The sequence below is a fragment of the Enterococcus sp. AN402 genome, assembly GCF_040719405.1.
Lineage (GTDB): Bacteria > Bacillota > Bacilli > Lactobacillales > Enterococcaceae > Enterococcus > Enterococcus faecalis.
This window is the reverse complement of sequence record NZ_JBFDTM010000004.1, coordinates 1971102-2028772: the sequence shown is the minus strand read 5'-3', so window position 1 is coordinate 2028772 and position 57671 is coordinate 1971102. Positions and strand designations below refer to the sequence as shown.

At 37.7% G+C, this 57671-nt stretch carries 57 protein-coding genes (2 of these 57 cut by a window edge); 49 read left to right on the top strand and 8 right to left on the bottom strand.

Annotated elements, in window-relative coordinates:
- The 15 genes from typA to holA all read left to right on the top strand — a co-directional run.
- A protein-coding gene (gene typA, locus AB1I62_RS11220) for a translational GTPase TypA (RefSeq protein WP_002356682.1) crosses the window boundary here: on the top strand, positions 1 to 1410 show its 3' portion. Its footprint begins 426 nt before the window's first position; only the last 1410 of its 1836 coding nucleotides appear in the window; its start codon lies off the left edge, out of view; its stop codon occupies positions 1408 to 1410.
- Between the two features lie 317 nt (positions 1411 to 1727).
- Positions 1728 to 3497 (top strand): DNA helicase RecQ, encoded by a 1770-nt coding sequence (recQ, locus tag AB1I62_RS11215; protein ID WP_109538011.1) that lies wholly within the window; start codon positions 1728 to 1730, stop codon positions 3495 to 3497.
- A 226-nt stretch (positions 3498 to 3723) separates the two neighbouring features.
- Entirely contained in the window at positions 3724 to 4029 is a 306-nt protein-coding gene (locus tag AB1I62_RS11210; RefSeq protein WP_002356684.1) for a YlaN family protein, read from the top strand.
- Between the two features lie 3 nt (positions 4030 to 4032).
- Positions 4033 to 5241: an FtsW/RodA/SpoVE family cell cycle protein gene (locus tag AB1I62_RS11205; protein WP_002356686.1), complete on the top strand. Its 1209-nt coding sequence runs from the start codon at positions 4033 to 4035 to the stop codon at positions 5239 to 5241.
- A gap of 32 nt (positions 5242 to 5273) precedes the next feature.
- Entirely contained in the window at positions 5274 to 8702 is a 3429-nt protein-coding gene (locus AB1I62_RS11200) for a pyruvate carboxylase (protein ID WP_109538010.1), read from the top strand.
- Between the two features lie 16 nt (positions 8703 to 8718).
- A complete protein-coding gene (locus AB1I62_RS11195; protein ID WP_002379682.1) occupies positions 8719 to 9843 on the top strand; it encodes a CAP-associated domain-containing protein in 1125 nt (374 codons plus the stop codon).
- The gene (locus AB1I62_RS11190) at positions 9840 to 10274 is read left to right on the top strand and encodes a YlbF family regulator (protein ID WP_002356689.1); all 435 of its coding nucleotides are present in this window, start codon (positions 9840 to 9842) and stop codon (positions 10272 to 10274) included. Before AB1I62_RS11195 ends, AB1I62_RS11190 begins: the two co-directional genes overlap by 4 nt.
- Entirely contained in the window at positions 10264 to 10614 is a 351-nt protein-coding gene (locus AB1I62_RS11185) for a YlbG family protein (protein WP_002359714.1), read from the top strand. The genes AB1I62_RS11190 and AB1I62_RS11185 overlap by 11 nt, the downstream gene beginning before the upstream one ends.
- Before the next feature lie 74 nt (positions 10615 to 10688).
- On the top strand, positions 10689 to 11267 hold the full coding sequence (gene rsmD / locus AB1I62_RS11180) for a 16S rRNA (guanine(966)-N(2))-methyltransferase RsmD (protein WP_324185972.1): 579 nt from the start codon (positions 10689 to 10691) through the stop codon (positions 11265 to 11267).
- Position 11268: 1 nt separating this feature from the next.
- Complete coding sequence (coaD, locus tag AB1I62_RS11175; protein WP_002356693.1) at positions 11269 to 11760, top strand: pantetheine-phosphate adenylyltransferase; 492 nt, start codon at positions 11269 to 11271, stop codon at positions 11758 to 11760.
- A complete protein-coding gene (locus AB1I62_RS11170; protein WP_002382735.1) occupies positions 11747 to 12817 on the top strand; it encodes a SepM family pheromone-processing serine protease in 1071 nt (356 codons plus the stop codon). Before coaD ends, AB1I62_RS11170 begins: the two co-directional genes overlap by 14 nt.
- Before the next feature lie 62 nt (positions 12818 to 12879).
- The gene (locus AB1I62_RS11165; RefSeq protein WP_033594480.1) at positions 12880 to 13557 is read left to right on the top strand and encodes a helix-hairpin-helix domain-containing protein; all 678 of its coding nucleotides are present in this window, start codon (positions 12880 to 12882) and stop codon (positions 13555 to 13557) included.
- A 122-nt stretch (positions 13558 to 13679) separates the two neighbouring features.
- The gene (locus AB1I62_RS11160) at positions 13680 to 14183 is read left to right on the top strand and encodes a ComE operon protein 2 (RefSeq protein ID WP_002356697.1); all 504 of its coding nucleotides are present in this window, start codon (positions 13680 to 13682) and stop codon (positions 14181 to 14183) included.
- Between the two features lie 34 nt (positions 14184 to 14217).
- Positions 14218 to 16482 carry a DNA internalization-related competence protein ComEC/Rec2 gene (locus tag AB1I62_RS11155; RefSeq protein WP_161796751.1) on the top strand — a complete coding sequence of 755 codons (2265 nt, stop codon included), beginning with the start codon at positions 14218 to 14220 and terminating at the stop codon, positions 16480 to 16482.
- Between the two features lie 57 nt (positions 16483 to 16539).
- A complete protein-coding gene (gene holA, locus AB1I62_RS11150; RefSeq protein WP_048737975.1) occupies positions 16540 to 17568 on the top strand; it encodes a DNA polymerase III subunit delta in 1029 nt (342 codons plus the stop codon).
- A gap of 51 nt (positions 17569 to 17619) precedes the next feature.
- Here the strand turns inward: holA and AB1I62_RS11145 are convergent, their stop codons facing one another.
- Positions 17620 to 18561: a 2-dehydropantoate 2-reductase gene (locus tag AB1I62_RS11145; RefSeq protein ID WP_202250963.1), complete on the bottom strand. Its 942-nt coding sequence runs from the start codon at positions 18559 to 18561 to the stop codon at positions 17620 to 17622.
- Between the two features lie 168 nt (positions 18562 to 18729).
- On the opposite strand from AB1I62_RS11145, the gene AB1I62_RS11140 reads away from it, so the two are divergent.
- Entirely contained in the window at positions 18730 to 19287 is a 558-nt protein-coding gene (locus tag AB1I62_RS11140; protein WP_174078498.1) for an acyl-CoA thioesterase, read from the top strand.
- Between the two features lie 86 nt (positions 19288 to 19373).
- On the opposite strand, the gene rpsT is transcribed toward AB1I62_RS11140, so the two are convergent.
- On the bottom strand, positions 19374 to 19625 hold the full coding sequence (gene rpsT / locus AB1I62_RS11135) for a 30S ribosomal protein S20 (protein ID WP_002356703.1): 252 nt from the start codon (positions 19623 to 19625) through the stop codon (positions 19374 to 19376).
- Between the two features lie 210 nt (positions 19626 to 19835).
- On the opposite strand from rpsT, the gene AB1I62_RS11130 reads away from it, so the two are divergent.
- Genes AB1I62_RS11130 through AB1I62_RS11120 form a run of 3 tightly spaced genes read left to right on the top strand, consistent with a single transcriptional unit; the run spans position 19836 to position 22310 of the window.
- Entirely contained in the window at positions 19836 to 20870 is a 1035-nt protein-coding gene (locus tag AB1I62_RS11130; RefSeq protein ID WP_002356704.1) for an inorganic phosphate transporter, read from the top strand.
- A 12-nt stretch (positions 20871 to 20882) separates the two neighbouring features.
- On the top strand, positions 20883 to 21506 hold the full coding sequence (locus AB1I62_RS11125; protein ID WP_002356705.1) for a DUF47 family protein: 624 nt from the start codon (positions 20883 to 20885) through the stop codon (positions 21504 to 21506).
- Positions 21507 to 21524: 18 nt separating this feature from the next.
- Complete coding sequence (locus tag AB1I62_RS11120) at positions 21525 to 22310, top strand: ChbG/HpnK family deacetylase (protein WP_002356707.1); 786 nt, start codon at positions 21525 to 21527, stop codon at positions 22308 to 22310.
- Positions 22311 to 22348: 38 nt separating this feature from the next.
- Here AB1I62_RS11120 and AB1I62_RS11115 read toward each other — a convergent pair whose 3' ends face one another.
- Entirely contained in the window at positions 22349 to 23179 is an 831-nt protein-coding gene (locus tag AB1I62_RS11115; RefSeq protein WP_002356708.1) for an undecaprenyl-diphosphate phosphatase, read from the bottom strand.
- A gap of 115 nt (positions 23180 to 23294) precedes the next feature.
- Here AB1I62_RS11115 and AB1I62_RS11110 point away from each other — a divergent pair, with 115 nt between their 5' ends.
- From AB1I62_RS11110 to AB1I62_RS11090, 5 genes are all read left to right on the top strand, one after another.
- Positions 23295 to 23855, top strand: coding sequence for a PTS glucose transporter subunit IIA (locus tag AB1I62_RS11110; protein ID WP_002380597.1), 561 nt, complete (start codon positions 23295 to 23297; stop codon positions 23853 to 23855).
- A 150-nt stretch (positions 23856 to 24005) separates the two neighbouring features.
- Positions 24006 to 25115, top strand: a complete 1110-nt coding sequence (locus tag AB1I62_RS11105) for a MupG family TIM beta-alpha barrel fold protein (protein ID WP_002380596.1) — start codon at positions 24006 to 24008, stop codon at positions 25113 to 25115.
- On the top strand, positions 25090 to 25980 hold the full coding sequence (murQ, locus tag AB1I62_RS11100) for an N-acetylmuramic acid 6-phosphate etherase (protein WP_002362196.1): 891 nt from the start codon (positions 25090 to 25092) through the stop codon (positions 25978 to 25980). The genes AB1I62_RS11105 and murQ overlap by 26 nt, the downstream gene beginning before the upstream one ends.
- 22 nt (positions 25981 to 26002) lie before the next feature.
- Positions 26003 to 27457 carry a PTS transporter subunit EIIC gene (locus tag AB1I62_RS11095; protein WP_002356713.1) on the top strand — a complete coding sequence of 485 codons (1455 nt, stop codon included), beginning with the start codon at positions 26003 to 26005 and terminating at the stop codon, positions 27455 to 27457.
- Positions 27458 to 27544: 87 nt separating this feature from the next.
- Entirely contained in the window at positions 27545 to 28393 is an 849-nt protein-coding gene (locus tag AB1I62_RS11090) for a MurR/RpiR family transcriptional regulator (protein WP_002385762.1), read from the top strand.
- Positions 28394 to 28443: 50 nt separating this feature from the next.
- Here the strand turns inward: AB1I62_RS11090 and AB1I62_RS11085 are convergent, their stop codons facing one another.
- On the bottom strand, positions 28444 to 29154 hold the full coding sequence (locus AB1I62_RS11085; RefSeq protein ID WP_002388317.1) for a histidine phosphatase family protein: 711 nt from the start codon (positions 29152 to 29154) through the stop codon (positions 28444 to 28446).
- 40 nt (positions 29155 to 29194) lie between these two features.
- On the bottom strand, positions 29195 to 29821 hold the full coding sequence (locus AB1I62_RS11080; RefSeq protein WP_010776006.1) for an MBL fold metallo-hydrolase: 627 nt from the start codon (positions 29819 to 29821) through the stop codon (positions 29195 to 29197).
- Between the two features lie 219 nt (positions 29822 to 30040).
- Between AB1I62_RS11080 and guaD the strand changes: the two genes are divergently transcribed.
- The 12 genes from guaD to thrB all read left to right on the top strand — a co-directional run bounded on the left by guaD (position 30041) and on the right by thrB (position 43406).
- A complete protein-coding gene (gene guaD, locus AB1I62_RS11075) occupies positions 30041 to 31426 on the top strand; it encodes a guanine deaminase (protein WP_002376716.1) in 1386 nt (461 codons plus the stop codon).
- Between the two features lie 3 nt (positions 31427 to 31429).
- On the top strand, positions 31430 to 32761 hold the full coding sequence (locus AB1I62_RS11070; protein WP_002359736.1) for a nucleobase:cation symporter-2 family protein: 1332 nt from the start codon (positions 31430 to 31432) through the stop codon (positions 32759 to 32761).
- A 141-nt stretch (positions 32762 to 32902) separates the two neighbouring features.
- On the top strand, positions 32903 to 33880 hold the full coding sequence (gene guaC, locus AB1I62_RS11065; protein ID WP_002362677.1) for a GMP reductase: 978 nt from the start codon (positions 32903 to 32905) through the stop codon (positions 33878 to 33880).
- Positions 33881 to 34041: 161 nt separating this feature from the next.
- Complete coding sequence (locus AB1I62_RS11060; RefSeq protein WP_002356722.1) at positions 34042 to 34374, top strand: PadR family transcriptional regulator; 333 nt, start codon at positions 34042 to 34044, stop codon at positions 34372 to 34374.
- Complete coding sequence (locus AB1I62_RS11055) at positions 34371 to 35399, top strand: permease prefix domain 1-containing protein (RefSeq protein WP_002356724.1); 1029 nt, start codon at positions 34371 to 34373, stop codon at positions 35397 to 35399. Before AB1I62_RS11060 ends, AB1I62_RS11055 begins: the two co-directional genes overlap by 4 nt.
- Before the next feature lie 134 nt (positions 35400 to 35533).
- Complete coding sequence (locus AB1I62_RS11050) at positions 35534 to 36985, top strand: PLP-dependent aminotransferase family protein (RefSeq protein ID WP_048737986.1); 1452 nt, start codon at positions 35534 to 35536, stop codon at positions 36983 to 36985.
- Between the two features lie 120 nt (positions 36986 to 37105).
- Positions 37106 to 38830, top strand: coding sequence for a phospho-sugar mutase (locus AB1I62_RS11045; RefSeq protein WP_002356727.1), 1725 nt, complete (start codon positions 37106 to 37108; stop codon positions 38828 to 38830).
- A gap of 106 nt (positions 38831 to 38936) precedes the next feature.
- Positions 38937 to 39719: a pyrroline-5-carboxylate reductase gene (gene proC / locus AB1I62_RS11040; protein ID WP_048737988.1), complete on the top strand. Its 783-nt coding sequence runs from the start codon at positions 38937 to 38939 to the stop codon at positions 39717 to 39719.
- A gap of 116 nt (positions 39720 to 39835) precedes the next feature.
- The gene (locus AB1I62_RS11035) at positions 39836 to 40144 is read left to right on the top strand and encodes a metalloregulator ArsR/SmtB family transcription factor (protein WP_002356730.1); all 309 of its coding nucleotides are present in this window, start codon (positions 39836 to 39838) and stop codon (positions 40142 to 40144) included.
- A 51-nt stretch (positions 40145 to 40195) separates the two neighbouring features.
- On the top strand, positions 40196 to 41488 hold the full coding sequence (locus tag AB1I62_RS11030; RefSeq protein ID WP_048737990.1) for a homoserine dehydrogenase: 1293 nt from the start codon (positions 40196 to 40198) through the stop codon (positions 41486 to 41488).
- A 2-nt stretch (positions 41489 to 41490) separates the two neighbouring features.
- A complete protein-coding gene (thrC, locus tag AB1I62_RS11025) occupies positions 41491 to 42546 on the top strand; it encodes a threonine synthase (protein ID WP_002356733.1) in 1056 nt (351 codons plus the stop codon).
- The gene (thrB, locus tag AB1I62_RS11020) at positions 42543 to 43406 is read left to right on the top strand and encodes a homoserine kinase (RefSeq protein WP_002364438.1); all 864 of its coding nucleotides are present in this window, start codon (positions 42543 to 42545) and stop codon (positions 43404 to 43406) included. The genes thrC and thrB overlap by 4 nt, the downstream gene beginning before the upstream one ends.
- Positions 43407 to 43447: 41 nt before the next feature.
- On the opposite strand, the gene AB1I62_RS11015 is transcribed toward thrB, so the two are convergent.
- The gene (locus tag AB1I62_RS11015; protein ID WP_002382760.1) at positions 43448 to 44305 is read right to left on the bottom strand and encodes a pyruvate, water dikinase regulatory protein; all 858 of its coding nucleotides are present in this window, start codon (positions 44303 to 44305) and stop codon (positions 43448 to 43450) included.
- A gap of 98 nt (positions 44306 to 44403) precedes the next feature.
- Here AB1I62_RS11015 and AB1I62_RS11010 point away from each other — a divergent pair, with 98 nt between their 5' ends.
- From AB1I62_RS11010 to AB1I62_RS10955, 12 genes are all read left to right on the top strand, one after another.
- A complete protein-coding gene (locus AB1I62_RS11010; protein ID WP_002387080.1) occupies positions 44404 to 44844 on the top strand; it encodes a Fur family transcriptional regulator in 441 nt (146 codons plus the stop codon).
- A gap of 165 nt (positions 44845 to 45009) precedes the next feature.
- Entirely contained in the window at positions 45010 to 45186 is a 177-nt protein-coding gene (rpsU, locus tag AB1I62_RS11005; protein ID WP_002356740.1) for a 30S ribosomal protein S21, read from the top strand.
- A gap of 25 nt (positions 45187 to 45211) precedes the next feature.
- Positions 45212 to 45661 (top strand): GatB/YqeY domain-containing protein, encoded by a 450-nt coding sequence (locus AB1I62_RS11000; RefSeq protein ID WP_002356741.1) that lies wholly within the window; start codon positions 45212 to 45214, stop codon positions 45659 to 45661.
- Between the two features lie 134 nt (positions 45662 to 45795).
- Positions 45796 to 46818: a PhoH family protein gene (locus AB1I62_RS10995; RefSeq protein ID WP_002356743.1), complete on the top strand. Its 1023-nt coding sequence runs from the start codon at positions 45796 to 45798 to the stop codon at positions 46816 to 46818.
- Positions 46819 to 46846: 28 nt separating this feature from the next.
- Positions 46847 to 49045 carry an HDIG domain-containing metalloprotein gene (locus AB1I62_RS10990; protein WP_002356744.1) on the top strand — a complete coding sequence of 733 codons (2199 nt, stop codon included), beginning with the start codon at positions 46847 to 46849 and terminating at the stop codon, positions 49043 to 49045.
- Positions 49045 to 49524: an rRNA maturation RNase YbeY gene (ybeY, locus tag AB1I62_RS10985; protein ID WP_002356745.1), complete on the top strand. Its 480-nt coding sequence runs from the start codon at positions 49045 to 49047 to the stop codon at positions 49522 to 49524. The genes AB1I62_RS10990 and ybeY overlap by 1 nt, the downstream gene beginning before the upstream one ends.
- A complete protein-coding gene (locus tag AB1I62_RS10980) occupies positions 49508 to 49909 on the top strand; it encodes a diacylglycerol kinase family protein (RefSeq protein ID WP_002382764.1) in 402 nt (133 codons plus the stop codon). The genes ybeY and AB1I62_RS10980 overlap by 17 nt, the downstream gene beginning before the upstream one ends.
- Positions 49910 to 49922: 13 nt before the next feature.
- Positions 49923 to 50825, top strand: coding sequence for a GTPase Era (gene era, locus AB1I62_RS10975; protein WP_002359745.1), 903 nt, complete (start codon positions 49923 to 49925; stop codon positions 50823 to 50825).
- Positions 50826 to 50907: 82 nt separating this feature from the next.
- Positions 50908 to 51702 carry a DNA repair protein RecO gene (gene recO, locus AB1I62_RS10970; protein ID WP_002374343.1) on the top strand — a complete coding sequence of 265 codons (795 nt, stop codon included), beginning with the start codon at positions 50908 to 50910 and terminating at the stop codon, positions 51700 to 51702.
- A gap of 639 nt (positions 51703 to 52341) precedes the next feature.
- Entirely contained in the window at positions 52342 to 53250 is a 909-nt protein-coding gene (gene glyQ, locus AB1I62_RS10965) for a glycine--tRNA ligase subunit alpha (protein WP_033594489.1), read from the top strand.
- A gap of 1 nt (position 53251) precedes the next feature.
- On the top strand, positions 53252 to 55336 hold the full coding sequence (gene glyS / locus AB1I62_RS10960) for a glycine--tRNA ligase subunit beta (protein ID WP_048737992.1): 2085 nt from the start codon (positions 53252 to 53254) through the stop codon (positions 55334 to 55336).
- A 39-nt stretch (positions 55337 to 55375) separates the two neighbouring features.
- Entirely contained in the window at positions 55376 to 55567 is a 192-nt protein-coding gene (locus AB1I62_RS10955; protein ID WP_002384231.1) for a DNA-directed RNA polymerase subunit alpha C-terminal domain-containing protein, read from the top strand.
- Between the two features lie 33 nt (positions 55568 to 55600).
- Here AB1I62_RS10955 and yidC read toward each other — a convergent pair whose 3' ends face one another.
- Positions 55601 to 56533: a membrane protein insertase YidC gene (gene yidC, locus AB1I62_RS10950; protein ID WP_002384232.1), complete on the bottom strand. Its 933-nt coding sequence runs from the start codon at positions 56531 to 56533 to the stop codon at positions 55601 to 55603.
- A 166-nt stretch (positions 56534 to 56699) separates the two neighbouring features.
- The gene (locus AB1I62_RS10945; protein WP_002356756.1) at positions 56700 to 56975 is read right to left on the bottom strand and encodes an acylphosphatase; all 276 of its coding nucleotides are present in this window, start codon (positions 56973 to 56975) and stop codon (positions 56700 to 56702) included.
- Positions 56976 to 57081: 106 nt separating this feature from the next.
- Here AB1I62_RS10945 and AB1I62_RS10940 point away from each other — a divergent pair, with 106 nt between their 5' ends.
- Positions 57082 to 57671: the 5' portion of an RNA methyltransferase gene (locus AB1I62_RS10940; protein WP_002356757.1), read on the top strand. It continues 187 nt past the right edge of the window; 590 of the gene's 777 nt are visible here — the first part of the coding sequence; it begins with the start codon at positions 57082 to 57084; its stop codon lies beyond the right edge, outside the window.

Genomic DNA, 57671 nt, shown 5'->3' with positions numbered 1-57671 from the left:
GTAGATGAAGTTTTAGAGTTATTCATCGAATTAGGCGCAGACGACGATCAATTAGATTTCCCAGTTGTTTATGCTTCTGCTTTAAACGGAACTTCAAGTGAATCAGATGATCCAGCAGATCAAGAGCCAACAATGGCCCCAATTTTTGATAAAATTATTGAACATGTGCCAGCTCCAGTTGATAATTCAGACGAACCACTTCAATTCCAAGTCTCATTACTAGACTACAACGATTACGTTGGACGTATTGGGATTGGCCGTGTGTTCCGTGGCACAATGAAAGTCGGCGACCAAGTTGCGTTGATGAAATTAGATGGCAGCGTGAAAAATTTCCGTGTAACGAAAATTTTAGGTTTCTTTGGCCTACAACGTGTGGAAATTGATGAAGCAAAAGCGGGCGATTTAATTGCCGTTTCTGGAATGGAAGACATTTTCGTTGGGGAAACAGTTGTAGATGTTCACAATCAAGAAGCATTACCAATTCTACACATTGATGAGCCAACCTTACAAATGACTTTCTTAGTTAACAATTCTCCATTTGCGGGACGTGAAGGAAAATACATCACCGCTCGTAAAATCGAAGAACGTTTAATGGCTGAATTACAAACAGACGTATCTTTACGTGTTGATCCAATTGGCCCAGATTCTTGGACTGTATCAGGCCGTGGCGAATTGCATTTATCAATTTTAATTGAAAACATGCGTCGTGAAGGCTATGAATTACAAGTTTCTCGTCCAGAAGTTATTGAGCGTGAAATTGACGGGGTTAAATGTGAACCATTTGAACGTGTTCAAATTGACACACCTGAAGAATACATGGGTAGCGTGATTGAATCACTAAGTTTACGTAAAGGCGAAATGCAAGATATGATTAATGCCGGTAACGGACAAATGCGTTTAATCTTCTTAGCACCAGCTCGTGGCTTAATTGGTTATTCAACAGAATTCTTATCAATGACTCGTGGTTATGGTATTATGAACCACACCTTCGATCAATACTTACCAATGATTCAAGGAACGATTGGCGGCCGTCATCAAGGTGCGCTAGTTTCAATCGATACTGGTAAAGCAACGACTTACTCAATCATGAGTATTGAAGAACGTGGTACAGTTTTCGTTGAACCAACGACAGAAGTTTACGAAGGAATGATTGTTGGGGAAAACAACCGCGACAACGATTTAACTGTGAACATCACAAAAGCTAAACAAATGACTAACGTTCGTTCGGCAACGAAAGACCAAACATCAGTCATCAAAAAACCGAAAAAATTAACGTTAGAAGAATCATTAGAATTCTTGAATGAAGATGAATACTGTGAAGTAACACCAGAAAGCATCCGTTTAAGAAAACAAATTCTTAACAAAAATGAACGCGAAAAAGCAAGCAAGAAAAAGAAAAAAGCTGAATAATTTTTCGACAAATAAACATTTAAACCAACTATGCTCGTTTTACTACGAAAATAGTTGGTTTTTTTTATGAAAAAAACGGATTAATGCGTATTTTTAAGATAAGGATATTTTTTATGTGTGGATAACTACTCGTTATCCACAACAAGCAAATGTCGTTATTTTTGAAAGCTTTTGATAGCAAGCTTTCACAATTTTTCATTCTTTTTGATGTTTCACGTTAACTGGTGTTTCACGATTGTGTCTTGTTTTAACACACCTTGTTCCTGTTAGATTAGCGTGTTAAAATGACTTGTAGAACAAAGATTGGAGCGCAATAAATGAGTGCATTACAAGAATTATTAAAAGATACATTTGGCTATGATGATTTTCGGCCAGGACAAGAAACGATTATTCGTCATGTATTGCGACAAGAAAATGTCTTAGGCATTATGCCAACAGGTGGAGGCAAATCGATTTGTTATCAGTTGCCAGCCTTACTTCTGGATAATTTAACATTGGTGATTTCACCATTAATTTCTTTAATGAAAGATCAAGTAGATGCCCTGAATTTAATGGGGATTCCAGCTACATATATCAATAGTACCATTTCCTATCAAGAAATGAATCATCGTATTCAATTAGCGGTTAACAAAGAAGTCAAGCTATTGTATGTTGCGCCAGAGCGATTAGAATCTTATGATTTTCAACAGATGCTGACACATGTACCGATTGATTTATTGGCAGTAGATGAGGCACACTGTATTTCACAATGGGGGCATGATTTTCGTCCAAGCTATTTGCGTTTAGCAGAGATTATAGATCAATTTCAACAGCAACCAACTGTGATTGCACTAACAGCTACAGCAACGCCACAAGTAGCGGAGGATATTGTCAAGCAATTAAGAATTCCATCAGAAAATGAAATCAAAACAGGATTCGCTCGAGAAAATTTATCTTTTCAAGTCGTGAAGGATCAAAACAGAGACGTTTTTCTTTTGGAATATTTAAAGATGAATACTGGGCAATCAGGTATTATCTATGCAAGCACGCGGAAGGAAGTTGAACGAATTTATCATTTATTAGAAAGTAAAAAAATTGCAGCTGGGATGTATCATGGGGGCATGAGTGAACAGCTACGTAGTGAAAATCAAGAAGCGTTCTTGTATGATCAAGTGCAAGTGATGGTAGCAACAAATGCCTTTGGTATGGGGATTAATAAGAGTAATGTTCGTTTTGTCATTCACGCACAAGTACCAGGGAATATTGAATCTTATTACCAAGAAGCCGGCCGAGCTGGTCGTGATGGTCTGCCTAGTGATGCTGTGTTAATGTTTACTCCACAAGACTTGCAAATTCAACAATACTTTATTGAACAATCTGAAATGACCATTGATTATAAGCAGAAAGAGTACTTGAAATTACGGGAAATGTCACAATATGCGAATGCACAAATGTGTTTACAAAAATATATTTTACGCTATTTTGGTGAAGAAGGGACGGACTGCGGTCGCTGCTCGAATTGTCTGGATAATCGAGAATTAGTCGATATTACGGTCGATGCCCAAAAAGTCTTGTCTTGTGTAAAACGTATGGGAGAACGTTTCGGTAAGGGCTTAGTTGGTAAAGTCTTGACTGGCTCAAAAGATCAAAAAATTGATCAATGGCATTTTGATCGTTTGCCAACATACGGACTAATGAAAGGTCGCACGCAAAAAGAAGTCACACAGCTGATTGATTATTTGACAGCAGAACGTTATTTAATTCCTTCTGATGGGCAATTTCCGTTGTTATCAGTCTCGACAGAAGGTGTTCAGGTGCTTTTAGGGGAACGGAAAGTCTTCCGAAAAGAAGACCAAAAAGTTCGAAAAGTAGCAGTGGATGATGCCTTGTTTGAACGATTACGCGAATTACGTATGGACATGGCTCAAGAGGCAGGCGTGCCGCCATATGTAGTCTTTTCCGATAGTACACTTAAAGAAATGTGTGAAAAATTACCGCAAACAACGATTCAATTATTGCAAATAAAAGGGGTCGGCCAAAATAAATTAGATAAATATGGCACCGCCTTTTTAGAAGTAATTAAAGAATATCAAGAGACAAAAAAATGATATAGTTTGTTATTTTATTTAAAATTAAAAGCAGAAAATAAGAAAAAAGTCTTTTAATGTATTTGTTGTTGTATTGATAAAATAAGCTTGTTATATAAAGAGATTTCTTACTTAATATATCGCTTGGTTTTAGAAAATTTCTTAAAGGAAATTTTCTGAAATCATCATGTATCTAACTGAGAATTATGTTATAATTATTTAATTAAGATAGGGAGGTTCTGTACAAATGGACGAAGGAATTTCAAAGAAATTTGCCATTCAATTATTAGAAGACGATGCAGAACGCATTAAAATGCTTATTCGTAATCAAAAAAACAGTTTGTGCATTTCTCAATGTAAAGCATTTGAAGAAGTGGTGGATACACAAATGTATGGTTTTTCAAGACAAGTGACCTATGCGACCCGTTTGGGGATTTTAACTAATGATGAAGGACATCGCTTACTAAGTGATTTAGAACGCGAATTGAATCAATTATATACAGATGTTTATGAAGAAACACAAGAAAAAAACGAGATTGGCAAGGAGGGTTAAGCTTTGCCAAACAAAGTAAAGAAACGGCATTTGCTAGACTATAGTATTTTTATTCCATATTTAATTTTAAGTATCGTGGGATTGATTATGGTATATAGTTCCACATCCGCATTACAAGTAATGAAAGGTTTTTCACCTACGTCATTCGTTATTAACCAGGTTGCCTTTTGGGTAGTAGGGTTAGTTGCAATGTTTTTTATTTATAAGATGAAAACATCCGTTTTTCAGAATCGAAGTTTTATCATGTTTGCCATTGCAGTAATTACGGTTATGGTTTTAGCCGTTCGGATTCCTGGTATCGGGAAAGAAATTAACGGCGCACGTGGTTGGATTGAGATTGGTGGATTTTCGATGCAACCAGCTGAGTATTTAAAAATCATGGTTGTCTGGTATTTGTCTTATATTTTAGCACGGCGACAAAAGACAATTAATGGAGGCATGGATCAATTTAAACAAGCTGCCGGGCGCCCGTTGATGCTCGTTTTTGTATTAATTGCTCTAGTTGCAATCCAGCCTGACTTCGGGAATGCGGCCATTCTAACATTAATTACCATCGTGATGGTTTTAGCAAGTGGGATTAATTATATGTATACCTACTTGGTCGGTGGCTTGGGCATTTTAGGTAGTATCACGGCTATTCAGTTATTAATTATGTCGAAAGGAAAAATTTTCCCAGCACGTTATCAATATATTTATAATCGTTTTGCTGTTTTTAAAAATCCATTTTTAGATGAACGGAACTTAGGCCATCAGTTAGCTAATTCTTATTATGCAATCAGTAATGGCGGCTGGTTTGGCAAAGGTCTAGGGAATAGTGTTCAGAAAAAAGGCTTTTTACCAGAAGCACATACGGACTTTATCTTTGCGATTACTTTAGAAGAGTTAGGCATTATCGGCGGTCTAGCGATTTTAGGATTGTTGATGTTTATGATTGCGCGAATTATTTTAGTCGGTGTACGCTCGAAGAAACCTTTTAATTCACTAATGTGTATTGGAATTGGTACAATGTTATTAATTCAAGTCTTTATTAATGTTGGTGGGATTACTGGGATTATTCCATTAACAGGAATTACTTTCCCGTTCTTGAGTCAAGGTGGGAATAGTTTGCTGATTATTTCGATTGCTGTGGCCTTTGTCCTGAATATCAGTGCAGATGAAACACGTCAGAAATTAGAGAATGAGTACTATTTATCTTTAGAACAGAACCAATAAATTTGAAGGAAATTGATGGTAGGAGTGACGTTATGAAAAAGGTATTAGTTGCCAATCGTGGCGAAATTGCGATTCGAATTTTTAGAGCTTGTACAGAATTAGATATCCGTACAGTAGCGATTTATGCTGCAGAAGATGAGTATTCTGTTCATCGTTTCAAAGCAGATGAAGCGTATTTAGTTGGTAAAGGGAAAAAACCAATTGAAGCCTATTTAGACATTGAAAACATTATCCAAATTGCCAAAAAATCGGGAGCAGATGCCATTCATCCTGGTTATGGCTTTTTATCTGAAAACTTACGCTTCGCCGAACGTTGTGAAGAAGAAGGAATCATTTTTGTTGGACCTAAAACACATCATTTAGATATTTTTGGCGATAAAATTAAAGCAAAAGAAGCAGCTGTAGCTGCGGGGATTGCTTCGATTCCAGGTTCAGATGGGCCAGTAGCAACGGTGGAAGAGGTCGTAGCTTTTGGTGAAACGCATGGCTTTCCTATCATGATTAAAGCTGCTTTAGGTGGCGGCGGTCGCGGGATGCGCGTTGCCCACGATGCCAAGGAAGCACGAGAAGGTTACGAAAGAGCCAAAAGCGAAGCGAAAGCAGCCTTTGGTTCTGACGAGGTTTATGTTGAAAAGTATATTTCTAATCCTAAACATATCGAAGTACAAATTTTAGGCGATCATCATGGGAATGTCTTGCATTTATTTGAACGTGATTGTTCCGTTCAACGGCGCCACCAAAAAGTGGTAGAAGTCGCACCATGTGTATCAATGAATGAAGAACAACGAGCAGCCATTTGTTCGGCTGCTGTGCAGTTAATGGCGCATGTCGGCTACGTGAATGCGGGAACGGTTGAGTTTTTAGTAGAAGGGGATCAGTTTTATTTTATTGAAGTGAATCCTCGTGTTCAGGTAGAACATACTATCACAGAAATGATTACAGATATTGATATTGTAATCTCTCAATTACAAATTGCACAAGGGCTTGATTTGCATAAAGATATGCATTTGCCAAAACAAAACGAATTGACATTAAAAGGCGCGGCTATTCAATGTCGGATTACGACTGAAGATCCCCTGAACCAATTTATGCCAGATACAGGGAAAATTGATACGTATCGTTCACCAGGTGGGTTTGGTGTGCGTTTAGATGTAGGGAATGCTTATTCTGGCTACGCTGTGACGCCCTATTTTGATTCTTTATTGGTTAAAGTCTGTACGCATGGTTTCTCTTTTGAACAGGCAATCAGTAAAATGCAACGCTGCTTAAAAGAATTTCGGATTCGTGGCGTGAAAACAAATATTCCGTTTTTACAAAATGTTGTGAGCTATCCAGCGTTTCAATCTGGCGAAGCCAAAACAACCTTTATTGATAATACACCTGAATTATTTGAATTTCCTCGTATGCGCGATCGTGGCAATAAAACGATGAAATACATTGGAGAAGTAACGGTCAATGGGTTCCCTGGCATTGAACGAACGGAGAAAAAATATTTTGAAGCCCCGCGCGTGCCGACAGATATTGAAGTTCCAGAAAAAGTGATCACAGCTAAAAATATTCTAGACGCTCAAGGAGCAACCGCCGTCATCGATTGGGTTAAGAATCAAGAAAGTGTGTTAATGACAGATACCACGTTCCGTGATGCGCACCAAAGTTTATTAGCTACTCGTGTGAGAACACAAGATTTTAAAGCAATTGCTGGTCTAACTGATGCAGCCCTGCCTGAGCTGTTTTCTAGTGAAATGTGGGGTGGCGCTACGTTCGATGTTGCCTATCGTTTCTTAACCGAAGACCCATGGCAACGTTTAAGAAAAATTCGTCAGTTGATGCCAAATACACTTTTACAAATGCTGTTCAGAGGATCTAATGCGGTAGGCTATCAAAATTACCCTGATAATGTTATTGAAGAATTTATTAAAGAATCCGCTCGCCAAGGAGTCGATGTTTTTCGAATCTTTGATAGCTTAAACTGGATTCCTCAAATGGAAAAAAGTATTCAAGTCGTTCGGGATACCGGAAAAATTGCGGAAGCAGCAATTTGTTATACTGGGGACATCAATGATCCAGCCCGAGCAAAATATAATGTTCAATATTACCTTGATATGGCTAAAGAATTGGAAAGTTTAGGTGCACAAATCATTGCGATTAAAGATATGGCTGGCTTATTGAAACCACAAGCTGCTTATCGTTTAATTAGTGAATTAAAGGCAGCCACGGATTTACCAATTCATCTCCACACCCACGATACTAGTGGCAATGGGATCATCACATATTCAGCAGCTACTAAAGCGGGCGTTGACATTGTTGACGTCGCAATGAGTGCGATGAGTGGTGCAACTAGCCAGCCAAGTATGAACAGTCTATATTATGCTTTAGTCAATGGTGAACGGACGCCAACTATTAACATTGATAATGCACAGAAAATCAATCATTATTGGGAAGATGTGCGCATGTATTATCAACCATTTGAAAATGGGTTAAATGCCCCGCAAACAGAAGTCTATATGCATGAAATGCCTGGTGGTCAATACTCTAATCTACAGCAGCAAGCAAAAGCGGTAGGCTTAGGGCACCGTTGGGATGAAATCAAAAAAATGTATCACACAGTGAATTTGATGTTTGGCGATATTGTAAAAGTGACGCCATCTTCAAAAGTCGTGGGAGACATGGCACTCTTCATGGTTCAAAATCATCTGACAGAACAAGATGTTTATGCGCGTGGTGAAGAACTAAGTTTTCCTGAATCCGTTGTGACTTTTTTCCAAGGTGATTTAGGTCAACCAGTTGGTGGGTTCCCGAAAGAGCTGCAACGAATTATTCTAAAAGGTCGACCAGCCTTCACAGAGCGGCCAGGTGACTTAGCAGCACCTGTTGATTTTGCGAAAGTACAAGAAGAATTAGCCGAAAAAATTGGGTATCAACCTAAATTGGAAGAAGTTTTAAGTTATTTAATGTATCCACAAGTATTTTTAGAGTATCGTCAAAAATACGAAACCTTTGGAGATATAACCTTATTAGATACGCCAACATTCTTTAATGGTATTCGTCAAGGAGAGACATTGGAAGTTCAAATTGAACGAGGAAAAACGTTAATTATTCGTTTAGATGAAATTGGCGAACCTGATATTGACGGAAACCGTATCTTGTTCTTCAATTTGAATGGGCAACGTCGTGAGGTTTTAGTTAAAGATGCCTCCATTAAGTCTGCTGTTCAAGTAAAACAAAAGGCGGAACCAACTAATAAAGAACAAATCGGCGCAACGATGTCTGGTTCTGTTCTACAAGTATTGGTCAAACGTGGCGATAAAGTAGAAAAAGGTCAGCCGTTGCTGATTACAGAAGCCATGAAAATGGAAACGACTATCGAAGCACGTTTTGCGGGCACGGTAGATCACATTTATGTTGAAAAAGGCGAAGCAATCAGCTCAGGTGATTTGTTATTAGAAGTAAAAGAAAAATAAGATGAGAGGGGAAAAAATGAAGCGATTTTGGGCCTTTACTGCTGTTTTTTTAACAGTTCTACTCATCGGATATTTAGAGCCAGTTTTTTTCCCTGCTGAAAAACCAACCGAAACAGCTCAAAGTGGGCGCTTATCCAGCGCTCACACCGCTGTTCCTCATGAAGAATTGCCAGCTTCTGGCTACGCAGCATACATAGGGAAAGATGTGGAAACCTTTATCCGCCAGTTTGGCAATCCTAAAGAAAAAATTAAAACAGGTCGTACGTATGAATTATGGACGTTCGGTTTGACGATGAATGATTACTTAGAAGTCAACGTTCGAGAAAATAAAGTCATCGCAATTAAGGCCTTTAACAATGACAAAATGATAGAACCGTTTAAGATAGATATGAAGCTTGCTGACTTGTCTGATTTAATGACGATTTATTCGAATTTTGCATTTAATTTTCATCATGAAGCTTACGATGTCGAGCTGATGGAAGAAGATATGAACTATCGACCACTGGTTGCTTTTGATAATGGCAGTTTTGCAGTGTTATTTTTTAATCAGCGGACAGGCGGTTTAATGGCAGTTAATTATGTCAATAAAGAAACGTTGCTCACGGAAATGCCGTATCAATTAAATGAAGGTTCTCCTTTGCCAGTTGATATAACGCAGTCAATGACCTTCGATCCTGTTCAAAGTAACCAAGCGATTTATGTCATGAATCTGGTTAAACAGCAAGAAAATCAAGCTGCTTTTTCAGTCTCTACACAAAGTCAAAAAGATGCCCAAACATTGTATCAAACGATGGCTAACCATACACCAACAATTTTGTCGGCAAATCGACAAGCAGAATTGTTACAAACGAGAGAGGAACATACAGCCATTCATCCCTTTCATTTGACTAAGGACGAATTTTCTTTATTAGTTAAAACGAGCAAACTTTCGTTGAGAGAACCAGCAGGTATTTTCCAAGAACCTGTTTATGATAGTACCTTTACTATTTTGTCATGGTTTTCGGACCCGCAATATGATAGCTATTTTGCTGAGTCAGAAACGACAGAATTGGGCGTTGCCTTTTCCAATGAAGGTGTGTTAGTCTTATTAGAGAAACGACCAGAAAATAGGCAAATCACGGAGAGTAGTGAAAAGTTATGATTGTGACAGAACATTTATTTGCAATTGAAGATCAAACAGAATGCTTAATTTCAGCACTTTTAGAAAGTGATGCTGTTCAAAACTATAAAGAAACAAAAAAAGCTATGTATGCTTCGGCGGAAGTTGCTCAGTTACAAAAAGCATTTTTAGAAGCTAAGTCAGCCTTTGAACGAGTAGAAGCTTATGGAATTCATGCACCCGATTTTCGGGAGAAACAACGAGCCCTACGTAAAGCGAAGCGGGCGCTTGATTTAAATGAAATCGTTGCAAATTATCGTTTTGCTGAGACAAACGTTCAAACGTTGCTAGATACAATTGGTTTAAAGATTGCGCAACTAATTTCTGAAGATATTAAAGTAGATGCTGGAAATCCTTTCTTTGAACGAGGAAAGAAACATTCAGGTTGTGGAGGAAGCTGCCATGCAAGCTAAAGAAGAAAAAGAATTTACGCTTCAAGAGCGTCGTTGCCTAATTGTTTGGGTATACACATTAAAACCGTTAAAACAGTTACGCCGATATGGACTGATTCACTATGTTTCACGAAAAATGAAATATGTGGTGATTTACATGAATGAAGAAAATATTGAAAGTAACATGGAAAAAATTAATCAGTTACATTTTGTTCGTAGTGTCGATAAATCGTATCGACCAGATGTCGAAATGAATTTTGCTGAAAAAATTGGTACCAAAGCGGCTTATCAAGAACAAGAAGACGATGGCTATGTAGTAGAGGAATTATCTACAGAGATTCGCTTAGCAGAGAATGTCTAATGCAAAAGAGTGAGAAATGTTATGAGAAATTTCAAACATTTTTCACTCTTTTTGTTATAATGAATTATAAAAGAATGATTGATAAAGGAGTCGAAACAATGCGTGTTATTTCTGGAGAATATGGTGGCCGGCGCTTGAAAGCGTTAGATGGCGACAATACTAGGCCCACAACAGATAAAGTAAAAGAATCTATTTTTAATATGATTGGTCCATATTTCGATGGTGGAATGGCGCTGGATTTATATTCAGGAAGTGGCGGGTTAGCGATTGAAGCCGTTTCTCGTGGAATGGACAAAAGTATTTGTATTGAAAAGAATTTTGCTGCACTAAAAGTAATTAAAGAAAATATTGCGATTACAAAAGAACCAGAAAAATTTGAAGTTAGAAAAATGGATGCTAATCGTGCCTTAGAACAGTTTTATGAAGAGAAGCTACAATTTGATTTGGTCTTATTGGATCCGCCCTATGCCAAACAAGAAATTGTTTCACAATTAGAAAAGATGTTAGAACGGCAGTTATTAACAAACGAAGCCGTTATCGTTTGTGAAACAGATAAAACTGTCAAATTACCGGAAACGATTGGTACACTAGAAAAAATAAGAGAAACCGTTTACGGAATCACTCAAGTAACGATTTATCGTCAGGAGGCGTAAGATGCGTAAAATTGCTCTATTTCCCGGAAGTTTTGATCCGATGACAAATGGTCATTTAAATTTGATTGAACGCAGTGCGAAGTTATTTGACGAAGTCATCATTGGCGTTTTTATAAATACAAGTAAGCAAACATTATTTACGCCAGAAGAGAAAAAATATTTAATTGAAGAAGCAACTAAAGAAATGCCAAATGTGCGTGTTATCATGCAAGAAACCCAGTTAACTGTGGAAAGTGCAAAATCATTAGGGGCTAATTTTTTGATTCGTGGCATTAGAAACGTCAAAGACTACGAGTACGAGAAAGACATTGCTAAAATGAATCAACATCTGGCGCCAGAAATTGAAACGGTTTTTCTATTAGCAGAAGAACCATATGCACATGTAAGTTCCAGTTTACTAAAAGAAGTTTTACGTTTTGGGGGCGATGTGTCTGACTATCTTCCTCCCAATATTTATCATGCGTTAAAACAAAAGAAGAATGACTGGAGCTAAAATAATGAATAAAAAAACAGAAAAATTTTCGTTTAAATCACTCATTCCAATGGTATTGGCATTGCTGCTAATTGGTTTGTTTATCGTCCCAATTCCTTATTATATTGAAGGACCAGGAACGACAGAAAATTTAAAAGAGTTTGTAACTGTTGATGGAAAAAAAGATACGCAGTCAGGTGCTTTTTATTTAACAACGGTGGGCATTCGTTCGGCCACTATTTTTTCTGCCATAAAAGCAAACTTTTCGGATTTTCAAGAAGTCATGTCAAAAAAAGAATTAATGGGAGATAGTAGTAATAGCGAATATAATCGAATTCAACAATACTATATGGATTCCTCAAAAAACGCCGCAATTGAGCAAGCCTTAAAATTAGCGAAGGTTCCATATGAGATGAAATTTAAAGGCGTCTATGTGTTAGCGATGGAAGACAACTCAAGTTTTAAAGGAAAAATTGAAGTTGGCGATACCGTGACAGGCGTGGATGGCAAATCTTTTAAAAGCAGTGAAGAATTAATGAATTACATTAAAGCACAAAAAGTGAATCAAAAAGTCACTGTTCAATTTATTCAAGATGGCAAAGCAAAAGAAGCGACCGGCAAATTAATTGAATTGCCAACAGATAAAAAAGCGGGGATTGGTATTGGTTTGACCGATCATACAGAAATTGATTCTTCTATCCCAGTATCTATTGAAGCGGGTGATATTGGTGGGCCATCGGCTGGGTTAATGTTTACTTTGCAGACCTATGAACAATTAAGTCATAAAGATTTACGTAAAGGTCATGAAATTGCTGGAACAGGTACGATGAACAGTCAAGGAATCGTTGGTAGAATCGGTGGTATTGACAAAAAAGTTGTAACAGCCAGTGAGAACGGTGCAGAAATTTTCTTTGCACCCGATGATGAAATAACTTCAGAAATGAAAAAAGTTGAGCCGAAAATCAAATCGAATTATCAAGAAGCACAAGAAGCTGCGAAAAAAATTGGGACAAAAATGAAAATTGTCCCAGTAAAAACGGTTCAAGATGCCTTGAACTATCTAGAAAAATTAAAATAAAAGTACGCCTGGGCCAAAAATTACTAGTGATTTTTGGTCCAGGCGCATTTTTTTGTTAAAAAATGCGTAATTATATTTTGAAGGGAGGACAAACGATGGATTGGTTGAAACAGTTACCCAAAAAGTGGCTATTGCTAGGTAGTGGTGCGTCTATAGTTATTTTGATAACTCTATTAGTGGGAATTTATTTGATGGTTAATAAGGAGCCACAAGTAGACACCACAATGTGGGAGGAGACAAGTTTGACCACTACGGCAGAGGTCGCCACAGATGCTACAAAAGAAAGGGCAGAAACAATGATCTATGTTGATATTAAAGGCGCAGTGAAAGTACCAGGAATCTATCAACTAAAAACTCAGCAGCGGATTTGGGATGCTTTAGCTTTAGCTGGAGGCGTGAGCGAGGAAGCTGATACTGCCCAGGTCAATTACGCGCAAAAAGTAAAAGATCAAATGATTATTTACGTGCCCAAAAAAGGAGAAGCAATGGCACAGTCATTAGAAACGCTGCAGGAATCAGCACCTGCTCAGCAAAATCAGGAGGAAAAAATCAACCTTAATACGGCAACAGAAGCAGAGCTACAAACGATTTCAGGAATCGGTGCGAAAAAAGCACAAGAGATTATTCGCTTTCGTGACGAACAAGGACCGTTTAAAACCGTCGAGGAACTGAAAAATGTTCCAGGTATTGGAGAGAAAACAGTAGAACGTTTAAAAGACATGTTGACAGTGACTGGCTAACTTTTAACAGAAAATTCCTGAGAATTCTTGACTATGGGATGCGGATAACATACTATTTGTAATAAGATTAAATGATTTGGCAAATCGAACACAGGAGTCATTAAAAATAAAGGAGGTTTATTATGGAACGAATTCCATGGGACCAATATTTTATGGGACAAAGCGTCTTATTATCATTAAGAAGTACTTGCACACGGTTAACTGTCGGAGCAACCATTGTTCGCGACAAACGAATTATTGCAGGAGGTTACAATGGTTCAGTCAGTGGCGGAACGCATTGTATTGATGAAGGATGCTATGTTGTTGATAATCATTGCGTTCGGACAATCCACGCAGAAATGAATGCAATTTTACAATGTGCGAAGTTTGGCGTCCCTACAGAAGGGGCAGAAATTTATGTGACACATTTCCCTTGCCTGCAATGTACAAAGATGATTTTACAAGCAGGGATTAAAAAGATTTATTATTTAAAGGATTACCGTAATGATGCGTACGCCCTAAATTTAATTGAACAAGTAGGAGCCACGGTTGAAAAAGTGACTTTAGTACCAAAATATTTTGCCGAATTACAATGGGGAGAAGAATTTGCCACACTTGAGGACAATCCTTCCTCAGCTGAGGAATAATTGGTTCTTCGTAGCTCTACTGACTAGTTGTGGGCTGTGGTGTTTTTTCGCACCTAGTCTATTAGGAGCTCTTCTTTTTTCTATCACTGTTATCCGTATTGTCTGTACAAAAAGTTTTCCTGTTATATTGGGAGGCTTTTTGTGCAGTTTTTTAATAGTAGGGGGCATATTGATTTTCCAGTGGTTAAAGCCAGTCTCTTTGTTGCCTAAAGAAGTCCGCTTGTCAGGACAGCTAACGATATTACCAGATGAAATACAAGTAGATGGTGATCAAGTAAAATTTTCTGCCAATTGGATCGTAAAAGGCAAAAGGCAGAAAGTGATGGCATTTTATCAATTAAAAAGTGTGAAAGAAAAACAGCAATGGCAACAACTAACCACAACCATTCAGGCAACCGCTGTAGGTATTTTAGACTCGCCCCAAGGTCAAACCAACAAAAATGGCTTCAATTATCAACTATTTTTAAAGAATCAAGGAATCGAAGCTATTTTATTCATTGAGGAGATAGGACAACCGCGTTCCTTTTTTTCTTGGCGGTTTAAAGAAATCATTAGCGGCTGGCGGAAGTGGGCGATGGTACATATTCAGAAAAATTTTGCTGAGACTAGTGCAATGTATATGAATGCGTTGCTCTTAGGTTTTCGTAATGAAGAATTTGCTGAAATAAGCGATAAATTTTCAGCATTAGGCATTTTGCATCTTTTTAGTTTGTCAGGGATGCATGTTTCTTTTTTCCTTCGTTTATTTCGCTTGCTGATGCTAAGAATCGCTCGCCAAACGCAAGAAAGTTATTTTTTGTGGCAATGCGGTTTTTCTCTGATATATGCTGGTTTAACAGGATTCTCAGTTAGTGTCATGCGGGCGCTTTTACAAACAAACCTCAATACGTTCAATCGACGGTTTAATTGGCAGGTTCCGGCCCTCGATTGTTGGAGTTTAACTCTCTTAGTGCACTTGATTGTTCAGCCAACCCTCTTTTTTTCAGTCGGCGGTCAATTTAGTTACTTACTTTCTTTTGTTCTGCTGTTTTTAGAGCAAACATTGGTTGGTTATTCTTCGCCTTTCATTAAAAATTGTTTAGGCTCTTTCCTATTGGCTGTGGCTTCCTTACCTATTTTAGTCCAATCATTTTATGAATGGCCCTTGTTAGGAAGTTTCTTAACATTTCTCTTGTTACCAATTTTTGAACGGTTCTTGTTACCGCTTTTGACGTTGAGCTTTTTTCTAGTGATTATTATGCCAGCACGTTATTTAGCAGCCTTGCTCGAACCACTATTTTTAACAATGAATGGCTTATTTGAGTGGGTGCTAGTTCACTTAAATCCGAAGCTGACCATCGGCTATTTAAATGCTTGGATACAAATTAGTTTGTTATTACTAATCGGATTTTCAATGATTTATTTAGCAGACAAGTCTAAAAAAATTTTTTTCTCAATCGGACTACTAATTGTTTTGATAAATAGTAAATACCTTTCGCCAATTGGCATTGTTGCAATGATCGATGTAGGCCAAGGGGATAGTTTGTTTATCCAAGCGCCTTTTCACAGAAAAAATACATTGATCGATACAGGTGGTCGGTTGTCTTTTGACAAAGAAGCTTGGCGGCAACGGAAAAATAGTCGATCAGGAGCGGAATATTCAGTGATTCCTTTTCTCAAAAGTCAAGGGGTCAAACGTTTAGATGAAGTGATCATCACACACGCACATGAAGACCATTTTGGCGATTTATTAGCCATTGCGCAGAAGGTTCCAATTTCTGTTCTTTATTTTCCTAAAGGAGCAGCTGAAGCCAATTTTTCGTTTCGCCAAGTCTTGAAACAACTCCAAAAAAGCGGGACAGACTGTCGGCCAATTTTAGCGCCCAAGCGAATTAATGGGCCCGTTTCTTTTCAAATTTTATCACCAAATAAGAGCAGTATTGGGGGCAATAATGACTCGATAGTGTTTTCCACACAATTAGGCGGACGGCATTTTTTATTTACTGGTGACTTGGAAGCCGAAGGAGAAGAACAAGTGTTGGCTCGCTATCCCCAGTTGAAAATCGACATCTTGAAAGTCGGTCATCATGGTAGTAAAACGTCGTCTACTAAAAGATTTATCAAACAGCTTAATCCGCGAGAAGCATTGATTTCAGCTGGACTGAATAATCGTTTTAAACATCCTCATCAGGAGACATTAGTGACGCTGGAAGAGCAAAAAATAAATTATTATCGGACTGATCTTCAAGGAATGATTTATTATCAATGGTTACCCTGGAAAGGGCTTTCTAAAGCCAAATTTGTTAAAGAACAAGACTAGTATTTCCAGAAGTAACATGATAGGATAAACAAGAGAAACGAGAAAAGGAGCGAGCCAATGGAGTTACAAAAAGCTTTGAAAGAAGTGCGAGAGCAAAAAATCGCTCCAGTGTATTTATTAATAGGAACAGAACTTTATTTAACTGAATTATTTAAAACAACATTGATGAAAGAATTGTTGACGGAAGAGGATGATCAATTTAACTTTTTCTCATTTGATATGGAGGAAACACCTTTAAGTGCAGCGATTGCTGAAGCGGAAACGATTCCGTTTTTTGGTGATTATCGCCTTGTCTTTGTGGAAAATCCTTACTTTTTAACTGCCGAAAGAAAAACAAACGGTGTGGAACATGATGTCAATCTTTTATTGAATTATTTGGAAAGTCCATCACCAACAACTGTTCTTGTTTTTATGGCCTCTTATGAAAAATTAGATGAACGCAAAAAAATTACCAAAGCATTGAAAAAAAATGCCACAGTAGTTGACGTCAATCCAATGGATGAAAAGGCTATTCGTCAGTACATTTCTCAAACGATTGAGAGTGAAGGGTACACTATTCGCTCCGATGCTTTTGATTTATTACTTCAATTGACAGACTTGAACTTATCAAAAATTATGGGAGAATTACAGAAGCTGTATTTATATGCCCTTGAAACGAAGATAATTACACGAGGTGCGGTTCAAGAATTAGTCCCTAAGTCTTTGGAACATAATGTTTTTGACTTAACCAACGAAGTACTTTCTGGAAACAGTGAAAAAGCTGTTCAATTGTATGAAGATTTACTTTTACAAGGAGAAGAAACCATTAAGTTAAATGCAATCTTATTGAATCAGATTCGCCTTTTTCTACAAACAAAAATTTTGGCTAAGATGGGCTATCAACAAGCGAATATCGCTGATACATTAAAGGTTCATCCTTATCGAGTCAAGTTAGCGTTACAACAAGTCCGACGATTTGAATTGTCTCGATTAGAAAGACTTTATGATGAATTAGTTGAAAATGATTATCGCATGAAAACGGGCCAAATGGATAAAGAATTACTATTCCAATTATTTATTTTAAAATTGACTGCGCAAGCAAAATAAGAAAGTGCCAGAGACAATCGTCATTCAACGATTGTCTCTGGCACTTTCTTATTATTTAGCTCCTAATAGTTCTTCTTTTCCGTGAACAAGCTGTGTCAACATGGCACAGAAAGGTGTTGCTACGTTGTATTTTTGTCCTTTGCGCCAAACAGCACCATTAATGTAATCAATTTCTGTGAGACGATGATTTTTAATTAAATCTTGATACATAGACGGATAGTGCAAGCCAATACCGTTTGGATCATAAGTTTGAGCAATATGTGTATAGACTTCTGCTTGATCTAAATGAATGGCTTCTTTTTCTGCGACTGCTGCAAATTCACTGATTAATGTTTTAACAAGGGATTCACTAACAGGTAGTGCACCAAATTCGGCAATATTACAATCAAGGATTGTACACAAACCATTTAGCGTACCATTGACACAGGCTTTCCGCCAAATAGAGTAGCGAACATTGCTACTATAGCTTGGATTTAAACCAGCTTTTTGGAAGACATCAACGACTTCTAAAGCAAATTTTTTACCAGAAGGATCAATATTTTCTAATTCAATTTCGCCATCACCTAAAAGTTTAACACGTCCCGGTCCTTCTAAACCAGCTGTCCACATGGTAATGCCAACCAAGATGTTTTCTTTTGGCACATATTTTTCTAGTACATCTTCATGACCTAAGCCATTTAATAAACATAGTACATACGTTTTTTCAGTAATCATTGGTTGAATCGCTTTAAACATTGCATCTAATTGTTGTGCTTTGGTTAAAGCAATAATTAAATCAACTTGTTCATTTTGATGGTCAATTTCTTCTGGTGAGAAGATTGGTAGTTTTGCGACAACTTCTTCTCCATTAAAATCAGCGATTAAACCATTTTTACGAATGGCTTCAATGTGCGCGGGCCATTGATCGATTAAAGTTACATCATTTCCGCCTTGATGCAACATAATTCCTAAACGGCTGCCCATAGCGCCGACACCAGCAATTGCAATTTTCATGTGTATCCATCTCCTTAAAAGTTCTTTAACCGTTATTATTATACAGCAACTTTCCTAAAAATGAATAAATGGGACTTGCAAATTTGTTATTTTTTAAATGTTTCCTAAAAAGTAAGGATTGCATCAAATGGTAAAGTAAGCTAAAGTAAAGCGTGGAAAAGTTTATAAATGAAAGTAGAGGAATCGTTAATGACGAAAGAAAAATTTTGTCGAGAATCACGAGTGATTCAAACACATCGTGTATTTCCCTTTGATTTAAATCCCTTTGGTGCACTATTTGGTGGGAAATTAATGTCTTTAATTGATGACGCCGCATCCATTTCCGTTTCACGACATTGTCGGAGAGGGGCAGTTACAGCATCTTTAGATAACTTGAATTTTTTAAAACCTTTAAAAGAAAATCACTCAGTGTGTGTTGAAACGTTTGTTTCTGGCGTGCATCATAAATCGATGGAAGTATTTGTTAAAGTTGTAGGAGAAGATTTAACAACTGGAGAGCGTTATTTAGCGGCGACTTGTTTTACAACTTTTGTAGCCATTCCGTCTCATATGAATCCTGAAAGTGACTTCCAATTAGCGACAGTCGTCCCAGAAACTGCAGAAGAAAAGTTGATTTGTTCCAATTATGAAACGAGACGACAACAACGTTTAGCTTTGCGAGAAGAGACTAAATTATTTAGTCAACATCTCACAACGGATTTACCGTGGATTGATTCACCTTTATAAAAAAATGTCCGAGTCTTTGTGAAAACAGACTTGGACATTTTTTGATGAAAAAAGAAGCTAACATGAATGCTAACTTCTATCTCACATTATTTAGCTAATTTGCTTAAACGAATTTTATCGCGGTTAGCTTTGTTTTTATGGATTAAACCTTTAGTTGCAGCCATATCAACAGCTTTAACAGCTTCGTTGTATAAAGCATCGACGTTATCAGCTCCAGCAGCTACAGCTTCTTCAAATTTCTTGATTGCTGTACGCATTGCGTTTGTTTGAGATGAATTTTTCGCATTCGCGTTAGCACTTGTACGTACGCGTTTGATTGCAGATTCGATATTTGGCATTTGTTTCACCTCCGATGATTTAGGTTTTACACTGGTCAGCCAATGTAATTCAACAGTAATCATTATACCTAATCCATTGTTCCATTGCAATAAAAGACGACAAGTTTTTTTCCTTAACAGACAATTTCAAGAAAAAAATAAGAAAATTTGCCAGAGCCTTAAGAAAAAAGCATACATTTTTTTTAAAACATGCTATGATAAAATAGATAAATGAAAAATGGTGGTGTCTTTGTGAGTATTGCATTATTGGTAACGATTACTTTGGTAATGGGTGTAATTTTTGTTAACGGTTGGACGGATGCGCCGAACGCAATTGCAACCGCTGTCTCGACTCGGGTGTTAAAACCGAATGTCGCAATTTGGATGGCTGTTGTGATGAACTTTTTAGGTGCATTAGTCATGACCTTTTTTAATGCCCAAGTAGCTGAAACGATTAGTAACATTGTTAGTTTTGACGCAAATGGAAACGCTTCACAGGTGGCTTTGGCTGCTTCGCTTTTTTCGATTGTGGTTTGGGCAGTTGCTGCGTGGTATTTTGGTATTCCCACAAGTGAAAGCCATGCGTTAATTGCCGGCTTGACTGGTTCGGCAATGGCATTAGGTGGTTTGGGTGCAGTCAATGGCTCGGAATGGATTAAAGTGCTTGTTGGTCTAGTTGTTTCTACCGTTATGGGCTTTGGCGGCGGTTATTTGATTGCCAAACTTGTTGTGAAAGCTTTCTCGGCTGTGCCTAGAAGAAAAGCCAACAAATTTTTTACAGTTGGACAAGCCTTTGGTGCAGGAGCTAATGCTTTTTTACATGGTGCGCAAGATGGGCAAAAATTTATGGGCGTGTTCATGTTAGTGCTTTTTTATAATAATTTAGTCGAAAAAACAGGTGGCGGTTTTGTGATTCCGTTATGGGTTATGGTTCTGTGTTCCATTACAATGGGCATTGGAACTTCTGTGGGCGGCATGAGAATCATTAAATCAGTCGGGATGGATATGGTAAAACTTGAACGCTATCAAGGCTTCACTGCAGATTTAAGCACGGCTATTTGTTTATTTTTAGCATCGGCTTTTGGGATTCCAGTTTCAACTACTCATACAAAAACAACAGCGATTATGGGAGTAGGTGCTTCTAAGCGAATCTCAAGTGTTGACTGGCGTATCGTGAAAGAAATGCTGATAGCATGGATTTTAACTTTCCCAGGATGTGGGCTGATCGCTTATGTGATGTCAAAATTATTTATTGCAATTTTTTAAGGAGAGAAAAACATGGCACGTAAAAAACAATTTGATTATTTTGGAGAATTAAATCAGTTAGCAACAAATGCTTATGAAGCGGCAAAGGTTTTGCAAGAAATTGTAGACAATTATTCATTAGAAAACTTAGTAAAAAAATCAGAAGCGATTCATCAATTGGAAAAAGAGAATGATGAAATTGTTCGCAAAATTTTAAATGAACTCTATATTTCCTTTATTACGCCGATTGATCGAGAAGATATTGTCGATATTACGGATCACTTAGATAACATTATCGATAGCATTAATAGTTTGTCTTATTTACTTGATCATTTAGTTGTCGAAGAAATGATTGCGCCCGCGCTAGAATTAACTGCTTATATTGTTAAAGCGACAGAAGGCGTTAAATCAGCAACGAAGGAATTTGCAAAATTTAAGAATTCCAAAACGTTAGTTTCATTGATTGATGAAGTGAATACGATTGAATCTCAAGGCGATAAATTATACAGTAGCGCCATGAAAGATTTGATGACTAACGAAAAAGATTTATTGAAAGTTATCAAGTGGAAAGATGTTTATGATCAGCTTGAGCGCACGATTAATGATTGTGAATCAGCTGTTAATATTATTGTCGGAATTGTCATCAAAAATACGTAAAGAAAAGAGGGGGAGCTGTTGGTTAAAGTAATTGTTGATGCTGATGATTTTGGGATGTCAGAAGCGATTAATCATGGCATTATCAAAAGTTATGTCGATGGTTTAACAACGTCGACACTTTTGATGCCCAATTTACCAACAGCAGAACACGCCGTTGCGTTAGCAAAAAATTATCCAGGCTTATTTGTAGGTCAGCATACGAATTTTTTATTAGGGAAACCTTGTGCGGACCCATGTATGATTCCTTCACTGGTAGATGAACAAGGCAATTTTCATCGCTCTTCTTATTATCGTCAACAAAAGCAAGTAACCTTCGTATATGAAGAAGTACGACTTGAAACGATTGCGCAATTGACGCGCTTTAAGGAACTAACTGGACATTATCCTGAACATTTTGATTGCCATTCGATTGGTGATGAAGTGGTTGATCAAGTATTTTTAGAATTAGCAGAAGAGTACGGACTTCATACAACCCTGAAATATAGTGGGGAAAAAGAATATCCACCGCAACAAGGTTATTTCCAGGTGACACATTTGTTAGAGTCTGGGGCGCTATCTTATATTCACGAAGGCGTATCAGTGGAGAATTTTTTAGAAGATGACTTTGGTTTATTACGGATGCCGGAATCGGCAATTGCTGAGATGCATTTTGATGTTGGGTATTTGGATCAATTTGTGTTAGATAATTCTTCATATACCACTTTACGCTGCAAAGAATTAGCAACGATTTGTGATCCTCGTGTTCGTCAGTGGTTTGAAGAACAGGGGATTGAGCGAATAACGTTTGGCGATTTAAAAAAATAAAACCGTTGCTTTCAACAGTGAAAGCAACGGTTTTATTTTTATGAGAATAACCAATAGCCAATTAAAATCGCACCTAAAATTACACGATACCAACCGAAAACTGTAAAATCGTTTTTCTTCAAGTAATTCAATAAGAATTTAATCGCAATGATGGAAACAACGAAGGCAACAATAGAGCCAGTTAATAAAATAATGATTTCTTCTGACCCAAACGTATTTCCTTTGGCCAAGAATTTAAAGATTTTTAAAAAACTTGCTCCAAACATTACTGGAATTCCTAAGAAAAATGAAAACTCTGTTGCAACAAAACGTGAGGCCCCAATTAAGATTGCCCCTAAAATGGTCGCTCCTGAACGTGAAGTTCCTGGAATTAATGCCAGTACTTGGAAAGCACCAACGATTAAAGCGGCTTTATAAGTGAAGTCTTTTAGATTAGTACACTTCGGTGCAACATTTTTATTTCGTTTTTCAATGATAATAAAAGCAATCCCATAAACAATTAACATAATCGATACTGTTAAAAAGTTATAAAAATGTGCATCTAAATAATCATCAAATTTTAGACCAATAACTGCCGCTGGTAAACAAGCGACTAAGACTTTAGACCAAAGAATCCAAGTATCTTTTTTCTCTTCGCCATTTTTCTTTGGTGAGAAAGGATTCAATTTGTGGAAGTATAAAATAACAACCGCCATAATCGCTCCCAATTGGATAACGACGTTGAACATTTCCATAAAATCTTTACTTAGATCGAGTTTAATAAACTCATCCACTAAAATTAAATGTCCGGTACTACTAATTGGAAGCCACTCGGTAATTCCTTCGATAATACCAAGAATAATTGCTTTCCATAGGTTAGCAAAAAGCATGTCACCATTCCTTTCTGAAATAAATGCAAAATACATCAAGTATAAGTATACCCGCTGACAAAGTAAATGCCAATGCAAATTCTTATTTTAAAATAAATTTTAGAATTATACAAAGGTGCCACTTGTAATTCATGAAACTTTTTTCTATACTAGTGATACTTTAAAAAATGGGGGAAGAGAAATGTTTGGATTTTTGAAGAAAAAGAATGAAGTTGTCGAAAATAATACAATGTATGCCGTTGCCAATGGAACCGTTATCCCAATTAGTGAAGTGAATGATCCTGTTTTTTCACAAAAAATGATGGGAGATGGCTATGCAGTAGTTCCAGAAAATGGTGAAATTTATGCACCTATTGAAGGAGAAGTTTTAAGCGTTTTCCAAACAAAACATGCCATTGGTTTAAAAATGACAAACGGTCTTGAAATTTTATTACACATGGGTATCGATACGGTAGAGTTAAACGGGGCACCGTTCACTATTAAAGTGAAAGAAGGCGACCAAGTGACTGCAGATACGGTGGTCGCAATTGCTGATTTAGAAGCAATTAAAGCAGCTGGTAAAGGAACTGAAATGGTTGTTATTATTACCAACATGGATAAAGTAGCACAATTTTCGTTAGAGAAAACTGGCGTGGTTACAGCTGGTACACCAGTTGGCTCTGCCACAGCCAATTAATGCATTAGACAGATATTTCTATAAAGGAATATCTGTTTTTTTTGAACATAAATAAAATTTTATTTTGGAATTAAAAAATATTTAGAAAAATAGTTGAAATTTTATTTCAAACAAGTTATAATGAAAGCGTATTAGAGAGGAGCTAAAAAGATGTATGGTATTTCAGTTTTTCTTGGTGAAGAGATTACAAACGATACAATTATTTATATCAAAAAGATGAAAGCGCTTGGATTTGATGGTATTTTCACTTCTTTACACATTCCAGAAGATGATACTTCCCTTTACCGCCAACGCTTGACTGATTTAGGGGCAATTGCTAAGGCAGAAAAAATGAAAATTATGGTAGATATTTCAGGTGAAGCGTTAAAAAGAGCGGGTTTTTCTTTCGATGAATTAGAGCCTTTAATCGAATTGGGCGTAACTGGTCTTCGGATGGACTACGGCATTACGATAGAACAAATGGCTCATGCTTCACATAAGATTGATATAGGATTGAATGCTAGTACCATTACACTGGAAGAAGTGGCTGAGTTAAAGGCTCACCAAGCGGACTTTTCTCGCTTAGAAGCTTGGCATAATTATTATCCAAGACCTGAAACAGGTATTGGAACAACATTTTTTAATGAAAAGAACCGCTGGCTTAAAGAATTAGGCTTACAAGTTTTTACTTTTGTGCCAGGAGATGGGCAAACAAGAGGCCCAATTTTTGCTGGTTTACCAACATTAGAAAAACATCGGGGGCAAAATCCTTTCGCCGCTGCCGTTGGTTTGATGGCTGATCCTTATGTCGATGCTGTTTATATTGGTGATCCTACAATTAGTGAGCGAACCATGGCTCAATTTGGTTATTATCACCAAACCAATCAATTTCTGTTAGAAGTAGCACCTAGCAAGAGCCGCTATTTGAAGCGAATACTTGGGAGTCATACCAATCGTTTAGATGCTGCAAGAGATGTTTTGCGAAGTGAATTATCAAGAACGAGTGAAATGTTCAGAAAAGATGAAATTGCAACGATTGAGTCAGAGCAGACTGAAGCCCGTCCAGTGGGAACCGTAACGATTGATAATGAAAAATATGGTCGCTATATGGGAGAAATTCAAGTCACACTTGTGGACTTGCCGAAAGATGAAAAAGTCAATACGATTACACGAATTATTGAAAAAGATCAAACGATATTGCCGTTAATCAAGGCAGGCAATCAATTTACGCTAGTCACGGAAGGAACGATAGAAAATGAATTTAGAAAACTTAACAACTGAACGTAGAAATGAAAATACAATGGGCTTAGATGAGATGAGTGTCAAAGAAGCGTTACAAAAAATGAATCAAGAAGACCAAAAAGTTGCAATGGCAGTGGGTCAAGAATTAGCAGCCATTGAACCAGTGGTAGAAGCCATCATCAAAAGCTTCAATCAAGGCGGCCGCTTGATCTACATGGGCGCTGGTACGAGTGGTCGGTTAGGTGTCTTAGATGCAGCCGAATGCGTACCAACTTTTGGCGTCGAGCCAGAGATGGTTCAAGGCCTCATCGCTGGTGGTCAAAAAGCAATGACTGTCGCAGTAGAAGGTGCTGAAGATTCAAAAGAACTAGGTCGTCAAGATTTAGTTGATCTAAAATTATCAGCAAATGACATTGTTGTTGGGATTGCAGCCAGTGGTCGGACGCCTTATGTAATTGGCGGTTTAGAATATGCTACAACGGTGGGAGCAGCTACCGCAACTGTGGCATGTAATAAAGATGCCGAAATTAGTAAGTATGCACAAATGCCGATTGAAGTAGATGCAGGACCTGAATTTTTAACAGGTTCGACTCGCTTGAAATCTGGGACAGCTCAAAAATTAATTTTAAATATGTTATCAACTATTTCCATGATTGGTATTGGGAAAGTCTACAATAACTTAATGGTTGATGTAAAACCAACCAATGAAAAATTAGTGGAGCGTTCCAAACGGATTATTATGGAAGCAACGGGTTGTAGTTATGAAGTTGCCGAACTAAAATTTGTAGAAGCAGAAGAAAATGTGAAGTTAGCAATTGTAATGATTTTAACTGATAGTACTAAAGAAGAAGCAACACAAAAATTAATTGACGGGAATCAATTTATCAAGAATACATTAAATTAAGGAATTAGGAGGGTGTTTTAACATGGCAGAAGAAAGAATTAAACGCATTGCTGATGGGATTTATAAAGAAGTTGGTGGTCAAGAAAACGTGGACAAAGTCATTCATTGTATGACTCGTGTTCGTATGGATATCCGCGATTATGACAAAGTGGATATTGAAGGATTGAAAAAAATTGATGGCGTTATGGGCGTCGTAGAAGATGATACGTTGCAAGTAGTTGTTGGTCCAGGGACTGTTAACAAGGTTGCACAAGAAATGGTAGATCAAGCAGGTGTCAAATTGGGAGAACCATTTAATCATGACACCGCAACTGATGCTTCAGCAGGCAAATCTGGAAAAGATTTAGTAGAAGAAAAAGCCGCTCAAATGAAAGCACAACAAAAAGCGAAACAAAATAACACTTCACCATTTAAAAAAGTGTTAAAAGCCATTTCTAGTATCTTTGTTCCGATGATTCCTGCCTTTGTTGGGGCTGGTATTATTGGCGGGATTGCAGCTGTTATGTCTAACTTAGTTGTTGCTGGTGATATTTCAGCTTCATGGCAACAATATATTGATGTCTTAAATATCATTAAAAATGGGATTTTTGCTTATTTAGCTCTTTACACTGGGATTAACAGTGCCAGCGTTTTTGGTGCAACGCCAGCGTTGGGTGGTGTTATTGGGGCAGTCACAATGTTGACAGGAATGAATCCAGATGCTCCAATCAGTAATATTTTCACTGGGGGAACATTATCTGCAGGACAAGGCGGAATTATCGGTGTTATTTTTGCCGTATGGTTATTATCATTGTTAGAAAAACAATTGCATAAAATTGTCCCAGAATCAATTGATATTATCGTAACGCCAACCATTTCACTTTTAGTGATTGGCTTAGCAACTATTTTCTTAATCATGCCTGTAGCCGGAGCTATTTCTAATGGCTTAGTTGGTATTATCAATGTTGTCTTAGAAAAAGGTGGCATGGTTGCTGGCTTTACTCTTGGTTTAACCTTCTTGCCAATGGTAATGTTTGGTTTACATCAAATTTTGACGCCAATCCACATTGAAATGATTAATCAAACAGGGATGACTTTGTTATTACCAATCCTGGCCATGGCTGGTGCGGGACAAGTCGGTGCAGCTTTAGCATTATGGATTCGTTGTAAATCAGATAAAAAATTAGTTGAAATGATTAAAGGTGCCTTGCCAGTTGGGATTTTAGGTATTGGTGAACCATTAATCTACGGAGTTACTTTACCATTAGGACGTCCATTTATTACTGCTTGTATCGGCGGTGGTATTGGTGGTGCGGTGATTGGGGCCTTCGGTAATGTTGGTGCGATTGCTATTGGACCAAGTGGGGTGGCTTTAATTCCGTTAATTGCCAACAACCAATGGCTTGCTTATGTATTAGGTTTATTGGCCGCTTACGCAGGTGGTTTTGTAGCAACGTTATTCTTTGGGATTCCTAAAGATATGCAAACAACTAAATAATAAATAGAAAAAAGGAGAACTTGGCTTCTCCCTTTTTCTTTGTTAAAATTTAATTGCGTAGGAAATGGTGTATCAGGAGGGGTGTTTATGCAACAAAATATTGTCTTATCTATCCAAGATCGTCTACAACAATTACCAAAATCAGAACGAAAAATCGCAGAATATATTTTAAAAAATACAGAAACAGTTATTTCAATGAATGCGCAAGAGCTAGCGAAACAAGCAGGATCAAGTCCAGCGGCAATTATTCGCTTTTGTCATTCTATGGATGTGAATGGCTTCACAGAGTTGAAACTTTTATTATCTGCAAATCTTGGCCAAATGAAGCAGCAAATGTACACTGAAGTTACTAAAGGGGAATCAACAGCTGATATTAAACAAAAGTTACAGGCGCGCTTTGTTCATGTGGTTGAGCGAAGCGGTCAGACATTAGAGGATGTCGCAGTGAATGAAGCCGTTGATTTGTTGGAAAAAACAGAAGTAATTTTTGTCTATGGGTTGGGCGCCTCTTCGTTGGTTGCTCAAGATATTTATCAAAAGTTTACGCGATTAGGCCGAACGGTATTTACAACATTGGATCATCATTTATTTGCTTCCATGTTAGGCTCTACAGAAAAGCCTAGTGTTTTTATTGTTATTTCTAATTCTGGCACGAATAAAGAAGCAAGTACTTTAGCTGATTTAGCGAAGCAGCAAGGGATTCCTATTGTTAGTATCACACAAGATGAAAAATCAGTGATTGGTGAAAAAAGTGATATCGTCCTTCAAACCTCTAGTGGGGAAGACGTGCCATTGAGAAGTGCGGCTACTGTTTCCTTGGTGGCACAATTGTATGTAGTCGATGTTTTATTTTTTGCTTATGCAGCAAAAAACTATAAGGAAACCTTAGAAAAAATTCAAATCTCAAGAAAAAATGTAGAACGTTTAAAAGAATAAACAAAAAGAGAAGATTATCTGTCAAAATGACAGATAATCTTCTCTTTTTTTTACAATAAACGGCGCTTTTCAGCAATCTTTTTTCCCTTTTCAATATAAGAACTATCATTAATTCCTTGAATGGTAAATGTTCCTTTTTCGTAAGTTAAGGTCGTCACGCTACCATTCTCCAGCGCCATCTGCATAGGCAAACTTGCATCAATTAAGGAAAGTAAAAAGGAAATTGTTAGTCCATGGGAAACCACCATGACTTTGCCGCCACCATTTTTTTCTCGATGATGAGCGATATCTTCGAAACCAGACCAAACACGATCACGGATAACTTCATAAGGCTCCGCCCAGTCAGCCGTATCGGCTTCAATAATAGCATTTGCTAGCTCACGATAGGTAATCTTCGTGGTCATCATGTCCTCATAACTTTTAAAAGCTAAAATGCGTGGCACCACACCCCAAAGTTCACCATCATAGCCACCATCTAAAGAACCAAAACACCACTCACGAATCCGTTTATCGGTTAGGTAAGGAATCTTTTGGTGGTTTTGATGTTCTTGTAAAATAATCTGAGCGGTTTGCATGGCACGACCACTATCACTACTATAAGCTTCCTTAAAGTCTATGTCTCTAAGACCTAAGCCTAAATGATAAATGCCTTCTTCTCCTTGTTTGGTTAAGGGGGTATCTGACCAGCCTTGGGTTCGGCCAATCGTATTAAACATCGTTTTTCCGTGACGAATAATATAAAGTGTCGTTGCTTCAGTCATTGCTACTCCTCCTAAGTTTCTTTAAATAGTGAATAAATCTCTAATTAAAAAATGGGTTTGTGGCTTTTTCATGTTGAATGGTTGTGGCATCACCATGGCCTGGATAAACAGGAAATTCTTCTGGTAAAGTGAATAGATAGGTCATAATGCTGTGTAATAATTGTTGCATATCACCAGTGTGTAAATCGGTACGACCAATACTACCTTTAAACAATGCATCCCCAACAACAACAAAATCATCAAAGACAAAGCTGACGCTACCAATTGAATGACCAGGTGTTGGGACTACGGAAAATTTCATGCCGCCAATTTCATAATCGGTTAGTTTAAATTCATGTTCGGCGGGTTGAACAATAATATTTGCTATATCATCATGTCTGCCTAATCCTGAAAGATTCAAAATAGGATTGGAAAGCCACGCTTGTTCTAATGGACTAACATAAACAGGGATTTGATAATGATGGCGCAATTCTTCTACCGCACCAATATGATCATAGTGAGTATGTGTTAATAAAATAGCGGCTGGTTTCTTCCCTAAACGGGTAATTTCTTGAATTAGTTTTGCTCCTTCTGCACCTGGATCAATAATTAATAATGCTTCTTCATTATAAACAAGATAACAGTTTTCTTGAATAACACCTGTTCTAATTTGTTCGATCTGTATCATCTCAGGACCTCCTAAAGTTCTAACGATTCTCTTCAAGTATACCGAAGAATCTTAAGAATAGAAAGTTTTCTTGTTTATCCAAAGAAAAAATAAATCATTCTTAGAATGTTCGGTTTTTGCTTGTTTGAACATGGATTTTTTTAAAAAAAATCACATTTTTATAGTTATTAAGCGAAAGTTTATGTATAATCTTCATGTGATAGTAAGGAGGAGTATTAAATGTTTCATTTTGTAATAAAAGGAACAGGTTTTTCTAGTAAAAATTTGCAAGAGATTAAAGTTTATGAAGAGACACTTTTTTGTATAGATGAGGCCGGAGTAATTCAGGAAATAATTGAACCAGATGCTGAAGCGTATGAAACTGTGCTAGCAGAACAAAAAGAGGCACAACGTTTTCAAGAATTGCCCCAAGATTCTTATCTTTTACCCGGCTTTGTTGATTTACATGTCCATGCACCTCAGTGGGCACAATCTGGGACCGCCTTGGATATTCCATTGTATGAATGGCTGAATACGTACACGTTTCCTTTAGAGTCCAAATTTGCAGATTTAACATTTGCCCAACAAGTCTATGATGAACTGGTAACCCAATTGTTAGCTAATGGGACAACAACAGCCCTTTATTTTGCAACCATTCATTATGAAGCTAGCCGTCGTTTGGCAGAAATTTGTGCGGAAAAAGGGCAGCGTGGCTTAATTGGTAAAGTTGTAATGGATGATCTTAATGAGAATCCTGAATACTATCGTGATCAAACAACGCAACAAGCATTAGAAGAAACGGAACGGTTTATTCAAGAAATTCAAACATTAGCGCAGCAAACAAAACAAGGCGTATATCCCGTTGTAACTCCGCGTTTCATTCCTAGTTGTACAGAGGAAGCACTTAAAGGATTAGGAGAATTAGCAGCGAAATATCAAGTCCATGTTCAAAGTCATTGTAGTGAGAGTGATTGGGAACATCAATTTGTTCAAGAACGTTTTGGAAAAAATGATGCCCAAGCATTGAATGATTTTGGTTTATTAACAGAAAAAGCAGTGATGGCACATGCAGGCTTTTTAGAAGAAGCAGATATGAATTTATTCCATGAAACAGGGACGGCTGTGGCGCACTGCCCAATCTCTAATGCTTATTTTGGCAATGCAGTAACACCGATTGCAAAATTAGTACATCAACATCAAGTAGAAGTTGGTTTAGGTAGTGATCTTTCAGGTGGTTTTTCACCAAGTCTTTTTGACAATTTAAAGCAAGCAGTTATTTCTTCTAGAATGTTAGAAGATGGCGTGGATGCTACAAAAAAACCAGAAGTACGAGGTGTTAAAACAGCACGGATTACAGTAAATGAAGCGTTTTATTTAGCTACTGCTGGTGGTGGTCAAGCGCTAAGTTTGCCAATTGGAAAATTAGAAAAAGGGTATGCTTGGGATGTTCAAATTATTAATACAAGCTTGTCACAAGCACGAATCCCTAAAAATCCAGGGGAATCATTGCTTGATATTTTCCAAAAAATCTTATATTTAGCACGACCAGAAAATATTCGAGAAGTCTGGGTACAAGGTGAAAAAGTACATGATAAAAATTTAATGTCAGCAACTAAAGGAGTATAAAAAATGAGTGAAAAGAAACAAAATAATCTTCATTTAACAGTGGGGCCAGAAGATTCAGTATCTTTTGGGCAGGCCACTATGTTAGGGATTCAGCATGTCTTAGCAATGGACGTGTACGTCGTACCTGTGATCATTGCTTCAATTATTGGGATTAGCACAGCACAAACGTCTTCTTTAATCCAAGCAACATTCATAGCAGCAGGACTTGCCACGATTATTCAATCTCATTTTTGTATGAGATTACCAGTTGCGCAAGGCCCTTCATTTATTCCAATCGGGGCAATTGCAGGAATTTATTTTGCCAACAACCAACAAGGAAATGGCTGGGGCGCAGTTTTAGGTGCTAGTTTAGTGGGGGCAATTGTTGTTATTATATTAGGATTTACTGGTATTTTTAATCGTTTAATCACTAAATTTGTTCCACCAATTGTGGGAGGAACAATTATTTTTGTGGTGGGGCTTTCGTTAATGCCAGTCGCTTTATCGGATAATATTTACCACGCAAAAGGGGAATTAGGACAAAATATTTTATTAGCATTTATAGCAGCGGGGACGTTGATTTTCTTTGCGCTCTTAGGTTCTGCTTTGAAAAAAGGGCGGATTTTCCGCGTTTCTTCTGTTATTTTGGCATTATTATTTGGGAGCATCGCGGCACAATTATTAGGGGTACTTGATTTATCAGCCGTTAGTGAAGCGGCTTGGTTTAGTTTGCCTCAGTTACCATTAGTTAACTTTTCTTTCCAATTTGATTGGTCAGCCATTGCCACGATGTTAGTTATTTATCTGGTTTTAATGGCGGAAACAACAGGCACTTGGTTTGCTGTGAGTCATGTTGTCGCTGAACCTTTGACCGAAGAAAAAATTAATCGCGGCGTAATTGGTGAAGGCTTAGGTTGCTTAGTTTCTTCATTCATTGGCGGCACGCCAGTAACTAGTTACTCTACAAATGCTGGGATTATTTCAATCACTGGAGTTGCTAGTCGCAAGGTTTTTGTGGCTGCAGGTGCGTGGTTTGTCTTATTTGGCTTATCTGGAAAACTTTCCACCTTGATTTCGGCCATTCCGGCACCAGTTATCGGCGGTGTTTTTGTGGTTGTTTGTGGCATCATTTCTGTAAGTGGAATGAAAGTCATGAGTGATGTAACAATTCATGAAAAAGAGATGTATGTAATTGCCGTTCCGATTATTATGACGTTAGCGTTGACATTGTTACCAAAAGAGTTTTTGGAAACTCTACCACAATTTTTACAATATTTATTTAGTTCACCCGTGGCAACTGCCTCAATTGTTGCTATTTTATTGCAGGCCATTTTACCAAACGTTCAAGAAGGGTAAAAAGATTAATTTTCGTTAAAACGCCTTTGACAAGTGGCGGTAAATAGTGTAAATTAACAATGGTGTTTGTAAACACGAACGTTAAATGACCGAATGTTCGGTTTTTACGTTATTTTTGTAAATAACTAGGAGGCAGTAAGTATGAAAGTTTTTGATTATGAAGATGTCCAATTAATTCCCAATAAATGTATCGTGAATAGTCGTTCTGAATGTGATACTACAGTAACTTTAGGAAAACATTCGTTTAAAATGCCTGTCGTTCCAGCGAACATGCAAACAATTATTGATGAAACGATTGCGGAAACCCTTGCTGAAAATGGTTATTTTTATATCATGCATCGATTTGATGAAGAGGCGCGAGTGCCGTTTATTAAAAAAATGCAACAAAAGGGCTTAATCACGTCAATTAGTGTGGGTGTGAAAGAAGGGGAATACGCTTTTGTTGAAACGTTAGCCCGAGAAGGTTTAGTTCCTGACTACGTGACAATTGATATCGCCCATGGTCATTCAAATGCGGTGATTAATATGATTCAACACTTGAAAAAATTTTTACCAGAAACGTTCGTTATTGCGGGCAATGTTGGAACGCCAGAAGCCGTTCGCGAATTAGAAAACGCTGGAGCCGATGCCACCAAAGTGGGGATTGGACCAGGAAAAGTATGTATTACTAAAATTAAGACTGGCTTTGGGACAGGCGGCTGGCAGTTAGCGGCTTTACGTTGGTGTGCCAAAGCTGCTCGGAAACCAATTATTGCAGATGGTGGGATTCGGACCCATGGAGACATTGCAAAATCTGTGCGTTTTGGGGCAACTATGGTCATGATTGGTTCACTATTTGCTGGACATGAAGAATCACCAGGTGAAACAAAAGTGGAAGATGGTGTTGTTTACAAAGAATACTTTGGTAGCGCCTCTGAATTCCAAAAAGGCGAAAAGAAAAACGTTGAAGGCAAAAAAATCTGGTTACGCCATAAAGGGAAGTTGGCAGATACTTTAGTCGAAATGCAACAAGATTTACAATCTTCCATTTCATACGCGGGAGGTCGTGATTTAGAAGCGATTCGTAAAGTTGATTATGTGATTGTAAAAAATTCTATTTTTAATGGTGATACCATTTAACATTCAACTATAGACTGAAAAGAAGACAGCACGTAGTGCAGAAATTAAAATGATTTCTGCATTACGTGCTTTTTTTACTTTACCTATCGTAGTAATCGTGTTAAGATAATTACAACGACAGACGTAGTACGATAGTTGAAGTACTTGAGGGAGGAATTTATGTGATTGGTAGTGATGCAATTCGAGGATACAACGATACCTTTATTCTCTCAATCTTACAATCCGGCGCTTCATATGGTTATGCGATTTCTAAACGCATTCGTGAAATTTCTAAAGAACAATATTCGATTAAAGAAACGACACTTTATTCTGCTTTTACACGTTTAGAGAAAAATGGCTACATTGAATCATTTCCAGGAGAAGTAACGCATGGCAAAAAGCGGACCTATTATCAAATAACCCATGCAGGAGAGCGTTATTTAGAGGAAAAGTTACTAGAATGGGAAGTAACAAAAGACGTCGTCGAAGCATTTGTAAAGGAGATGGGAAAATGAAAATTATAGAAGAATTTATTGATAGCTTATTTTCAGGCGTTGTTGAAACATCTGAAACAAAACAATTAAAGGCGGACTTATTAGCAAATGCTGAGGATCGTTATGAAGATTTGCTCAGCCAAGGAAAATCGGAAAATGAAGCAATTGGTACAATTATTTCTGAATTTGGTACTATTGATGAATTAATGGAAGAATTGAATTTAGAAAATAAACAAGTGGATGAAACAAACGATTCAATGAACGGTTTGCCAGAAATTTCAGTGGAGGAAGGACTTGACTATTTAGCTGTCCAACGTAAAGGTGCTATTCAAATTGGTCTTGGTGTTGTTGCAATCATGGTGGGTGTTGGCTTGCTGGTTGGTATGCGTGGTGTTCTTTCTAACGGTCTTGGTTTAGTTTGTCTTTTCATAGGTGTGGCAATCGGCGTTCCATTATTTATTGTTGCTGGTAATCGGTTTGTTGCAATGGACAAACAGCTGGGGCAACGATTGATTCCGATTAAGTTAAAAAAAGAAGTTGCACAAAGAGAACAAAGTTTTCAACGATCATTTATTTTTTGTATGGCAGCGGGCGTCGTTTTTTGTATTTTGGGTTTAATCCCAGTTGTTGTCTTTAGTAGTGGCCTTCATCTGATGATGCGCCGTTCCATGCATCAAATGATGGGCGGACAATATTATAATGGAACGATGGGGATTAGTTGGCTCTTCTTTTTAGTATCGGTTGGCGTCTTCTTGTTTATATTTGGTGGAGTAATTAAAGGAAGTTTTAATAAATTGTTGAATGAAACTTATTTTTATTCAGAACATGTTGGTCATCCTGATTTTGCCCCTCAACAAACAAAAACAGAGGAAGGACCTGTGGGAAATCCTGTCGGTGCAATTATTGCATCCGTTTATTGGCCCTTAGTTGTTGCACTCTATCTATTTATTAGTTTTGTTTTAGGGGATTGGCGGTTTAGTTGGTTAATCTTTATGTTCGCAGGAATCTTTTATAACACCATCCAAGCATTTTTACACAAACATTGAGACAAACCTGTTAATAGTAAAACAGAAAAGTGGGACATTCGTCAAAACGGCTGTCTCACTTTTCTTGTATTTTCGATTGACAAAAGCATTAAACTGGATTACTTTTAACTCATCCAATTGTTGAGGTGATGGCTATGTGGCAACTTAAAAAAGAACAAAATGTTCCCATTTATCGCAGTATTATGGAAATGATTGTTCAAAAGATTCAAACAGGCGAATTATTACCAGGTGAAAAAATCCCTTCGGAACGTAAACTGGCAGAGTACTTGTCTGTCAATCGTTCAACCGTTGTTCATGCATTAGACGAACTGGTGGACTTAGGCTGGATTGTGCGAAAAAGAGGGAGTGGAACGATTGTCAACGAAGGAAAATGGGGGGTAATGATGACGCCACGAACGGATTGGCATCGTTATTTAGAACAAAATGTGTTCAAACAAGTTCATCCCTTGGTGGCAGAGATTGAGTTACGAGCTAAACAAAATTTGCCGACTGACTTAGATATGTATACAGGCGAGTTGCCGTTAGACTTAATTCCCAGTTTCGATTTTCCAGCATTAAATTGGAAACAATTTTTAAAAGAGGAAGCACAAGATGAATTAGGTTATTTGCCGTTAAGAAAAGAAATCCAAGCCATTACAGCAACGGAATATCAGCTTCATTTACCAAGTGAAAGTTTATTGCTTACTTCAGGTGCGCAACAAGCACTTTTTTTAGTTTTGCAAGTTTTATTGAGACAAGGAGATAGTGTTGCTGTAGAAGATCCATCTTTCTTCTATGCCTTACCAATTTTCCAAGCTGCTGGTGTGCGCTTATTTGGTGTGCCCATGACAGATGAAGGGATTGATCTTGAAGCGCTAGAACAAACAATCCGACAACATCGCATCAAAATGGTTATGGTTAATCCTTCCTTTCAAAATCCGACTGGGACAGTGATGCCTTTAAGAAAAAGAGAACAGCTCGTGAAAGTCTGTCAAACGTATCAAGTTCCTATTTTAGAAGATGATGTTTTTGGGCAGCTAAGTTTTATCCCGAAAACAGAAATTCCTCCTTTAAAAAAATTAGATCCAGATAATGTCTTGTATATCGGTTCGTTGTCAAAAATTTTAGGTTCGACCACGAAAATTGGTTGGTTAAGTGCGCCCGCCTCTGTGACGAAACAAATTGCAGAAGCCAGAAAAATGATGGATGTTTCGTTGAGTATTTTTCCGCAGATGCTCGCTAAAATGGCGATTGAAGATCCTTCTTTTTCTGAAAAAATTACGTTATTAAATAAACAAGTGGAACAACGAGCAACAGCTGTATATCAAGTATTTAAATCGTTGCCAGAATGGGAAGTTTCGCCAGTAAAAGGCGGCTTTTATTTATGGGCACATTGGCGTCAAGGGGCACTTAAGCCAGAAGAGTGGCAGGTGTTTTTACGAGAAGGTGTTTTGGTAGCACCAAGTGTCGCTTTTAGTGAAAAACGTGGAAGTATTCGTTTGAACTGTTCCCGAATTTCACCAGAAGAAATGCCTCTTTTTTGTGAGCGAATGGTACGGATTACACGACAGCTTTCTGAAAATAGACAAACAAAAATAGAACAGTAAGTAAGATTTTTCTTATAAAAATCATTTGCTGAGAGAAAACGCTATAACTTCCCTTTTCTAAACGAATATCCAATGCTATACTTAAAAAGTAAAAACAAAAAAACAAATGAGGTGTTTTCCATGTCTTGGGAACAAGTTTACCAACAATGGTTAAATGAAGAAAATATTCCAGAAAATTTAAAAAATGAATTAAAGGACTTAAATACAGACCCTGAAAAATGTGAAGATGCATTTTACGCACCATTAGAATTTGGGACTGCCGGGATGCGCGGGATTTTAGGCGCCGGTATTAATCGAATGAATATCTTTACGGTTCGTCAAGCGACAGAAGGGCTTGCACGTTTTATGGATACGCAAGATCCTGAAACGAAACGTCGCGGTGTAGCCATTGCCTATGATTCACGTCATATGTCTCCAGAATTTGCAATGGAAGCAGCTAAAACATTAGCTAAACATGATATTCCTTCTTTTGTGTTTGAAAGCTTACGACCAACACCAGAATTATCTTTTGCGGTCCGCTACTTTAAAGCTTTTGCGGGAATCATGATTACGGCTTCTCACAATCCAGCTGCCTATAATGGCTACAAAGTCTATGGTGAAGACGGTGGTCAAATGCCGCCAGCTGATGCAGATGCATTAACTAAATATGTTCGTAGTATCGAAAATCCTTTGAAAATTGATGTCTTATCAGATGAAGAAGTTGCCCACAGTGGTTTAATTAACATTGTTGGTGAAGAAGTCGATAACGCGTATTTGAAAGAAATTAAAACAGTTACGATTAATCAAGAATTAATTAACGAAATGGGTAAAGAATTAAAATTAGTTTACACTCCCTTGCATGGAACTGGGAAAATGTTAGGAGAAAAGGCATTAAAACAAGCCGGCTTTGAAAAATTTGTTTTAGTACCTGAGCAAGCTGTTGCTGATCCTGACTTTACTACAGTTAAGTCACCAAACCCTGAAGAACATTCAGCTTTCGAATACGCGATTCGTTTAGGGGAAAAAGAAGGCGCTGATTTATTGATTGCAACAGATCCAGATGCTGATCGTTTAGGTGCCGCTGTGCGGATGCCAAACGGAGACTACCAAGTATTAACAGGAAATCAATTAGGTTCAATTATGATTCATTATATTTTAGAAGCCCATCAACAAGCAGGCACGTTACCTCAAAATGCTGCGGTTCTAAAATCAATCGTTTCTAGTGAACTTGCTACAGCGATTGCTGAGAAATATAATACGAAGATGTTTAATGTTTTAACAGGTTTCAAATTTATTGCTGAAAAAATTCAACAATACGAAGAAGACCACAGTCAAACGTTTATGTTTGGTTTTGAAGAAAGTTATGGTTACTTAGTGAAACCTTTTGTTCGTGATAAAGATGCAATTCAAGCGTTAGTTTTATTAGCAGAAGTAGCGGCTTTCTATAAAAAACAAGGAAAAACATTATACGATGGCTTACAAGATATCTTTGAAGAATTTGGTTACTTTGAAGAAAAAACTATTTCCGTAACAATGAGCGGAATTGAAGGCAGCGGTAAAATCAAAGCTTTAATGGCAAAATGTCGTGAACAAGCGCCAACTGAGTTTGCCGGGATTCAAGTTGCTCAAACGGAAGATTTTAAAGAATTAACACGCACTTTTGCAGATGGTCAAACAGAACAATTACAAACGCCTCCTTCTGATGTGTTGAAATATCATTTAGAAGATGGCAGTTGGATTGCTATCCGACCATCAGGAACAGAACCAAAAATTAAATTCTATCTAGCAACAAAAGCAACAAGTAGTTCAGAAGCTTCTGAAAAAATTGCTGCGTTTGAAGCAGTCGTTAATGAATTAACAAAATAAAATAAACGAAACAAGCTGTACGGAAAAAAGTACGACTGTTAGTGTTTGTGTCAAAAGCTAATTGACTTTTGACACAAACACTTTATTTAACTAAGGAGGGAATGCTATGAAAATTGGCTTTATCGGTGCTGGCAGTATGGGCGGTGCCATGATTAAAGGGTTACTGAAAGCTGAGGCAGTCAAGAAGGAACATTTATATGTGAAAGGCGGATCAAGTGGAACCGCAGAAGCACTTCAAAAAGAGTGGGGCTTTCAACTTGTCACAGATTATGCACTTTTCCAAGAATGTAAGGTTATTTTTATCGCGACAGGAGCAAAGGTCGTGTTACCTGTTCTTCAGGAATTAGCCCCTCATTTTTCCAACGAAAGTCTATTGATTTCTGTTGCAACAGGTCATACCATACAAGAAGCACAAATGGCTCTTGGCAATAAAGAAGCCAAAGTTGTTCATGCCATTCCTAATACACCAGTTAGCGTGAATCAAGGCGTGATTGGCGTAGCCTTGGCACCAATAATTGAAGGCCAAACGAAGGACCTGGCAATGGAACTTCTTGCTACTTTAGGGTTAGTCAAAGAAATTCGTGAAGCGCAACTGGAAACTTTTGGTACTGTGGCTGGTTGCAGTCCAGCTTTTGTTGATATCTTTATGGAAGCATTGGGAGATGCAGCAGTCTTAGAAGGGTTACCAAGAGACTTATCTTATGAAATTGTCGCTCAAATGATAAAAGGAACGGCGACCTTAGCCTTAGACACGAAAAAACACCCAGGAGCATTGAAAGATGAAGTGACTTCTCCAGGAGGAAGTACGATTCGCGGTGTCGTAGCTCTAGAAAAAAATGGCTTCCGTTATGCCGTGATGGATGCAGTTCAGCAAGCCAACCACGAATAGATGAAGAAAGTTGGAAAATCGACAAGTTTGTCATTTTTCCAACTTTCTTTGTGCCATATTTTTCGTAGGAAAGAACAATCGCAGTTCTTATTTTAAAAAACTCTGTGTTATAATGAGTGCAAAGTGAGGCGACTATAATGAAACAAATGGAAGAAATCAAACAAGTAAGTCAATTATATAAAGTATTAAGTGATCCAACACGTTTAAGAATTTTGCTACTTTTAAAAGAAGGCGAGCATAACGTAACGGCGATTAGTGAACAATTGGGAATGGAACAGTCCGCCGTTTCTCATCAACTAAAATTATTAAGAGATAGCCGGGTTGTCAAGGCACGTCGCGAAGGAAAAACGATTTTTTATACATTGGATGATCATCATGTAATAGATATTTTAAATCAGACCTTTGAGCATATTGAACATCGATAAAAAGTAGGAAAAAATAGCGTAACTAGAATAGCGCTGTTGATGGAGGTAAAAATGAAGGATACCTTAAAGATCGGGTTACTAGGATTAGGGACTGTAGGCACTGGCGTTTTAACTCTCTTGAAAGAACATCAAGAGAAAATTTCACAAGTGACAGGAATGAATGTAGTCATTGAAAAAGCATTTGTCCGAAATCTTGAAACGAAACAAGCGCAAGCGGAAGAATACGGTCTTTCTTTAACAACTTCAATTGATGATATTTTAGAAGATAAAGAGATTCAAATCGTTGTGGAATTAATGGGAACCATTGAACCAGCCAAAACCTATATCATGAAAGCTTTAGAAAAGGGCAAACATATTGTGACTGCCAATAAAGATTTACTGGCGCAACATGGGAGTGAATTAGTAGCGTTAGCCCAAAAACATCATTGTGATTTATATTACGAAGCAAGTGTTGCTGGCGGGATTCCTATTTTAAGAACAATTGCTAATAGCTTAGCGGCAGACAATATTCAACAAGTTTTAGGAATTGTGAACGGTACGACGAATTATATGCTTACGCAAATGGTTTCTGCTGATAAAAGTTATGAAGAAGCTTTAGCAGAAGCGCAAGCGTTGGGATTTGCTGAAGCGGATCCGACAAATGATGTCGATGGAATCGATGCAGCCTATAAAATGGTTATTTTAAGTCAATTTGCTTTTGGGATGAATGTTTCATTACCACAAGTTGATATTCGTGGAATTCGCGGATTGTCTTTAGATGATGTCGCCATGGCTAAACAACTGGGGTATGAAATCAAATTGATTGGCTCTGCTGAACAAAATGAGAATAGTATCTCGGTGGAAGTGGCGCCTATGCTAGTCAATCAAAAGCACCCTATTGCATCTGTTCGGAATGAGTACAATGCAGTATTTATTAAAAGTGCAGGCGTGGGGGAATCAATGTATTACGGTCCAGGAGCTGGCGCTAAACCGACAGCAACCAGTGTGGTCAGTGATTTAATTACGATTGCTAAAAACATTCGCTTGGCAACGACTGGCCATATGTTCAATTCGTATCAACATAAAACCCAATTGACGAGTTCCGAAAATGTATTTGGACAGTACTATTTTTCGTTAGATGTTCCAGATACACCAGGACAATTTTCGCAGTTGACGCAATTAATGACTAAAGCAGAAGTCAGCTTTGATCAATTAGTTCAACAGAAATCAGATGGACAGCGAGCAAGAATTGTTGCCATTACACACCAGATATCAAAAGCACAAATGCAACAAGTTGTGACAGCTATTCAAAATACGGAAGCCTTTCAGTTATTGAATGTAATGAAGGTTATAGGAGATGAGTAAACATGTATGAAGGTTTGTTAAAACAGTATCAAGCGTATTTGCCCGTAACAGAAAAAACACCAATGATTTCTTTAGCCGAAGGAAATACGCCACTGATTCCTTTACCTAATTTATCCAAAGAATTAGGTATTCAATTATATGGAAAATACGAAGGCTTAAATCCCACTGGCTCATTCAAAGATCGCGGGATGGTGATGGCTGTAGCAAAAGCGGTAGAAGAAGGTGCCAAAGCGATTGTTTGTGCTTCTACAGGAAATACTAGTGCCGCAGCTGCTGCGTATGCCACAAGAGCAGGCATTAAAGCGTATGTAGTGATTCCAGAAGGAAAAATCGCACTGGGAAAATTGGCGCAAGCTATTATGTATGGGGCGGACATTATTTCGATTCCAGGTAACTTTGATGAAGCATTAAAAGCGGTGCGAGAGATTGCGAAAACTGAGGCAGTTGCGCTAGTTAATTCAGTGAATCCTTATCGCTTAGAAGGGCAAAAGACAGCAGCTTTTGAAGTTTGTGAACAATTAGGTCAAGCGCCCGATGTCTTAGCGATTCCAGTTGGAAATGCCGGCAATATTTCCGCTTACTGGAAAGGTTTTAAAGAATGGCATGAAAAACAAGGAACAACTTTACCAAGAATGCATGGTTTTGAAGCAGAAGGTGCCGCAGCGATCGTGAAAGGCCAAGTGATTGAGCAACCTGAAACCGTGGCAACAGCGATCCGGATTGGAAATCCTGCTAGTTGGCAATTAGCAGAACAGGCACGGGATGAATCCGGTGGTTTCATTGATGCCGTGACAGATCAAGAAATTTTAACGGCTTACCGAAAAATTGCTGCTCAAGATGGGGTTTTCATTGAACCTGGTTCGGCTGCTTCATTAGCTGGAGTTATTCAACATGTTAAAAGCGGTAAAATCAAAGCAGGTGAAACCGTCGTGGCAGTCTTTACTGGTAACGGATTGAAAGATCCTGATACAGCAATGGAGACAGAAGTAGCTATTTCAAAAATGAGTGACGTGGAAGAAATGCGTCTGCACTTACGAAAAGGAGTCGCAACACTATGAAAATAAGAGTACCTGCCACTAGTGCCAACTTAGGACCTGGCTTTGATTCATGTGGCATTGCATTATCCGCTTATTTAACAATCAACGTTTTAGGTGAAAGTGAATTTTGGGAAATTCAACATACTTTGGGAGAAGAGATTCCTACTAATGAAGAGAATTTATTAATTCAAACGGCATTGAAAATTGCACCAGAATTAACACCAAAAGTTATTCGGATGGTTTCTGACATTCCCCTTGCAAGAGGACTAGGCAGTAGCTCAAGTGTGATTGTAGCAGGCATTGAATTAGCTAACCGACTAGCACATTTAAATTTGTCCCCTAAAGAAAAAGTTCGTTTGGCCACAGAGATGGAAGGACATCCGGATAATGTTGCCCCTGCTATTTTAGGAGATTTCGTGGTGGCTAGCCATGTAGAAAACCAAGTCTACCATGTCAAACATCATTTTCCAATGTGTGATGTCATTGCATTTATTCCAGAGGAACCGTTATTTACCGAAAAAAGTCGCGCTGTTTTGCCCGAAAAATTGACTTATAAAGAAGCAGTCGCGGCCAGCTCAATTGCCAATGTTATGATTGCCGCAATTTTAAACGGGGATTTACCTTTAGCAGGCAAAATGATGGAACAAGATAAATGGCATGAAACGTATCGTCGTTCATTGGTTCCTCACTTAAAAGAAATTCGTCGTTTAACTCAGCAAAGAGGTGCTTATGGCTCTTTCTTAAGCGGTGCTGGTCCAACTGTGCTAATCTTGTCGCCAGAAGAACGAACCAACGAAATTGTTCAAAGTTTGGAAAAATTATCTACCAAAGCGAGCATCCAAATTTTCAATATTGATCAAGAAGGCGTTCAAGTCTTTTAAAAAAACGAGAAAAAATCACTAGTGATTTTTTCTCGTTTTTTTTAATCCTCGGATGTTTCCGTGGAATAATAGCTATGATCTTCTAAGTTCAAAGCATTAAGAATCATTGAGGCAGTTTCTTCAATTGAAAGAGAAGCGACATCAATAACGATACAACCTAATTTTTGATAAAGATCATTTGCAAAAGCCAGTTCTCGCCGAATTTTTTCAATATCTGAATAAGAAGTATTTTCAGGTAATCCATATGCGCGCATTCGTTCTTTACGAATCCCGTTTAAAACATTGGGATCATTGGTTAAGCCAACAATTTTTTTAGGGTCCATTTCGAATAATTGTTTCGGTAAATGTGCTTCAGGAATTAGTGGCAAATTAGCAACTTTTAAGTTCTTGTTGGCTAAAAAGAGACTTAGCGGTGTTTTAGAAGTTCGGGAAACGCCAAGAAGTAACACATCCGCTTCTAAAAAGCCTCGTGGGTCCTTGCCATCGTCATATTTGACAGCAAATTCCATTGCTTCAATTCGTTTAAAATAGTTTTCATTCAGATGATGTAAGGCACCTGGTTCCCGCATGGGTGCGACACCTGTTAATCGTTCGATTTCCGCAACTGGTGGTGTCAAAATGTCAAAATGGAACAATTGATGCTCATTGAAAAATTGATTAGCAATCGCCACGAGATGATCATTAATAATAGTATGCAGTACCATGGCTTCTGCTTTTTTGGCATCTTCTAACGCTTGCACCAGTTTATCTTCGTCTTTAACGAATGTTCGTCTAATCAAAGTAAAATCAACAGTGGGGTACTGGGCCATTGAAGCAGCCGCCAATTTTGAAGCGGTCTCGCCAGCAGAATCTGAGATGACAAAAATCGTCACACATTTTTTTTCTTCAGAAATAGTCATAGAGGGTAAGTCCTTTCTTGCATTTTTAATAATTTTATTATACCATAAGTCCAGAATCTATTTCGTAATGATTCTGATTTAGGTTGGTGAGGGAGGAAATGGCGATGGCACCAGTAAAAACCAATATTGAACAAGCCTTAGAAACCATGAAAGCCAGTGGATTAAAATATACTAAAAAACGAGAATTACTGATGAGCTATTTGATTAAGCGAAATCGGTATGTTTCTGCACGTGAAGTGTATGAATTTATGAATGAAACCTTTAAAGGAGTCAGTTATGATACGGTTTATCGTAACTTGCATGACTTTGAGCGCTTAGAATTGCTGGAAAAAACAGAATTAAATGGCGAGCAAAAGTTTCGCTTCCGTTGTTGCCAAGAGGTGGAACATCATCATCACTTTATTTGTACGGTTTGTGGCAAAACGGAAGAAATTCACATGTGTCCGATGAATTTTTTTGAAGAACAGTTAAAAGGTTGTTCAATTGAAGGACATCGCTTTGAAATACTTGGTCGTTGTGCCGATTGTTGCGAAAAATAGCGAATAAGACGAAAAATCAAACAAAAATTTCGTATTTTATCAGTAGAGTGGTTGACGGTTATTTATGCTTTAGCTATAATATAACAAGGACAGTATTTTAATTTGTGGGTTTTTCCCACAAATAAGAAAAACGGTTACTTTTTAAGCTCGGAGGGAGGGAATAACATGTCAAAAACAGTCGTTCGTAAAAACGAATCTCTTGATGATGCTCTTCGTCGCTTCAAACGTTCCGTTTCAAAAGCGGGTACTTTACAAGAATCACGTAAACGTGAATTCTACGAAAAACCAAGTGTAAAGCGTAAGAAAAAATCTGAAGCAGCTAGAAAACGTAAAAAATTCTAGTTTTGAATGAATTGGAGTTGGTGGTATGTCATTGCTAACCACATTGAATGACGACATTAAAACAGCGATGAAAGCTAAAGACAAAGAAACTTTAGCCGTACTTCGTATGTTAAAGACTGCCATTCAAAATGATCAGATTAAAGCGGGCCGTGAATTGAACGGAGAAGAAGAACTCACTGTATTGTCTCGTGAGATGAAACAGAGAAAAGATTCTTTATCAGAGTTTGAAAAGGCGGGACGCGACGATCTTGTTGAAAAAGTAAAAGTTGAAATAGCAATTGTTGAAAAATATATGCCTCAACAACTAACGGAGGAAGAAATTCGTCAACTAGTTCAAGAGGTAATGACGCAAACTGGCGCCACTTCACCAAAAGATTTTGGTAAAGTGATGGGCGCTATGATGCCGAAAGTCAAAGGCAAAGCCGATGGCAACCAAGTTAACGCAATTGTGAAAGAATTATTACAAGAAAACTAAGAGCGTTATCGAAACTAGGACAGGATACTGTCCTAGTTTTTTTATACAAAGAGAAAACCGGTAGCTTTTTACGGTTTTCTCTTTTTTGACTTTCAAAGTCAAATCAGGTACGACTTCTTTTTAAACAGATAAGAATGTGGTATCATTGTAAAGGACTATATAATAAAGGAGATGGACGTTTTTTGACAGATAATCAGTCAAAATCTTTGGAATTAATACTTACTGATTCTGATGATGCACACATGCTTTTAGGAACACATGATAAACATATCAAATTTTTAGAAGAGAATACCCACGTAACGATTAATAGTCGTGGCGAAGTTATTCAGTTAATTGGCGAATCATCAGAGGTAGAGTTAGTCGCTTCCGTGTTAAGAGCGCTACAAACATTAATTCAACGAGGCATCAAAGTGCATACGCCAGATGTCGTTTCTGCTTTAAAAATGGCCAAAGCTGGAAATTTAGAGGCGTTTATTGCCATGTATGAAGAAGAAATTATGAAGGACCATCATGGTCGGGCCATCCGAATTAAGAATGTTGGTCAAAAAAAATATATCGATGCAGTTAAAACTCATGACGTCATTTTCGGGGTGGGACCTGCGGGGACAGGGAAAACCTTTTTAGCCGTGGTGATGGCAGTAGCAGCTTTAAAAAAAGGTGAAGTACAAAAAATTATTTTAACTCGTCCAGCAGTGGAAGCTGGCGAAAGCTTGGGCTTTTTACCAGGTGACTTAAAAGAAAAAGTCGATCCTTATTTACGTCCAGTTTACGATGCCTTGTATCAAATTTTTGGTATGGATCATACAAATCGTTTAATGGAACGCGGCGTTATTGAAATAGCCCCGCTTGCTTATATGCGTGGTCGTACATTGGATGATGCTTTTGTCATTTTAGATGAAGCACAAAATACCACGGTTGCCCAAATGAAAATGTTTTTAACTCGTTTAGGGTTTAGTTCAAAAATGATTGTTAATGGAGATACTAGTCAGATTGACTTGCCACGTGGTGTAACAAGTGGTTTAGTTAACGCCGAGCGTACGTTAAAAGACATTGAAAAAATTGCCTTTGTAAATTTTGAAGCCAGTGACGTTGTGCGTCATCCGGTTGTAGCGCAAATTATTCAAGCCTATGAAAAAGAACAACAAAAGCATTCCTAAGCAGTTAGGGAAGGAGTGAAAGTACCTTTTGAAAAAAGTACTTACAAAGTTAGGGGATCGTTTAGGTAAAGCCTATTTACCTATTTTATTAGCCGTTTTTTCTCTTCTTTTATTTATGATTATGTTTGGCAGTGTCCATCAGAAAAGAGTAGAAATTAAAGAAGGTCAACTGGCCGAGAAAACTATTCGTGCAAATAAAAATATCGAGAATACCTACGAAACAGAACAAAGAAAAAAATTGGCAGCAGAAGCTGTCACACCCGAATATATTTATCAAGAAGATACGGCATCTGTCCAACATAATCGTATTGATAAATTATTTAAATTGATTGATTCTGCGAATGAAAAAGTAGACAAAGAGTACAGCAATAAGCAAGCAAAGGCCAAAAAGGAAGAAACGATTCCTGCGCCGACCGTGGAAGAACGAGTAGCTAGCTTAAAGTCATTGTTTGAATCTTTACCGCAAGATGAAGTTACGTTTTATCAAAGTTTTCCTAATGTTTTTTATCAAACAATCTTTACATTAACCTCTGAGCAATTAGATAAGGTTCGTTCAGAAAGTTTGATGTTGGTGGATGATGCGATGCAAAATCACGTTCGAGAATCTGATTTGGATAAAATTCGCCAAGAAGCTAACGGTAAAATTCAATACTTAGACATTACGAGTACCATGCAACAAGTCATTCGTTACATTGTTAACCAAGGGATTGTGGTAAACGATATTGCCAATGAAAAACGAACAGAAGAGCTACGCCAAAAAGCGATGAATGCTGTTCAACCCGCAATGATTTATCAAGGCGAAATTATTGTTCGTGAAGGTACTCAAATTGATGCAAAAGCGGTCGAAAAACTTGAGTTACTAGGAATGACTAGTCAAAATACGTCTATTTTTCCGATGGTGGCATTAGCACTAGCTATTTTACTTCAAGTTGAAGTGTTGATTTTCTTTACAAAACAAGTGACTGAGCCTTCGCGACAACGCTCGTTTATTATCTTTTACACGGGTGCTATGCTAATCAGTGTTATTTTAATGAAATTCTTCCAGATTTTCCAAACAGAGCAGTTGATGTATATTCCCTTGTTCTATCCAGCAGCCTTTGCACCGCTAATTCTAAATCATTTTGTGAATCGTCGTTCAGGGATAATCGCTGCCATTTTCCAAGTCGTTTTTGCGTTATTTATCTTTTATAATTCTATTGGCACAAACTCGTTGACGGTTATTCTGATTATGTACTTATTCTCAGGATTTCTAGCAACAGTTGTTAAACGAAAACGGATGAGTGAGCAAGTTTTCCCAGCTTTAATGTGGGTAGTGGTCTTTCCTGTTTTCATGGCGGTTGTCTTAATGATTTATCAAGGGATGAGTTTAACAGATGGTAAAACGTGGACAGCTTTAATTTGTGCAAGTGCAGGAACGGTACTTTCATTTTTAGCAACAATGGGCTTGCATCCATATATCGAATTATTAGTGACCGATGATAGTATGATTGTCTTGAATGAATTAAGTAATCCGAACCATCCGTTGTTAAAACAACTGTTAGAAGAAGCGCCAGGTACCTATCATCATAGCATGATGGTGGCTAGTTTGAGCGCTAACGCTGTTGCTGAGATTGGCGGGCGGTCGCTATTAACACGAGTTGCTTGTTATTACCATGACATTGGCAAAATTAAACACGCCAATTTCTTTGTGGAAAACTTACCTGCTGGTGCAGAAAATCCACATAACTTTTTATTACCAGAAGATAGTAAACAAATTATTTTTGGCCACGTAATTGATGGCGCCAAAATTTTAGAAGAGTACAATATGCCGCAAATGGTGATTGACATTTGTCGTCAACATCATGGCACAACATTGATGAAATTTTTCTATGTGAAAGCAAAAGAACGCAATCCTGAAATTAAAGAATCAGACTTCCGTTATCCTGGGCCACGTCCACAAACACGAGAAGCAGGGATTGTGAGTATTGCTGATACTTGTGAGGCTGCTGTGCGGGCGATGGATCATCCCACCAACGAAAAAATTCAAGCCTTTGTGCATAATGTGATTCAAGATAGAATTTCAGATGGCCAATTAGATGAATGTGGGTTAACGATGAAAGAGATTCGCATCATTGAAAAATCATTAATTAATGGATTATGCAGTACCTTCCATTCACGGATTAAGTATCCAAAAATGAAAGCTGAAGCAGAAGAAATGAAAGATGAACAAGAAAAGAGAGATGACTAATGGATATTACTTTCATTGATGAAACCGAGAAAGTACCAACAGAAGAAATCAAAGAAATCGAAAACTTGCTGCAATTTGCAGCGGGTTTTCTAGAAATTGCCGAAGATACGGAGATGTCGGTGACTTTTACAGATAACGCAGGTATCCAAGTGATTAATCGTGACTATCGGGGCAAAGATATGCCTACAGATGTCATCAGTTTTGCTTTAGAGGATGAAGGGGAAGACGAATTGCCAATTATTTTTGATGATGAAGAGTTGGCAGAGCTACCACGTAATCTAGGTGATTTAATTATTTCAACAGAGCGAGCAGCAGAACAAGCAGTTGAATATGGGCACACATTGGAGCGAGAAATGGGCTTTTTGGCAGTACATGGCTTTTTACATTTGAATGGGTACGATCATATGGAACCTGAAGATGAAAAAGAAATGTTTGGTTTACAGAAAGAGATTTTAGATGCGTATGGCCTTAAAAGATGAGCAAACAGGAAAAAATAAACATTTTATTAATTCATTAGAATTTGCTTGGCAAGGAATCAAAACAGTTTTTCGAGAAGAACGTAATATGCGCAAACATGTGGCGTTTGGTGTCACCGCCATTGTGTTTGGTTTCTTGTTTTCCTTAACACTTGCTGAATGGCTGTGGTTGTTATTGGCCGTTTTTCTCGTCTGGTTGGCAGAAATTATCAACACAATTTTTGAAAATGTCGTAGATATGTTTACGGATTTTCACTTTCATCCAATCGGAAAAAAGGTTAAAGACATGGCCGCAGGAGCTGTTTTATTAACAGCCGGTTTCGCAGTGCTAGTAGGACTAATTCTATTTGTACCAAAAATTTTACAAATCATTCAAATGTGGAAATAAGAGGAGAAATACAATGACAACTGAACATAAATCTGGTTTCGTAGCCATTGTCGGCAGACCAAATGTTGGAAAATCAACATTGTTAAATCGAATTGTCGGCCAAAAAATTGCAATTATGAGTGACAAAGCACAAACAACTCGTAATAAGATTCAAGGAATTTATACAATTCCTGAAGCACAAATTGTTTTTATCGATACTCCAGGGATTCACAAACCTAAACACCGCTTAGGCGATTTCATGGTGGAAAGTGCCTACAATGCGATGCGTGAAGTAGATGCTACTTTATTTATGGTAAGTGCTGATCAAAAACGCGGGAAAGGTGACGACTTTATTATTGAACGATTGAAAAATAATAATAGTCCAGTCTACTTGATTATTAATAAAATTGACAAAGTCCATCCAGATGATTTATTGAGTATTATTGAAGACTATTCGAAACAAATGGACTTTAAAGAAATTATTCCCATTTCTGCCACGGAAGGAAATAATTTTGAGCATTTAATGGATGTTCTCGTTGAGCAAATGCCAGAAGGACCACAATATTTCCCTGATGACCAAATTACGGATCATCCAGAATATTTTATCGTTTCCGAATTAATTCGTGAAAAGGTGTTACTTTTAACAAGAGATGAGATTCCTCATTCTGTCGCTGTCGTTGTGGACTCAATGAAACGGGATGAAAACGATAAAGTCCATGTCCAAGCAACCATTATTGTGGAACGGGACAGTCAAAAAGGTATTATTATTGGCAAAGGCGGAAAAATGCTGAAACAAATTGGTACCAAGGCGCGTCAAGATATTGAATATTTATTAGATGACAAAGTGTATTTGGAGCTGTGGGTAAAAGTCCAAAAAGACTGGCGTGACAAAAAAATCTATTTACAAGATTTTGGTTATCGCAAAGAAGAATATTAAGAAAGTAGTGTTTGGGAAGTGAGTGTATAAACGAACTTTCCAAACACTACACTAATTTACATAAGAAATGGAAGTGAATTGAATGGCATTAGGGGAGACCAAAGGCATTATTTTATTTACGAAGGATTTTAAAGAGAAGGATAAACTCGTCAAAATTTTTACAGAATCCTATGGAAAATTGATGTTTTTTGTGAAAGGCGCGCATCGAAAAAATAATCCTCTTTTGCCAGCGATTCTGCCATTTACAGAAGCCGTCTACATCGGAAATTTTAGAGAAGAAGGCTTATCTTTTCTCAATAGCAGCAAAGAAGTTCAACCTTTTCGAAACATTCAACAAGACATATTTATTAACGCATACGGAACATATATTTTAAACTTAGTCGATGCAGCAATTGAAGATCAGCACTATGACCCAAATTTATTTCAATTTACCCACATGGCATTATCCGCTTTAAATGAGCAAAAAGATCCGGAAATCATTACAAATATTTTTGAAATTCAATTGTTAGAACGGTTTGGTGTACGACCAGAATGGCATCATTGTGTGGCTTGTGGCGAAACACAAGGGAAATTTGACTACTCTTCAAAGTATAGCGGTGTGCTTTGTGAAAAACATTGGCATTTAGATGAACAGCGCTACCATGCAGATCCTAGAGCGATTCATTTTATTCGCTTATTTTCGCAAGTCTCCTATGAAAAAGTCCAAAACATTCAAGTAAAAGAAGAAACTAAGAAAAGTATTCGAGAAACGATTGATATGTTATACGATGAATATGTCGGGTTGCACTTAAAAAGCAAAAAATTTATTGATCAAATGAAAACGTGGGAAAATACGTTAAAAATTCCACCACGAAAGAAGGAAGAAAAAGAAACATAAACAAGCAGACGTTTTTCTAAAAAAATTTGACAACTTCCCTCAGACACCGTATTATGATAGAGAAGTTAAATACGTACGAAGAAAAAGAGAAGTAAAAAGAACCCTCTGTTAAGCGAATCTGGGAGAGTGGGAGCCAGAAACACGGAACTTTTGAAAGGCACTTTGGAGTACGACAAACGAAGCTGCCGATGAACACATCGGAAGTAGGGTGGAACCGCGATAATTATTCGTCCCTATGTCTATTAATAGGCATGGGGACTTTTTGCTGTGAATCACTACGATTGGCGCAAATGCGACAGAGTAGATGATGAACAGTACAAGGTGACCAAAGGGAACGTTGTCTCCTCTATGTTAAAACAAACTGCTTAGCCAAAAACATGGAGTAGATGTGGAACAGCACAAGGTGACCAAAGGGAACGTTGTAACCGAATAAAAAAAGCAAACAGTTAACACCAAAAGAAAAAATAGTAACGTTTATTCAAAAAAGCTCAATTGGCGCAAAGGCGACAGAGTAGATGATGAACAGCATAAAAATTATCCCATTCTACAAAATTGTTTCTCTGTAGCCCTTTTTAAATTTACATTCCCGAAGCAAAGCCAATCCCTATGTCTATAAAAAATATTCCAAGGAGGAAAACAATGAAAAACAAGTTAACCGTACAAGAAATGATTTTAACCTTGCAAAAATTTTGGTCATCTAATGGCTGTATGTTAATGCAAGCCTATGATACAGAAAAGGGAGCCGGTACTATGAGTCCTTACACGTTTTTACGTGCCATTGGACCTGAACCATGGAATGCTGCCTACGTAGAACCTTCTCGTCGTCCAGCTGATGGACGCTATGGTGAAAATCCAAACCGTCTATACCAACATCATCAATTCCAAGTTGTAATGAAGCCTTCTCCTGAAAATATCCAAGAACTTTATCTAGAAAGTTTGAAATTATTAGGAATTGATCCATTAGAACATGACATTCGTTTTGTAGAAGATAACTGGGAAAATCCTTCAATGGGCTGTGCTGGTTTAGGTTGGGAAGTTTGGTTAGATGGCATGGAAATTACCCAATTTACGTATTTCCAACAAGTTGGCGGCTTACAATGTCATCCTGTCACTTCTGAAATTACTTACGGGTTAGAACGCTTGGCATCATATATCCAAGAAGTCGAAAGTGTCTATGATTTAGAATGGACACAAGGCGTTAAATATGGTGAAATTTTTGTCCAACCTGAATATGAACATTCAAAATATTCCTTTGAAATTAGTAACCAAGAAATGCTTTTAGAAAACTTTGACAAATTTGAAAAAGAAGCTAAACGCTGTATTGAAGAAAGCTTAGTTCACCCAGCCTATGATTATATTTTAAAATGTAGCCATACATTCAATTTATTAGATGCTCGCGGCGCTGTCTCTGTAACGGAACGTGCAGGATATTTAGCCCGCATTCGGAATATGGCTCGTTCCGTAGCGAAAATTTTTGTGGCTGAACGTGAAAAATTAGGGTTCCCATTATTAAATAAAGATCAAAGTATATCCAAGGAGGCAGAATAACATGGCAAAAGATTTATTATTAGAAATTGGCTTAGAAGAAATGCCCGCACATGTTGTCACACCAAGCCGTATCCAACTTGAAGAAAAAGTAATCAAATTTTTAGATGAACATCATTTAGACTATGAAACAGTGCAATCCTTTGCCACACCTCGTCGTTTAGCCGTGAAAGTAACTGCGATTCCTGAAAAACAAGCGGATGTTGAAGAAGAAGTAAAAGGTCCAGCGAAAAAAATTGCTTTAGATGCTGAAGGAAATTGGTCAAAAGCTGCACAAGGTTTTGTACGCGGCCAAGGAGTTACAACTGAGGACATTGTTTTCAAAGAATTAAATGGTGTCGAATATGTCTATGTGACGAAGTTTACCAAAGGCCAAAGTGCCAAAGAGGTATTAACAAAATTAAATGACGTGATTACAAGTCTAACTTTCCCGGTAACAATGCACTGGGCAAACTATGATTTCGAATATATTCGTCCAATTCATTGGATTGTGGCACTACTTGATGATGAAGTAATTCCTTTCAAAGTGTTAGACGTGACGACAGGGCAAACTTCTCGTGGCCACCGTTTCTTGGGAGACGATGTGACGTTCCAACATGCTAATGAATATGAAGCAAAATTAAAAGAACAATTTGTAGTGGTTCAACCGAATGAACGGAAACAAATGATTGTTGATCAAGCGAACGCACTCGCTGCAGAAAAAAATTGGCAGTTAGCTTTAGATGAAGAGTTATTGGAAGAAGTTACGAATTTAGTGGAATATCCAACTGCATTTGTAGGCAGTTTTGATGAAAAATATTTATCTGTTCCAGATGAAGTATTAGTGACTTCTATGAAAGAACACCAACGTTACTTTGAAGTTCGTAACGATCAAGGCTTATTAATGCCGCATTTTATCGCTGTTCGCAATGGGGATAATGTTCACCTTGAAAACGTGATTAAAGGAAATGAAAAAGTGTTAATTGCTCGTTTAGAAGATGCAGAATTCTTTTACAATGAAGATAAAAAATTAACGATTGAAGCATGTGTTGAAAAACTAAAAAATGTGACTTTCCATGAAAAGATTGGTTCAATTTATGAAAAAATGCAACGGGTTGCTTTAATTGCACAAATCATTGGTCGAAAAGTTGGCTTATCTGAGGAGGAATTGGAAGATTTAAAACGTGCCTCTGAAATTTATAAATTTGACTTAGTAACAAATATGGTTGGTGAATTCCCAGAATTACAAGGAATTATGGGAGAAAAATATGCCTTATTACAAGGCGAAAAACCAGCCGTAGCAACGGCGATTCGAGAACATTATTTACCAACTTCTAGTGAAGGTGATTTGCCAGAAACAGCAATCGGGGCTGTTTTGGCCTTAGCCGATAAGCTTGACAGCGTCTTTTCATTCTTCTCAGTTGGTATGATTCCAACAGGTTCTAACGATCCTTATGCACTTCGTCGTCAAACCTATGGCGTTATCCGAATTATTGAAGATAAAGGCTGGACCTTCCCATTAGTTCAATTACAAACAGAAGTTGATGAAGCAGTGAATCAAGATGTTGAGAAATATGGCGTTTTACTAAACGAAGGACAAGCAGAAGTCGTTGAATTTGTGAAAGCTCGCTTACGTCAATTATTAATGACGAAAAATGTTCGCCATGACATTATCGATGCAGTGGTGTCTGCTGAGCAAGCCGATTTATCGAAATTATTTGCTTCAGCGAATATTTTAAAAAGCCGTTTTGAAGATCAAGATTTTAAACCATCCATGGAAGCCTTAACGCGTGTTATTAATTTAGCGAAAAAAGGTCAAGAACTTTTAGGTGATACTGAAGAAGGGATTGATCCAAGTCTGTTTGAAAATAAGGCAGAAAAAGAACTGTATCAAGCAGTTAACGATTTATCTGAAGCATTTGCGACACGCACGATTGCAGAAAACTATGAAGCACTAGTAAATCTACGTCCGTTAATTGATGCGTACTTCAATGAAACGATGGTTATGGTTGAGGATGAAAAAGTCAAACAAAACCGATTAAAACAATTAATGCAAATTGCTAAAATGGCGTTATCAATTGCTAGCTTAGATTTATTAATTGTAAAATAAAAAGCGCTGCTTTTCGACCGCTATGGAGGAACCGACAGCATGCTAGAAACAACATTTGAACAAATTTTAACACAATTATCAAAGCCAGCTGTTCGTGCGCTAACGAATGAAAAAATCGACAGTGTGGATGAACTCTATGCACGAGGCCGAAAAGCGTTACTTTCGTTGCATGGCTTTGGTCCAAAGTCTATTCGAACTATTGAAGAGATAACTGGGAAAGAATTGAAGTAAAAAAAGGATCGCCGTTTAGAGGCGATCCTTTTTTTATTTACGTTTTTGTTTTCCAGCATTGCGACCTTTATTGCCGTTTGCTTTTGGTTGGTTCGTTTTTTGCGTTGCTTTGTTTGTTTCTTTTGGTGTCACATCCTTAATAGGAGTAACCACTTGTTTTGGTGGGTTATTTTTCAATTCTTCTTGTACTTGTTTTTTAATTCTTGGACGTAAGAGGATATTTGTGATGGCAGATTGAATACATGTGAAAATACCACCAACTACCCAGTAAAGTGCTACGCCTGCAGGTGAGCTAAAGGACATGAAAACAATCATTAATGGTGAAACAATCAGCATTGATTTCATTGTTTTCTTTTGTTCTTCAGGAATACCAATCATTGAAATATAACCTTGAGCTAAATAGGCTAAACCAGCTAATGCCACTAAAATCATATTTGGTTGCCCTAAATTCATTCCTAAGAAGCTTGCCGTGGCAATACCTTTTGTATAACGAGCAGCAAAGAACAGAGAAGAGAAAATAGGCATTTGAATTAATAAAGGCAAACAACCAATTCCGCCAACCATACTCACATTGTTTTCTTTATAAATCTTTTGTAGTTCTGCTTGTGCGGCCATTTGTTCTTCACGCGTACTTGCTTGTTTCATTTTTGCTTGTGCAACATCCACTTGGGGTTTGATTGCTTGCATTTTTTCCGTTTGGATAAAGCTTTTTTTCGATTGATGTAAGCCTAACGGTAAAATAATGATCCGTACAATAATGGTGATAAAAATAATCGCCCAACCATAGTTCCAATTAAAGTTATCGACAAGATAAGTAATTGCATTACTCATCGGTAAAACAAGGAAGTTATAGACAAAACCTTCACCAGTTGGTTGTCCATCTGCTCCTGTTTTCACACAGCCTGATAAAAACATTACTAAAAATAGTAAGCCAGAGCCGTAAAGCCATCGGTTTAATTTACGCATGTAATTCGGTCCTTTTCTAAAAAATTTTTACATGGTTAACTATACTTGAAACAGCGCTCTTTTTCAATCAAAATCGAAAAGAAGCTCTTACAAAAATCAATAAAAAGCAGGAACTACTTGCTGTTCAAGGCTTCTTCCCAAAGAAATCAATCGTTAGAAAGTAAGTTTATTGAATCACTTTAAATTGTTCCGTTTCTTCTAACAAAGGGTCTTCTTGAATATCAACATACGTTACACGTCCCGCCGGACTGGGGGAATCTTTGATTTTTTTGATAAATGTTTCCATTATGTCTTCAGGTGCAATTGCTGTAATTGAAACGGACCCGTCGTCTTCGTTCTTCACCGAACCAGTGACACCTAATTGATCTGCCACCATTTTTGTCATGTAGCGGAAGCCAACACCTTGGACACGTCCTTGTACATTCATTCTTAGTTTTTCCATGAGAGACACTTCCTTTGCTTTTTTCTTTATGATAGCGATTTTTCTTGGTTCTAGCAAGTATCCAAGCAAGCTAGAAGCATGCTATAATACAAAGGCGAGGTGACTTATGAAAGAAATTACATCAACGAAAAATAACCAATTAAAAGAATGGAAAAAATTACACAAAAAGAAGTACCGAGAAGAACTGAACCAATATATAATAGAAGGATTTCATTTAGTTGAAGAAGCTGTGAAGGCCAATGCCGATGTCCAGTGGATTTTGTTTAACCAAAGAGGTCAACAAGAATGGGGAACTTGGTTAGCTGAACAAGAAACAGAAAAATTAATTTTTGTAAGTGATGAGGTTTTAAATAGTTTGTCGGAGCTGCCAACTTCACAAGGAATTTTGGCAATTGTCACCTTGGAAACGCAACAAGAGCAGTCGCTTTCTTTTAAAGGTGGTTGGTTACTTTTAGATAATATCCAAGACCCTGGCAATGTTGGTACGATGATTCGCACAGCTGATGCAGCAGGTTTAGCAGGCGTGATTTTAGGTAAAGGCACAGCAGATATTTACAATACAAAAGTGTTGCGCTCAATGCAGGGAAGTCACTATCATTTACCAGTTCTCCAACGAGAGTTGACTGAAGTGGTTCAGGCATTCAAGAAGCAAGGACTACCAGTTTTCGGTACAGAATTAAATGAAGCTGCGATTGC

Coding starts and splice junctions, on each gene's coding strand:
- AB1I62_RS11165 (WP_033594480.1), top strand. CDS start 12,880: ATGCGTAATTATATTTTGAAGGGAGGACAAACGATGGATTGGTTGAAA.
- rpsU (WP_002356740.1), top strand. CDS start 45,010: ATGTCAAAAACAGTCGTTCGTAAAAACGAATCTCTTGATGATGCTCTT.
- AB1I62_RS11195 (WP_002379682.1), top strand. CDS start 8,719: ATGAAGCGATTTTGGGCCTTTACTGCTGTTTTTTTAACAGTTCTACTC.
- AB1I62_RS10995 (WP_002356743.1), top strand. CDS start 45,796: ATGTGGTATCATTGTAAAGGACTATATAATAAAGGAGATGGACGTTTT.
- AB1I62_RS11000 (WP_002356741.1), top strand. CDS start 45,212: ATGTCATTGCTAACCACATTGAATGACGACATTAAAACAGCGATGAAA.
- guaC (WP_002362677.1), top strand. CDS start 32,903: ATGAAAGTTTTTGATTATGAAGATGTCCAATTAATTCCCAATAAATGT.
- AB1I62_RS11010 (WP_002387080.1), top strand. CDS start 44,404: ATGGCGATGGCACCAGTAAAAACCAATATTGAACAAGCCTTAGAAACC.
- ybeY (WP_002356745.1), top strand. CDS start 49,045: ATGGATATTACTTTCATTGATGAAACCGAGAAAGTACCAACAGAAGAA.
- AB1I62_RS11105 (WP_002380596.1), top strand. CDS start 24,006: ATGTATGGTATTTCAGTTTTTCTTGGTGAAGAGATTACAAACGATACA.
- AB1I62_RS11140 (WP_174078498.1), top strand. CDS start 18,730: ATGAAAGTAGAGGAATCGTTAATGACGAAAGAAAAATTTTGTCGAGAA.
- AB1I62_RS11050 (WP_048737986.1), top strand. CDS start 35,534: ATGTGGCAACTTAAAAAAGAACAAAATGTTCCCATTTATCGCAGTATT.
- recQ (WP_109538011.1), top strand. CDS start 1,728: ATGAGTGCATTACAAGAATTATTAAAAGATACATTTGGCTATGATGAT.
- AB1I62_RS10980 (WP_002382764.1), top strand. CDS start 49,508: ATGGCCTTAAAAGATGAGCAAACAGGAAAAAATAAACATTTTATTAAT.
- rsmD (WP_324185972.1), top strand. CDS start 10,689: ATGATTGATAAAGGAGTCGAAACAATGCGTGTTATTTCTGGAGAATAT.
- AB1I62_RS10945 (WP_002356756.1), bottom strand. CDS start 56,975: ATGGAAAAACTAAGAATGAATGTACAAGGACGTGTCCAAGGTGTTGGC.
- AB1I62_RS11200 (WP_109538010.1), top strand. CDS start 5,274: ATGAAAAAGGTATTAGTTGCCAATCGTGGCGAAATTGCGATTCGAATT.
- AB1I62_RS11090 (WP_002385762.1), top strand. CDS start 27,545: ATGCAACAAAATATTGTCTTATCTATCCAAGATCGTCTACAACAATTA.
- AB1I62_RS11190 (WP_002356689.1), top strand. CDS start 9,840: ATGATTGTGACAGAACATTTATTTGCAATTGAAGATCAAACAGAATGC.
- AB1I62_RS11130 (WP_002356704.1), top strand. CDS start 19,836: ATGAAAAATGGTGGTGTCTTTGTGAGTATTGCATTATTGGTAACGATT.
- recO (WP_002374343.1), top strand. CDS start 50,908: ATGGCATTAGGGGAGACCAAAGGCATTATTTTATTTACGAAGGATTTT.
- AB1I62_RS11045 (WP_002356727.1), top strand. CDS start 37,106: ATGTCTTGGGAACAAGTTTACCAACAATGGTTAAATGAAGAAAATATT.
- yidC (WP_002384232.1), bottom strand. CDS start 56,533: ATGCGTAAATTAAACCGATGGCTTTACGGCTCTGGCTTACTATTTTTA.
- era (WP_002359745.1), top strand. CDS start 49,923: ATGACAACTGAACATAAATCTGGTTTCGTAGCCATTGTCGGCAGACCA.
- AB1I62_RS11115 (WP_002356708.1), bottom strand. CDS start 23,179: ATGCTTTTTGCTAACCTATGGAAAGCAATTATTCTTGGTATTATCGAA.
- glyQ (WP_033594489.1), top strand. CDS start 52,342: ATGAAAAACAAGTTAACCGTACAAGAAATGATTTTAACCTTGCAAAAA.
- rpsT (WP_002356703.1), bottom strand. CDS start 19,625: ATGCCAAATATCGAATCTGCAATCAAACGCGTACGTACAAGTGCTAAC.
- AB1I62_RS11015 (WP_002382760.1), bottom strand. CDS start 44,305: ATGACTATTTCTGAAGAAAAAAAATGTGTGACGATTTTTGTCATCTCA.
- AB1I62_RS11210 (WP_002356684.1), top strand. CDS start 3,724: ATGGACGAAGGAATTTCAAAGAAATTTGCCATTCAATTATTAGAAGAC.
- AB1I62_RS11170 (WP_002382735.1), top strand. CDS start 11,747: ATGACTGGAGCTAAAATAATGAATAAAAAAACAGAAAAATTTTCGTTT.
- coaD (WP_002356693.1), top strand. CDS start 11,269: ATGCGTAAAATTGCTCTATTTCCCGGAAGTTTTGATCCGATGACAAAT.
- AB1I62_RS11095 (WP_002356713.1), top strand. CDS start 26,003: ATGGCAGAAGAAAGAATTAAACGCATTGCTGATGGGATTTATAAAGAA.
- AB1I62_RS11030 (WP_048737990.1), top strand. CDS start 40,196: ATGAAGGATACCTTAAAGATCGGGTTACTAGGATTAGGGACTGTAGGC.
- AB1I62_RS11080 (WP_010776006.1), bottom strand. CDS start 29,821: ATGATACAGATCGAACAAATTAGAACAGGTGTTATTCAAGAAAACTGT.
- proC (WP_048737988.1), top strand. CDS start 38,937: ATGAAAATTGGCTTTATCGGTGCTGGCAGTATGGGCGGTGCCATGATT.
- holA (WP_048737975.1), top strand. CDS start 16,540: ATGGAGTTACAAAAAGCTTTGAAAGAAGTGCGAGAGCAAAAAATCGCT.
- glyS (WP_048737992.1), top strand. CDS start 53,252: ATGGCAAAAGATTTATTATTAGAAATTGGCTTAGAAGAAATGCCCGCA.
- AB1I62_RS10955 (WP_002384231.1), top strand. CDS start 55,376: ATGCTAGAAACAACATTTGAACAAATTTTAACACAATTATCAAAGCCA.
- AB1I62_RS11145 (WP_202250963.1), bottom strand. CDS start 18,561: ATGAAAATTGCAATTGCTGGTGTCGGCGCTATGGGCAGCCGTTTAGGA.
- AB1I62_RS11070 (WP_002359736.1), top strand. CDS start 31,430: ATGAGTGAAAAGAAACAAAATAATCTTCATTTAACAGTGGGGCCAGAA.
- AB1I62_RS11160 (WP_002356697.1), top strand. CDS start 13,680: ATGGAACGAATTCCATGGGACCAATATTTTATGGGACAAAGCGTCTTA.
- AB1I62_RS11055 (WP_002356724.1), top strand. CDS start 34,371: ATGAAAATTATAGAAGAATTTATTGATAGCTTATTTTCAGGCGTTGTT.
- AB1I62_RS11125 (WP_002356705.1), top strand. CDS start 20,883: ATGGCACGTAAAAAACAATTTGATTATTTTGGAGAATTAAATCAGTTA.
- AB1I62_RS11085 (WP_002388317.1), bottom strand. CDS start 29,154: ATGACTGAAGCAACGACACTTTATATTATTCGTCACGGAAAAACGATG.
- guaD (WP_002376716.1), top strand. CDS start 30,041: ATGTTTCATTTTGTAATAAAAGGAACAGGTTTTTCTAGTAAAAATTTG.
- murQ (WP_002362196.1), top strand. CDS start 25,090: ATGAATTTAGAAAACTTAACAACTGAACGTAGAAATGAAAATACAATG.
- AB1I62_RS11185 (WP_002359714.1), top strand. CDS start 10,264: ATGCAAGCTAAAGAAGAAAAAGAATTTACGCTTCAAGAGCGTCGTTGC.
- thrC (WP_002356733.1), top strand. CDS start 41,491: ATGTATGAAGGTTTGTTAAAACAGTATCAAGCGTATTTGCCCGTAACA.
- thrB (WP_002364438.1), top strand. CDS start 42,543: ATGAAAATAAGAGTACCTGCCACTAGTGCCAACTTAGGACCTGGCTTT.